At 74.2% G+C, this 50,246-nt stretch carries 47 protein-coding genes and 1 pseudogene; 28 read left to right on the forward strand and 20 right to left on the reverse strand.

The window, feature by feature from the left end; all coding sequences use genetic code 11:
* Together V6U77_RS20430 and lexA are read right to left on the reverse strand one after the other, a co-directional pair.
* Positions 1 to 403 (reverse strand): annotated as a pseudogene (locus tag V6U77_RS20430) (hypothetical protein); the annotation flags it as partial.
* 229 nt (positions 404 to 632) lie between these two features.
* The gene (lexA, locus tag V6U77_RS20435) at positions 633 to 1,415 is read right to left on the reverse strand and encodes a transcriptional repressor LexA (protein WP_334607983.1); all 783 of its coding nucleotides are present in this window, start codon (positions 1,413 to 1,415) and stop codon (positions 633 to 635) included.
* A gap of 566 nt (positions 1,416 to 1,981) precedes the next feature.
* Between lexA and nrdR the strand changes: the two genes are divergently transcribed.
* From nrdR to V6U77_RS20450, 3 genes are all read left to right on the forward strand, one after another.
* Positions 1,982 to 2,482 carry a transcriptional regulator NrdR gene (gene nrdR, locus V6U77_RS20440; RefSeq protein ID WP_121395973.1) on the forward strand — a complete coding sequence of 167 codons (501 nt, stop codon included), beginning with the start codon at positions 1,982 to 1,984 and terminating at the stop codon, positions 2,480 to 2,482.
* 67 nt (positions 2,483 to 2,549) lie between these two features.
* The gene (locus V6U77_RS20445) at positions 2,550 to 5,423 is read left to right on the forward strand and encodes a vitamin B12-dependent ribonucleotide reductase (RefSeq protein ID WP_334607984.1); all 2,874 of its coding nucleotides are present in this window, start codon (positions 2,550 to 2,552) and stop codon (positions 5,421 to 5,423) included.
* Positions 5,424 to 5,616: 193 nt separating this feature from the next.
* Positions 5,617 to 6,552: a DUF2332 domain-containing protein gene (locus V6U77_RS20450; protein WP_334607985.1), complete on the forward strand. Its 936-nt coding sequence runs from the start codon at positions 5,617 to 5,619 to the stop codon at positions 6,550 to 6,552.
* Positions 6,553 to 6,599: 47 nt separating this feature from the next.
* Here V6U77_RS20450 and V6U77_RS20455 read toward each other — a convergent pair whose 3' ends face one another.
* The gene (locus tag V6U77_RS20455) at positions 6,600 to 6,917 is read right to left on the reverse strand and encodes a TraR/DksA family transcriptional regulator (protein ID WP_334607986.1); all 318 of its coding nucleotides are present in this window, start codon (positions 6,915 to 6,917) and stop codon (positions 6,600 to 6,602) included.
* A 403-nt stretch (positions 6,918 to 7,320) separates the two neighbouring features.
* Positions 7,321 to 8,592, reverse strand: a complete 1,272-nt coding sequence (locus V6U77_RS20460) for an MFS transporter (protein WP_334607987.1) — start codon at positions 8,590 to 8,592, stop codon at positions 7,321 to 7,323.
* Between the two features lie 276 nt (positions 8,593 to 8,868).
* On the opposite strand from V6U77_RS20460, the gene V6U77_RS20465 reads away from it, so the two are divergent.
* Together V6U77_RS20465 and V6U77_RS20470 are read left to right on the forward strand one after the other, a co-directional pair.
* Positions 8,869 to 9,111 (forward strand): DUF5522 domain-containing protein, encoded by a 243-nt coding sequence (locus V6U77_RS20465; RefSeq protein WP_334607988.1) that lies wholly within the window; start codon positions 8,869 to 8,871, stop codon positions 9,109 to 9,111.
* A gap of 116 nt (positions 9,112 to 9,227) precedes the next feature.
* Complete coding sequence (locus V6U77_RS20470; RefSeq protein WP_334607989.1) at positions 9,228 to 9,776, forward strand: hypothetical protein; 549 nt, start codon at positions 9,228 to 9,230, stop codon at positions 9,774 to 9,776.
* A 19-nt stretch (positions 9,777 to 9,795) separates the two neighbouring features.
* Here the strand turns inward: V6U77_RS20470 and V6U77_RS20475 are convergent, their stop codons facing one another.
* Positions 9,796 to 10,482 carry a metal-dependent transcriptional regulator gene (locus V6U77_RS20475; RefSeq protein WP_334607990.1) on the reverse strand — a complete coding sequence of 229 codons (687 nt, stop codon included), beginning with the start codon at positions 10,480 to 10,482 and terminating at the stop codon, positions 9,796 to 9,798.
* Positions 10,483 to 10,579: 97 nt separating this feature from the next.
* On the opposite strand from V6U77_RS20475, the gene V6U77_RS20480 reads away from it, so the two are divergent.
* The 3 genes from V6U77_RS20480 (at position 10,580) to V6U77_RS20490 (ending at position 15,321) form a co-directional block, all read left to right on the forward strand.
* Positions 10,580 to 11,437, forward strand: coding sequence for a sulfurtransferase (locus V6U77_RS20480; protein WP_334607992.1), 858 nt, complete (start codon positions 10,580 to 10,582; stop codon positions 11,435 to 11,437).
* Positions 11,438 to 11,557: 120 nt separating this feature from the next.
* Positions 11,558 to 12,739, forward strand: coding sequence for an acetoin utilization protein AcuC (locus V6U77_RS20485; protein WP_334607993.1), 1,182 nt, complete (start codon positions 11,558 to 11,560; stop codon positions 12,737 to 12,739).
* 26 nt (positions 12,740 to 12,765) lie between these two features.
* Positions 12,766 to 15,321 (forward strand): bifunctional acetate--CoA ligase family protein/GNAT family N-acetyltransferase, encoded by a 2,556-nt coding sequence (locus tag V6U77_RS20490; RefSeq protein ID WP_334607994.1) that lies wholly within the window; start codon positions 12,766 to 12,768, stop codon positions 15,319 to 15,321.
* A 34-nt stretch (positions 15,322 to 15,355) separates the two neighbouring features.
* On the opposite strand, the gene V6U77_RS20495 is transcribed toward V6U77_RS20490, so the two are convergent.
* Both V6U77_RS20495 and sigB read right to left on the reverse strand, forming a co-directional pair.
* The gene (locus V6U77_RS20495) at positions 15,356 to 15,763 is read right to left on the reverse strand and encodes a VOC family protein (protein WP_334607996.1); all 408 of its coding nucleotides are present in this window, start codon (positions 15,761 to 15,763) and stop codon (positions 15,356 to 15,358) included.
* A 101-nt stretch (positions 15,764 to 15,864) separates the two neighbouring features.
* Entirely contained in the window at positions 15,865 to 16,869 is a 1,005-nt protein-coding gene (gene sigB / locus V6U77_RS20500) for an RNA polymerase sigma factor SigB (RefSeq protein ID WP_334608030.1), read from the reverse strand.
* A 271-nt stretch (positions 16,870 to 17,140) separates the two neighbouring features.
* On the opposite strand from sigB, the gene V6U77_RS20505 reads away from it, so the two are divergent.
* The gene (locus V6U77_RS20505) at positions 17,141 to 17,929 is read left to right on the forward strand and encodes a sporulation protein (RefSeq protein ID WP_334607997.1); all 789 of its coding nucleotides are present in this window, start codon (positions 17,141 to 17,143) and stop codon (positions 17,927 to 17,929) included.
* A gap of 93 nt (positions 17,930 to 18,022) precedes the next feature.
* Here the strand turns inward: V6U77_RS20505 and dtd are convergent, their stop codons facing one another.
* Together dtd and V6U77_RS20515 are read right to left on the reverse strand one after the other, a co-directional pair.
* Positions 18,023 to 18,445 (reverse strand): D-aminoacyl-tRNA deacylase, encoded by a 423-nt coding sequence (gene dtd, locus V6U77_RS20510; protein ID WP_334607998.1) that lies wholly within the window; start codon positions 18,443 to 18,445, stop codon positions 18,023 to 18,025.
* Positions 18,445 to 19,929 carry a DUF7782 domain-containing protein gene (locus V6U77_RS20515; protein ID WP_334607999.1) on the reverse strand — a complete coding sequence of 495 codons (1,485 nt, stop codon included), beginning with the start codon at positions 19,927 to 19,929 and terminating at the stop codon, positions 18,445 to 18,447. The genes dtd and V6U77_RS20515 overlap by 1 nt, the downstream gene beginning before the upstream one ends.
* Before the next feature lie 146 nt (positions 19,930 to 20,075).
* Here V6U77_RS20515 and V6U77_RS20520 point away from each other — a divergent pair, with 146 nt between their 5' ends.
* Complete coding sequence (locus V6U77_RS20520; RefSeq protein WP_334608000.1) at positions 20,076 to 20,657, forward strand: HhH-GPD-type base excision DNA repair protein; 582 nt, start codon at positions 20,076 to 20,078, stop codon at positions 20,655 to 20,657.
* A gap of 55 nt (positions 20,658 to 20,712) precedes the next feature.
* Positions 20,713 to 21,951: a low temperature requirement protein A gene (locus V6U77_RS20525; protein ID WP_334608002.1), complete on the forward strand. Its 1,239-nt coding sequence runs from the start codon at positions 20,713 to 20,715 to the stop codon at positions 21,949 to 21,951.
* 9 nt (positions 21,952 to 21,960) lie between these two features.
* Here V6U77_RS20525 and V6U77_RS20530 read toward each other — a convergent pair whose 3' ends face one another.
* Both V6U77_RS20530 and V6U77_RS20535 read right to left on the reverse strand, forming a co-directional pair.
* Positions 21,961 to 22,272, reverse strand: a complete 312-nt coding sequence (locus V6U77_RS20530; protein WP_334608003.1) for a hypothetical protein — start codon at positions 22,270 to 22,272, stop codon at positions 21,961 to 21,963.
* Positions 22,262 to 22,573, reverse strand: a complete 312-nt coding sequence (locus V6U77_RS20535) for a hypothetical protein (RefSeq protein ID WP_334608004.1) — start codon at positions 22,571 to 22,573, stop codon at positions 22,262 to 22,264. The genes V6U77_RS20530 and V6U77_RS20535 overlap by 11 nt, the downstream gene beginning before the upstream one ends.
* Before the next feature lie 106 nt (positions 22,574 to 22,679).
* On the opposite strand from V6U77_RS20535, the gene V6U77_RS20540 reads away from it, so the two are divergent.
* Positions 22,680 to 23,036 (forward strand): DUF3099 domain-containing protein, encoded by a 357-nt coding sequence (locus V6U77_RS20540; protein WP_334608032.1) that lies wholly within the window; start codon positions 22,680 to 22,682, stop codon positions 23,034 to 23,036.
* Between the two features lie 75 nt (positions 23,037 to 23,111).
* On the opposite strand, the gene V6U77_RS20545 is transcribed toward V6U77_RS20540, so the two are convergent.
* Positions 23,112 to 24,008 (reverse strand): carbohydrate kinase family protein, encoded by an 897-nt coding sequence (locus tag V6U77_RS20545; protein ID WP_334608005.1) that lies wholly within the window; start codon positions 24,006 to 24,008, stop codon positions 23,112 to 23,114.
* The gene (locus tag V6U77_RS20550; RefSeq protein WP_334608006.1) at positions 24,005 to 24,934 is read right to left on the reverse strand and encodes a pseudouridine-5'-phosphate glycosidase; all 930 of its coding nucleotides are present in this window, start codon (positions 24,932 to 24,934) and stop codon (positions 24,005 to 24,007) included. Before V6U77_RS20550 ends, V6U77_RS20545 begins: the two co-directional genes overlap by 4 nt.
* 87 nt (positions 24,935 to 25,021) lie before the next feature.
* Between V6U77_RS20550 and V6U77_RS20555 the strand changes: the two genes are divergently transcribed.
* The 3 genes from V6U77_RS20555 to V6U77_RS20565 all read left to right on the forward strand — a co-directional run bounded on the left by V6U77_RS20555 (position 25,022) and on the right by V6U77_RS20565 (position 27,827).
* Complete coding sequence (locus tag V6U77_RS20555; protein ID WP_089001394.1) at positions 25,022 to 25,240, forward strand: DUF3039 domain-containing protein; 219 nt, start codon at positions 25,022 to 25,024, stop codon at positions 25,238 to 25,240.
* Positions 25,241 to 25,280: 40 nt separating this feature from the next.
* Positions 25,281 to 25,946, forward strand: coding sequence for a trimeric intracellular cation channel family protein (locus V6U77_RS20560; RefSeq protein ID WP_334608007.1), 666 nt, complete (start codon positions 25,281 to 25,283; stop codon positions 25,944 to 25,946).
* A 150-nt stretch (positions 25,947 to 26,096) separates the two neighbouring features.
* Positions 26,097 to 27,827 carry a DEAD/DEAH box helicase gene (locus V6U77_RS20565; protein WP_334608008.1) on the forward strand — a complete coding sequence of 577 codons (1,731 nt, stop codon included), beginning with the start codon at positions 26,097 to 26,099 and terminating at the stop codon, positions 27,825 to 27,827.
* Between the two features lie 313 nt (positions 27,828 to 28,140).
* Here the strand turns inward: V6U77_RS20565 and V6U77_RS20570 are convergent, their stop codons facing one another.
* Both V6U77_RS20570 and V6U77_RS20575 read right to left on the reverse strand, forming a co-directional pair.
* The gene (locus V6U77_RS20570) at positions 28,141 to 28,374 is read right to left on the reverse strand and encodes a DUF7455 domain-containing protein (RefSeq protein ID WP_074474066.1); all 234 of its coding nucleotides are present in this window, start codon (positions 28,372 to 28,374) and stop codon (positions 28,141 to 28,143) included.
* Positions 28,375 to 28,618: 244 nt separating this feature from the next.
* On the reverse strand, positions 28,619 to 30,229 hold the full coding sequence (locus tag V6U77_RS20575; RefSeq protein ID WP_334608009.1) for an RNA polymerase sigma factor: 1,611 nt from the start codon (positions 30,227 to 30,229) through the stop codon (positions 28,619 to 28,621).
* A gap of 288 nt (positions 30,230 to 30,517) precedes the next feature.
* Between V6U77_RS20575 and V6U77_RS20580 the strand changes: the two genes are divergently transcribed.
* A complete protein-coding gene (locus V6U77_RS20580; protein ID WP_334608010.1) occupies positions 30,518 to 31,333 on the forward strand; it encodes an inositol monophosphatase family protein in 816 nt (271 codons plus the stop codon).
* Between the two features lie 49 nt (positions 31,334 to 31,382).
* On the opposite strand, the gene V6U77_RS20585 is transcribed toward V6U77_RS20580, so the two are convergent.
* Positions 31,383 to 31,898: a LytR C-terminal domain-containing protein gene (locus V6U77_RS20585; protein ID WP_334608033.1), complete on the reverse strand. Its 516-nt coding sequence runs from the start codon at positions 31,896 to 31,898 to the stop codon at positions 31,383 to 31,385.
* A 434-nt stretch (positions 31,899 to 32,332) separates the two neighbouring features.
* Between V6U77_RS20585 and V6U77_RS20590 the strand changes: the two genes are divergently transcribed.
* A complete protein-coding gene (locus V6U77_RS20590; RefSeq protein WP_334608012.1) occupies positions 32,333 to 32,629 on the forward strand; it encodes a DUF4193 domain-containing protein in 297 nt (98 codons plus the stop codon).
* A 139-nt stretch (positions 32,630 to 32,768) separates the two neighbouring features.
* On the forward strand, positions 32,769 to 33,695 hold the full coding sequence (locus V6U77_RS20595; protein WP_334608014.1) for a hypothetical protein: 927 nt from the start codon (positions 32,769 to 32,771) through the stop codon (positions 33,693 to 33,695).
* An 88-nt stretch (positions 33,696 to 33,783) separates the two neighbouring features.
* Here V6U77_RS20595 and V6U77_RS20600 read toward each other — a convergent pair whose 3' ends face one another.
* A complete protein-coding gene (locus V6U77_RS20600; protein WP_334608015.1) occupies positions 33,784 to 34,290 on the reverse strand; it encodes a DUF3093 domain-containing protein in 507 nt (168 codons plus the stop codon).
* 85 nt (positions 34,291 to 34,375) lie between these two features.
* On the opposite strand from V6U77_RS20600, the gene dut reads away from it, so the two are divergent.
* The 4 genes from dut (at position 34,376) to V6U77_RS20620 (ending at position 36,888) form a co-directional block, all read left to right on the forward strand.
* Positions 34,376 to 34,945: a dUTP diphosphatase gene (dut, locus tag V6U77_RS20605; protein ID WP_334608016.1), complete on the forward strand. Its 570-nt coding sequence runs from the start codon at positions 34,376 to 34,378 to the stop codon at positions 34,943 to 34,945.
* A 25-nt stretch (positions 34,946 to 34,970) separates the two neighbouring features.
* Positions 34,971 to 35,639 (forward strand): DUF3710 domain-containing protein, encoded by a 669-nt coding sequence (locus V6U77_RS20610; RefSeq protein WP_334608017.1) that lies wholly within the window; start codon positions 34,971 to 34,973, stop codon positions 35,637 to 35,639.
* A 126-nt stretch (positions 35,640 to 35,765) separates the two neighbouring features.
* Entirely contained in the window at positions 35,766 to 36,146 is a 381-nt protein-coding gene (locus V6U77_RS20615; protein WP_334608018.1) for an OB-fold nucleic acid binding domain-containing protein, read from the forward strand.
* 31 nt (positions 36,147 to 36,177) lie between these two features.
* Positions 36,178 to 36,888, forward strand: coding sequence for a DUF3159 domain-containing protein (locus V6U77_RS20620; RefSeq protein ID WP_334608019.1), 711 nt, complete (start codon positions 36,178 to 36,180; stop codon positions 36,886 to 36,888).
* A 12-nt stretch (positions 36,889 to 36,900) separates the two neighbouring features.
* Here V6U77_RS20620 and V6U77_RS20625 read toward each other — a convergent pair whose 3' ends face one another.
* The gene (locus V6U77_RS20625; RefSeq protein ID WP_334608035.1) at positions 36,901 to 37,590 is read right to left on the reverse strand and encodes a potassium channel family protein; all 690 of its coding nucleotides are present in this window, start codon (positions 37,588 to 37,590) and stop codon (positions 36,901 to 36,903) included.
* Between the two features lie 2 nt (positions 37,591 to 37,592).
* A complete protein-coding gene (locus tag V6U77_RS20630) occupies positions 37,593 to 38,258 on the reverse strand; it encodes a potassium channel family protein (RefSeq protein WP_334608020.1) in 666 nt (221 codons plus the stop codon).
* A 162-nt stretch (positions 38,259 to 38,420) separates the two neighbouring features.
* On the opposite strand from V6U77_RS20630, the gene V6U77_RS20635 reads away from it, so the two are divergent.
* The 4 genes from V6U77_RS20635 to dxs all read left to right on the forward strand — a co-directional run bounded on the left by V6U77_RS20635 (position 38,421) and on the right by dxs (position 45,004).
* On the forward strand, positions 38,421 to 40,496 hold the full coding sequence (locus V6U77_RS20635; RefSeq protein WP_334608021.1) for an APC family permease: 2,076 nt from the start codon (positions 38,421 to 38,423) through the stop codon (positions 40,494 to 40,496).
* On the forward strand, positions 40,493 to 41,746 hold the full coding sequence (locus V6U77_RS20640) for a class I SAM-dependent RNA methyltransferase (protein ID WP_334608022.1): 1,254 nt from the start codon (positions 40,493 to 40,495) through the stop codon (positions 41,744 to 41,746). Before V6U77_RS20635 ends, V6U77_RS20640 begins: the two co-directional genes overlap by 4 nt.
* Positions 41,747 to 41,755: 9 nt before the next feature.
* A complete protein-coding gene (locus tag V6U77_RS20645; protein WP_334608023.1) occupies positions 41,756 to 42,925 on the forward strand; it encodes an anhydro-N-acetylmuramic acid kinase in 1,170 nt (389 codons plus the stop codon).
* 126 nt (positions 42,926 to 43,051) lie between these two features.
* Positions 43,052 to 45,004, forward strand: coding sequence for a 1-deoxy-D-xylulose-5-phosphate synthase (dxs, locus tag V6U77_RS20650; protein WP_334608024.1), 1,953 nt, complete (start codon positions 43,052 to 43,054; stop codon positions 45,002 to 45,004).
* Between the two features lie 69 nt (positions 45,005 to 45,073).
* Here the strand turns inward: dxs and V6U77_RS20655 are convergent, their stop codons facing one another.
* A complete protein-coding gene (locus tag V6U77_RS20655; protein ID WP_334608026.1) occupies positions 45,074 to 46,267 on the reverse strand; it encodes a hypothetical protein in 1,194 nt (397 codons plus the stop codon).
* 189 nt (positions 46,268 to 46,456) lie between these two features.
* Here V6U77_RS20655 and V6U77_RS20660 point away from each other — a divergent pair, with 189 nt between their 5' ends.
* Positions 46,457 to 48,406: a hypothetical protein gene (locus tag V6U77_RS20660; RefSeq protein ID WP_334608027.1), complete on the forward strand. Its 1,950-nt coding sequence runs from the start codon at positions 46,457 to 46,459 to the stop codon at positions 48,404 to 48,406.
* Positions 48,406 to 50,220: a hypothetical protein gene (locus V6U77_RS20665; RefSeq protein WP_334608028.1), complete on the forward strand. Its 1,815-nt coding sequence runs from the start codon at positions 48,406 to 48,408 to the stop codon at positions 50,218 to 50,220. The genes V6U77_RS20660 and V6U77_RS20665 overlap by 1 nt, the downstream gene beginning before the upstream one ends.
* The last annotated feature ends 26 nt before the right edge of the window (positions 50,221 to 50,246 follow it).

Genomic DNA, 50,246 nt, shown 5'->3' on the forward strand with positions numbered 1-50,246 from the left:
CGACTTCGGTGGCGGGCGCGGCGGTCCCGCGCCGGCCGGCGGCGGGGGCCGTGGCGGCGCCCGCCCGGCTGGCGGCGGTGTCTACGGTGGCGCCCGTCCGGCTCCCGCCGGCGGCGGTGTCTACGGTGGCGGTCGTCCGCCGGTCGACGGGCCGCCCGGCCTGGGTGGGTCGCCGCCCGGTGGGCGCCAGGGTGGCGGTGGCCGCCAGGGCGGCGGTGGGGGCGGACGGCAGGGCGGCGGTCGCCCCGGGGGCGGTGTCTACGGCGGCGGGCAGCCGGGCGGTGGCGTCTACGGCGGTGGCCGGGCCGAGCCGCCGCGTCGGGGCGACGAATCGGACCCCCGTGGCCAGCGGCCGGTCCGTCGGCGTGACGACGGCCCCGACGACGGTCGCGGCTACCGTCACGTGCCCGGTGGCGGGCGGGGCTACCAGGGCGACCGCTACTGATCTCCGCCGGGCTAGCCCGACCGTCCTGCGGAGGGTGCCGGGATGGCCTCCAGCCAGACACCGGCGGGGCGGGGACGCCGCCGCGCGCCGGTGGACGGCCGCGTGACGCGTTTCCCCGGTGGCGACGTGGCTCGCGTGGGCGTGCCCCGGGTGACCGCCCTCGGCGGCCACCCGCGGCGATGGCGGGTCAGATGCGGCGCAGCACCGCGACGACCCGGCCCATGATGGTGGCGTCGTCGCCGGGGATCGGGTCGAAGGCGGGGTTCTGCGGCATGAGCCAGACGTGGCCGTCGCGGCGGCGGTAGGTCTTCACGGTCGCCTCGCCGTCGAGCATGGCGGCGACGATGTCGCCGACCTCGGCCGTCGGCTGCTGCCGGACCACGACCCAGTCGCCGTCGCAGATCGCCGCGTCGAGCATCGAGTCGCCCTTGACCTGGAGCATGAAGACCTCGCCCTCACCCACCAGCTCGCGGGGGAGGGGGAAGATGTCCTCGACGGCCTGCTCGGCCAGGATCGGGCCGCCGGCCGCGATCCGGCCCAGCATCGGCACGTAGGCCGGGGCGGGACGCTGTGAGCGGGCCAGCTCGTCGTCGACCTCGGCGGGCGCGCGGACGTCCACGGCGCGCGGCCGGTTGGGGTCGCGACGCAGGAAGCCCTTCTTCTCCAGCTCCTTGAGCTGGTAGGCGACGCTCGACGGCGAGACGAGACCGACGGCCTCGCCGATCTCGCGCACGCTCGGCGGGTAGCCGTGGCGCTCGACCCACGTGCGGATGAACTCCAGGATCCGGCGCTGCCGGGCGGTGAGGTCCACCGTCGCCGGCTCGGGGAAGGCGCTGACCACCGGGGTGACCGCGCGCACGGCGGGCTGCCCGGTCCGGCCGCGCGCGGCGCCGCGGCGTCGGGTGGCCGGCGGACCCGCCTCGGTGATCTGCTGCGGGCTCTTCGGCCGGCTGGCCCGATCGTCGGTCACGTCCGTCCTCCCTGGTCGGCGCTGGGTGCCTCGGCGGCTCGTGGTGCGTGCGGTGGTGCGGGTCGACCGGCGTACGGAGGACCCGCGCCCGGTTCTTCAAGACCGTATAGGTGAGATCGGTCATTTTCAAACATCTGTACGACCTTGCTCGGCGTGTCGGGATGAAAAACCGCTCCGCTCGTACTCACGTTCTGATAAATGGTACGTCGGATCGAACGGGTGTTCGACTTTCGTCCGGTCGTCGGCCGTTTCGTCGCGGTCGGACCGGTAACCCGCGAGGGCGTCGGACGGTTGGTCCTGCGGTGGGGGCGGCACCCGTCGACGCGGGAACCCGGTGACGCGCCGGACACGCCGGCCAACTTGACCTCCGATCCGCAGCGGCCTACGGTCGACCCCTAGATGTAGTAGTCACATGGGCGTAAGTCGCCTACAGGTTGGGTTCGACTACCGACCGCACTCCGGCACCGTCGACACGGCGAAGACCATCGACAGATGGCTCCGTCGCGTCGACGCGTGCCCGGCGGGCGGCTCGGGGCGCCCGCGATCGACGAAGGAGGCCGGGCCGGATGCGCTGTCCGTACTGCCGACACGCCGACTCCCGGGTCGTCGACTCGCGGGAGGCCGACGACGGCCAGTTGATCCGCCGGCGGCGGTCCTGCCCGGAGTGCGGCAAGCGGTTCACCACGGTGGAGGAGGCGGTCCTCGCGGTCGTCAAGCGCAGCGGGGTCACCGAGCCGTTCAGCCGTACGAAGATCATCGGCGGGGTGCGCAAGGCGTGCCAGGGCCGGCCCGTGGACGACGACTCGATCGCCCTGCTCGCGCAGAAGGTCGAGGAGACCGTCCGGGCCAAGGGGGCCGCCGAGATCCCCAGCCACGAGGTGGGGCTGGCCATCCTGGGCCCGCTGCGGGACCTGGACGAGGTGGCCTACATGCGGTTCGCCAGCGTCTACCGGTCGTTCGACTCGCTCGCCGACTTCGAGCGGGAGATCGAGACGCTGCGGGCCGCCGCGCGCGCCCGGGAGGGCGCCGGGGCCGACGCGGCCGAGGCCGCCGGCCGTACCAGTTGATTTTTCTTTGCAGGTGACGACAGTCGGATCGGGCGGCGGTTGCCGCGCGGGCGAGGGGGCGGATGAGATGTCGGGGGACGGTGTGACAACCAGCAGGGCACGGAACAAGGCCGGCGCGGGGCTCAAGATCGAGCGGGTGTGGACGACCGAGGGGGTGCACCCCTACGACGAGGTCGCCTGGGAGCGCCGCGACGTCGTCATGACGAACTGGCGGGACGGCTCGGTCAACTTCGAGCAGCGTGGCGTCGAGTTCCCGGAGTCGTGGAGCGTCAACGCCGCCAACATCGTGACCACCAAGTACTTCCGGGGCGCCATCGGCACCCCGGATCGGGAGTGGTCGCTGCGGCAGCTCATCGACCGGGTGGTCACCACCTACCGCACGGCGGGTGAGGAGTACGGCTACTTCGCCGGCCCCGCCGACGCCGAGATCTTCGCCCACGAGCTGACCTGGATGCTGCTGCACCAGGTGTTCAGCTTCAACTCGCCGGTCTGGTTCAACGTCGGCACGCCGTCGCCGCAGCAGGTCAGCGCCTGCTTCATCCTGGCCGTCGACGACTCGATGGACTCCATCCTGGACTGGTACAAGGAGGAGGGGCTGATCTTCAAGGGCGGCTCCGGCTCCGGCGTGAACCTCTCCCGGATCCGTTCCTCCCGCGAGCTGCTCTCCTCCGGCGGCAACGCTTCCGGCCCGGTCAGCTTCATGCGCGGCGCGGACGCCTCCGCCGGCACCATCAAGTCCGGCGGCGCCACCCGGCGCGCGGCCAAGATGGTCATCCTCGACGTGGACCACCCGGACATCCAGGAGTTCGTGGTCACCAAGGCGCGCGAGGAGGACAAGATCCGCGCGCTGCGCGACGCCGGGTTCGACATGGACCTCGGCGGCGCCGACATCGTCAGCGTGCAGTACCAGAACGCCAACAACTCCGTCCGGGTCTCCGACGAGTTCATGACCGCCGTGGAGAACGGCGGCGGCTTCGACCTGCGCGGCCGGCTCGACGGCGCGGTCATCGAGACCATCGACGCCAAGAACCTGTTCCGCACCATCTCCCACGCCGCCTGGGAGTGCGCCGACCCCGGCCTGCAGTACGACGACACCATCAACGACTGGCACACCTGCCCGGAGACCGGCCGGATCACCGCGTCGAACCCGTGCTCGGAGTACCTGCACCTGGACAACTCCTCGTGCAACCTGGCCTCGCTCAACCTGATGAAGTTCCTCCGCGCCGACGGCGGCTTCGAGGTGGAGAAGTTCGTCCGGTCCGTCGAGTTCGTCATCACCGCGATGGACATCTCGATCTGCTTCGCCGACTTCCCGACGGAGAAGATCGGCGTGACCACCCGTGCCTACCGGCAGCTCGGCATCGGCTACGCCAACCTCGGCGCCCTGCTGATGGCCTCCGGCCTGCCCTACGACTCGGAGCAGGGCCGTTCGGTCGCCGCGGCGATCACCTCGCTGATGACCGGCACCGCCTACCGCCGCTCGGCCGAGCTGGCCGGCGTCGTCGGCGCGTACGACGGCTACGCCCGCAACGCCGAGCCGCACAAGCGGGTCATGCGCAAGCACGCCGCCGCCAACGACGAGATCAAGCCCTCGGGCACCGTGGCCACCGCGATCGTCCGCGAGGCGACGAAGCAGTGGACCCAGGGCAACAAGCTCGGTGACAAGTTCGGCTGGCGCAACGCGCAGGCCAGCGTGCTCGCGCCGACCGGCACCATCGGCTTCATGATGGACTGCGACACGACCGGCGTGGAGCCGGACCTGGCGCTGGTCAAGTTCAAGAAGCTGGTCGGCGGCGGCTCGATGCAGATCGTCAACCAGACCGTGCCGCGCGCCCTGCGCAGCCTCGGCTACCCCGAGGAGCAGGTCGAGGCGATCGTCGAGCACATCGCCGACCAGGGCCACGTGGTCGACGCCCCGGGCCTGAAGCCGGAGCACTACCCGGTCTTCGACTGCGCGATGGGCGAGCGGTCCATCGCCCCGATGGGTCACGTGCGGATGATGGCGGCCGTCCAGCCGTTCGTCTCCGGCGCCATCTCCAAGACGGTCAACATGCCGGAGCAGGCGACCGTCGAGGACGTCGAGAAGATCTACTTCGAGGGCTGGAAGCTGGGCCTCAAGGCGCTGGCGATCTACCGCGACAACTGCAAGGTCGGCCAGCCGCTGTCGGTGGCGAAGTCCAACAAGGCCACCGAAGCCGCCCCCGCCGAGGTGGAGAAGGTCGTCGAGAAGGTCGTCGAGTACCGCCCGGTGCGCAAGCGCCTGCCGAAGAAGCGCCCGTCCCAGACCGTCAGTTTCTCCGTCGGCGGCGCCGAGGGTTACCTCACCGCCTCGTCCTACCCGGACGACGGCCTCGGCGAGGTCTTCCTCAAGATGTCGAAGCAGGGCTCGACCCTGGCCGGCGTGATGGACGCCTTCTCGGTGGCCATCTCCATCGGTCTGCAGTACGGCGTCCCGCTGGAGACGTACGTCAGCAAGTTCACCAACATGCGCTTCGAGCCGGCCGGCATGACCGACGACCCGGACGTGCGGATGGCCGCCTCGGTGATGGACTACATCTTCCGTCGCCTGGCGCTGGACTTCCTGCCGTACGAGCGCCGCGCGGAGCTGGGCATCTTCACCGCCAGCGAGCGGGCCGCCCAGCTGCGGGCCGAGGCGGAGGCGGAGGCGAGCGGTGCGGACCTCACCGCGATGGCCTCCTCCGCCCCGGTCGAGGCGCCGACCGAGCCGAAGACCGGCCCGATCGCCCAGCCGGCGCAGGAGACCGCCGGCATCGCCGCGGCCAAGCCGGCGCCGTCCGTGGGTTCCAGCACCGAACTGCTGGAGGCCGTGATCGGCAAGGCCGCCGACGCGCCGCTCTGCTTCACCTGTGGCACGAAGATGCGCCCGGCCGGTAGCTGCTACGTCTGCGAGGGCTGCGGCTCCACCAGCGGTTGCAGCTGACGTACGAACCGAGCGGGGCGGGTCGGCGGATATCCGCCGACCCGCCCCGCTCGTTGGTGGACGTCTGTCCACTTCATCCCCCTGGGGGACGGGGCGTCATCGTCCGGGCGCTTCCCGGAGGCCCGGCGACGAGCGCAGCGACCGAGGGCGGCACGGGCAACGGAGAACGCGTGGCATCGGCGATGATCGGGACATGAAGACCGCCGAGGCGTACGCCGAGTTCGCCATCCGGGAGGCGCGCGGCGTGTCGCCGACGTACGAGCGACTCTCCCTCGCCGTCTCCCGCGACGAAGAGGTGCTCGCCCTGCTTGCCCCGTTACCGCAGGCGAGGCGGCAGCCGAACCTGCTCTTCGGCGTCGTACGGCTGCTCGGCGGACCCGTCGACGACCCGGCGGCCTTCCGCGACTTCGCGCTGGCGAACTGGCCGGCGATCGAGGCGGAGCTGCGCACCCGCGCGACCCAGACGAACGAGCCCGGGCGGTGTGCCGTACTGCTGCCGGTGCTCGCCGCGTTGCCGCAGCCGCTGGCGTTGCTGGAGGTCGGCGCGTCCGCCGGGCTCTGCCTCCACCCCGACCGGTACGCCTACCGCTACGGCGGCCACGCGCTCGGCACGGGCGGGCCGGTCCTCGAATGCGCGGCCACCGGCCTGACCCCGCCAAAGCGGCTGCCGGAGGTGGTGTGGCGGGCCGGCCTCGACCTGAATCCGCTGCGGGTGACCGATCCGGCGGACGTCGCCTGGCTCGACGCTCTCATCTGGCCGGAGCACACGCACCGCCGCGCCCGGTTGCGGGCCGCCGCGGCCGTCGCCGCGTCCGACCCGCCGCTGCTCGCGCACGGCGACCTGGTGGACGACCTGCCCGCGCTGGCCGCGCGGGCGCCGGCCGGCGCGACGCTGGTGGTGTTCCACACCTCCGTGCTCTACCAGGTGTCGGCACCGCGCCGGACGGCGTTCGCCGACGTGGTACGCCGGCTGCCCGGCCACTGGATCTCCAACGAGTCCCCGGACGTGCTGCCCCACGACGCGCTGCCGGAGCCGCCGGACGAGGCGCTGCACAACGTGCTCGCGCTGGACGGCCGGCCACTCGCCTGGACGCGCCCGCACGGCCAGGCGATGACCTGGTTCGGCTGACCCGGGCGGGCTGCCGCGCCGTCCTCCGGCACGGCAGCCCGCGTACGTCACTGCTGTTTCTGCTGGCAGGGCACGCAGAAGCGGGCGTGCGGCAGCACCTCCAGGCGCTCCCGGGGGATCGCGGCGGAGCAGCGCTCGCAGATGCCGTAGCGGCCCTCGGCGAGGCGGCGCAGCGCCCCGCTGATCTGCTCGATGCTGCGGCGGGTGGCGGCGATCAGCGCGCTCTGGGTGTGCGCCTCGCCCGGGTCGCCGGTGTCGGCGGTGAGCTGCGTCAGCCGGACGGTCTGCGCCTCGAAGTCGTTGGTCAGTGTCGTACGCAGGTCGTCGAGCCACTTCTGCTCGCTGGACTGGGTGGGCGTGGTCATGGCGTAGCTCCCTGGAGAAAAAGAAAAAGGGCCGAAGCTGGATAGCTTCGCCCTGGTGGCCGTTCGCAAGAGTTGCAACCGGTTCACGGAGGGCCACGTCCGGCGGGGCTCGGCAGTCGGGAGGCGACCGAGCCGGCGCACGACGGCGCGACCGCGGATCGCACCACCCGGGTCGCCACGTTCACCCGCAGGGCGCACCGGCAGGCAGCAGCGGGCGCCGCCGTCACCACGACGGCGGTGCTGTTCTGCTGACCGGTCGAACACATGCAGCCACCATAGGCCGGGCGGAGCGGAAAGCCAACGTGCTTCCGTACGCAGGGGGCGGGCGCCCGGGTCACCCGCCGGACGTGCGGCCTGACCGCCGGAGTCCGGCCCCGCCGGACTCGGCTGCGACGTCGGCCGGTCAGGTCGCCGGCAGGTCCCGCATCCGCCGCAGCGGGGAGACGACGACGAAGAGCGCCGCGCTCCACGTGCCGAGCACGCAGATCCACAGCGCCGGCCGCAGCCCGAGCTGGCTGGCGAGCGTGCCGCCGGTGAGCGCGCCCAACGGGATGACGCCGAAGCAGACCCAGAGGAACGCCGCGTTCACCCGGCCGAGCAGCGCGGGCGGGGTGATCCGCTGCCGGTACGTCATGGCGGCCACGTTGTAGAGCACCACGTTGGCGGAGAACGCGGCCAGGCCGGTGCCGTAGAGCAGCACGCCCCAACCGGGCTGCGCCAGGGGCATGAGCAGGTAGAGCGGGCCCGGCGCGGCCATCGCCACCCAGATCACCCGGGCCGAGCCGAGCCACGCGGTCAACCGGGCGGCGAACGCGCCCACCACGAGCCCGCCCACGGCGCTGACCGAGTAGACGAGCCCGACCAGGGCCGGCGGCGCGTGCAGCTCCTGCAGCAGGAAGACCACCTCGATGGAGCCGGACGCCGTGACGAAGAAGTTCGAGGTGGTGGTGCAGGCGAGGATGCTGCGCAGGATCGGCTGGCGGCGGATGAAGCCCAGCCCCTCGGTCATCTCCACCCGCAGCGGCACCCGCTCGCGCCGTGGCGCGGGCTCCGCCGGCGCCTCCCGGATCAGCAGCAGGGTCAACCCGCTCACGGCGAAGGCGACGGCGGTGACGACGAACGTCCTCGCGGCGCCGACCAGACCGGCCAGCACGCCGCCGATCGTCGGGCCGACGAGCTCGGCGGAGTCCTGGCCGACGGTGAGCTTCGCGTTGGCGTCCACGAGGCGGTCCGACGGCACCAGCCTCGGCAGCATGCTCTTGTAGGCCACCGTGAACAGGACGGTGAGCACGCCGCTGAGCCCGACCACCGCGTACAGGTAGCCGAGGGTGAGCCGGTCGGCCAGGGCGACCACCGGCACCGACAGCAGCAGCGCGGCCCGGCCCAGGTCGCAGACGACCATCAGCCGCCGCTGGTCGACCCGGTCGGCGAGGATCCCGGCCGGCAGCGAGAAGATCAGGTACGGCAGCCAGGCGAGCGTGGTCAGCATCGCGACCTGGAAGACGCTGGCGTCGAGCGTGCCGGCGGCGAGCAGTGGCACCGCCACGCTGGAGACCCGGGTACCCAGCTCGCTGACCGTCTGCCCGGCCAGGAGCAGCGCGAAGTTGCGGGTACGCAGCAGCGAGGGCCGCCTGGGGGCGGCACCTCCGACGGGCGTGGTGGCCTGCTGCGTCACGTCGGATTCCCGGTGCGGGGCGGTGTGCGCCGCGGGGAGATCGCCGATGTCCCGGAGGCCGACTTCGGTCGCAGGCGCCCGTCCCGTCCGTGGTCCATCCGGTCAGCCTGCCGGCCCCGTCCGGATCGACGCCACTGGTTATCCGGCGCGTCGGCTCGCGGTGCCGCACGCGCCGTGCCCACGCCTACCGAGCCCCGCGCCGCGACCTGCGAGATCCGGTGGCCGGTGGGCGCGGTCCGGAGCGGGGCTCGACGGGCGTTTCTCTAGACTGCGCCGGTGACCGGAGAGCGACGACCGCTGGCGGACCGGCCGCTGACCGAGCCGCACCCGTCCCGGCTGCCGCCGGAGCACCCGGACCGGGAGCGGATCCTGGCGGCGCACGCCGCCGCCCTCGGCGCCGGTGCGGCCGGCTACCTCGACCCGGCCAGCGGTCTCTTCGTGCTCAGCGCGGGCTTCCTGGCCCGGCGCGGCACCTGCTGCGGGCGTGGCTGCCGGCACTGCCCGTACGTCGACGACTGAGCGCCCGGCCGAACACCGGCCACGTCTCGACACGTCCGCCGCAGGGCTACCGCACGGGCGGGTCACATCGTACGGTTTCCGGCGGACACGTCGGGGTGGACAGCGAAGGAGTGGTCGTGCGCGGGCGGATGGTGGGCGTCGGGCTGGTGGCGCTGCTGGTGACGGGCTGCGGCGCGGAGGCGGAACCGGTGGCCGTACCGCCGCCCGCGCCGGTCACGGCCGACGTGGCCGCCGCCTCGTCCGGCGGGGCGTGCCGGCTGCTGGACTTCGGCGTGATCGAGCAGCACGCCGGCGTCCGCTTCGACGTGGCGGCCGCCAGCGCGACGGGCGACAGCCACACCTGCGTGGTGCGCGCCGGTCGGGAGGCCCTGCCGGAGCTGACGCTGACCGTCACCCGGACGTCGATCGACGCGGCGACCTTCACCGCCGACGTGGTGCCGGAGAAGGCGGCCAAGGTCACCGGGCTGGGCCAGAAGGCCTACCGGCGGACCACCTCGGCCAAGGGCGCACTCGGCCCGGTCGCGGAGGTGGGCTGGCTGGCCGCCGAGGGACGCCTCGCCACCCTGCGCTACGCCACCCCGGGCGACGCCGACAGGGCGGAGGCCGAGAAGCTCACCACCGCCCTCGTCGCCCTGGCCCAGCAGCTCGACACCCGCGCCGTCTGACCGTCACCGGCGCGGCGGGTCAGTGTGCGGCGACGAAGACGCGGGAGGCGACCTCGCGGGGCAGCCTGATGCGGTCGCCGGAGCGGTCGATGGACACCCCGTCGCGCTCCTGCGCCACCGTCACGGTCGCGCCCGGGTCGACGCCGGCCGCGTGCAGCTGCCGGAGCACGTCGGCGTCGGTCTGCACGCTCTCGCAGATCCGCCGCACCACGACCGGCCCGGAGAGCCCGGGGAACGCCAGGTTGCGCTCACCCTCGATCGGGGTGGCGGTCGCCTGCTCCGGCGTGCCCAGCTCCTCCAGCCCCGGGATCGGGTTGCCGTAGGGGGAACGGGTCGGCCGGTTGAGCAGGTCGTAGACCCGCTTCTCGACGGCGTCGCTCATCACGTGCTCCCACCGGCAGGCCTCCTCGTGGGCCTCCTCGTAGGGCATCCCGATGACGTTGACCAGCAGCAACTCGGCGAGCCGGTGCTTGCGCATCACGGAGACCGCGTTGCTGCGGCCGTGCGCGGTGAGGGCCAGGTGCCGGTCACCCTCGACGGTGAGCAGGCCGTCGCGTTCCATCCGGGCCACGGTCTGGCTGACGGTCGGGCCGCTCTGCCCCAACCGCTCGGCGATCCGGGCACGCAGCGGCGGAACCCCCTCCTCCTCCAGCTCGAGGATGGTCTTGAGGTACATCTCGGTCGTGTCGACCAGATCATGCTTCACGTCAGCGGACCTCCGGCCAACGATGCTACCTCGACGTTCACCGAACGCCCCACGGCGAACCGCCAGGTCCGTGCCGGGATGGTGTTGACTGGACGCCATGTCCGCAACCGAGGATCTGTTGGTGGAGGTCGACCGACTCGCGGTCGAACTCGGCCAGGCCGATCCGCCCACGCTGCTCGACGTCCGTTGGCGCCTCGCCGGGCCTCCCGGTCGGGAGGACTACGCCGCCGGCCACCTGCCCGGCGCGGTCTTCGTCGACCTGGACACCGCGCTCTGCGGGCCGCCCGGCCCCGCCGGGCGCCACCCCCTGCCCGAGCCCGCCGCGTTGCGGGCCGCGCTGCGGGCCGCCGGCGTGCGCGCCGGTCACCCCGTCGTGGTGTACGACGGCGGCGACGGCATGGCGGCCGCCCGCGCCTGGTGGACCCTGCGCTGGGCGGGCCACCGGCCGGTACGGCTGTTGCACGGCGGCTTCCCGGCGTGGCGGGCGGCGGGGCTGCCCACCAGCACGGCGGCGCCGACCCCGGAGCCGGGCGACGTCGAGGTGCGCCCCGGCGCGCTGCCGGTGCTCGACGCGGGGGAGGCGGCCCGGCTGGCCGCGGCCGGCGAGGGCGTCCTGCTCGACGTGCGCGCCGCCCCGCGCTACCGGGGCGAGACGGAGCCGGTCGACCCGGTCGCCGGGCACGTCCCCGGCGCGGTGAACCTGCCCGCGCCCGAGTACGTCGCCGAGGGGCGGTTCCCCGCCGTCGACGCGCTGCGCGAGCGCTTCGCCGCCGCCGGGGTCAGCGACGACCGGCCGGTCGGGGCGTACTGCGGGTCGGGGGTGACCGCCGCGCAGGCCGTGTTCGCGCTGCACCTGGCCGGCCGGGCGGACGCGGCGCTCTACGTCGGATCGTGGAGCAACTGGGTCGCCGACCCGTCCCGCCCGGTGGCCACGGGCCCGACCCCGACCGGCTGAGCGGCGCCGGGTGCCGGGCCGACGTGGGCGGCTGGGCGGAACGGCGCAAACCGGGGCGACACCGGGCGGCTGAGCAGCGCGTGCACGGGCGTGCCGGGGTGCGCGTGCGACGATGGGCGCATGTCCGACGACACGGTGGTGGTGTGGGACGAGTCGCTGCTCGCCTACGACATGGGGGACCATCCCCTCGACCCGGTACGGGTGGAGCTGACCTTCGCCCTCGCCCGGGAGTTGGGTGTCCTCGCGCGTCCCGGGGTGCGGCTGGTCAAGCCGGAGCCGGCCGACGACGCGCTGCTGAGCCGGGTGCACGACCCGCGCTACCTCGCGGCGGTGCGCGTGGCCCCCCGCGATCCGCTCTTCGCCGGCTTCGGGCTGGGCACCTCCGACAACCCGGTCTTCGACGGGATGCACGAGTCGAGCGCGCTGATCGCCGGCGCGACGGTGGCGGCGGCCGAGGCGGTCTGGCGGGGCGAGGCCCGGCGGGCGGTCAACGTGGCCGGTGGCCTGCACCACGCCATGCCGGCCCGCGCGTCCGGGTTCTGCGTCTACAACGATCCCGCGGTGGCCATCGCCCGCCTGCTCGACCTGGGCGCCGAGCGGGTCGCGTACGTGGACGTGGACGTGCACCACGGCGACGGGGTGCAGCAGGTCTTCTGGAACGACCCACGGGTGCTCACGGTCAGCGTGCACGAGACGCCCCTGGCGCTCTTCCCGGGCAGCGGCTTCCCGGACGAGACGGGCGGCCCGGGCGCCCAGGGCAGCGCCGTCAACCTCCCGCTGCCGCCCGGCGTGGACGACGCCGGCTGGCAGCGCGCCTTCCACGCGGTGGTGCCGTCGGTGCTGCGCGCGTTCCGGCCGCAGGTGCTCGTCACCCAGTGCGGCGCCGACGGCCACCGGCTCGACCCGCTGGCCGACCTGAACCTCTCCGTCGACGGGCAGCGCGCCACCTACCTGGCCCTGCGGGCGCTCGCCGACGAGCTCTGCGAGGGGCGCTGGGTGGCCACCGGCGGCGGCGGGTACGCCCTGGTCGAGGTGGTGCCCCGGGCCTGGACGCACCTGCTCGCGGTGGCCACCGGGGACCCGATCGCCCCGGCGACGCTGACCCCGCCGGCGTGGCGGGAACTGGCCGCCGCGCGTCGGCCGGGCCGGCAGATCCCGCTGCGGATGACCGACGACGTCGACCCGGCGTACGAGCCGTGGCAGCCGACGGGCGAGCCGAGCGCGGTGGACCGGGCGATCGCGGCGGCCCGCAAGACCGCCTTCCCGCTGTTCGGGCTCGACCCGCACGACCCGCGCGACTGATCCGGCGGGCGGAAGGGACCGCACAGGTGACCACGGTGGAACAACCGGTGGACGTGCTGCTCAGCGACGGCACCACCGTGCAGCTGCGCCCGATCCGCCCGTCGGATGCGCCGGGCATCGTGGCGATGCACTCGCGCTTCTCCGAGCGCACCCGCTACCTGCGCTACTTCTCGCCGTACCCGCGCATCCCGGAGCGGGACCTGCAGCGCTTCGTCAACGTCGACCACCGTGACCGGGAGGCGTTCGTGGTGCTGGTCGGCGACCGGATCGTCGCCGTCGGCCGCTACGAGCGGCTCGGCCCGGATTCGCCGGACGCCGAGGTGGCGTTCGTGGTGGAGGACGCCTACCAGGGCCGGGGCGTCGGCTCGGTGCTGCTGGAGCACCTGGCCGACGCGGCCCGCCGCAACGAGATCGCCAACTTCGTGGCCGAGGTGCTGCCGGCCAACGGCGCGATGCTGCGGGTCTTCTCCGACTTCGGCTACCAGGTGCAGCGGCAGTTCGCCGACGGCGTGGTGCACCTGAACTTCCCGATCGCCCCCACCGACGCGACGCTCCAGGTGCAGCGCGGCCGGGAGCACCGCACGGAGGCACGCTCCATCGCCCGGCTGCTCGCCCCGCGCGGCGTCGCCGTCTACGGCGCCAGCGCCACCGGGCAGGGTGTCGGCGCGGCGGTGCTCGGGCACCTGCGCGACGGCGGCTACCCCGGCGCGGTGGTTCCGGTGCATCCGGGCGCGGCGACGGTCGCCGGGCTGCCGGCGTACACCTCGGCGACCGGTGCCGGCGTGCCCGTCGACCTGGCGGTGGTGGCGGTCCCGCCGGAGGCGGCGACGGAGGTCGTCGCCGACGCGGCCGCCGCGGGCGTGCACGGCCTGGTGGTCATCTCGGCGGGCTTCGCCGAGGCCGGTGGCGAGGGCGCGGCCGCGCAGCGGGCGCTGGTCCGCGCGGCGCACGCGGCGGGCATGCGGGTGGTGGGCCCGAACTGCCTGGGGGTGGCCAACACCGACCCGGCGGTACGCCTCAACGCCACCCTCGCCCCCCGGCTGCCGGTGCCCGGCCGGGTGGGCGTCTTCAGTCAGTCCGGCGCGTTCGGGGTGGCGCTGCTGGCCGAGGCCGACCGGCGGGGGCTGGGCCTGTCCAGCTTCGTCTCGGCCGGCAACCGGGCCGACGTCTCGGGCAACGACCTGCTCCAGTACTGGCAGGACGACCCCGGCACCGACGTGATCATGTTGTACCTGGAGACCTTCGGCAACCCGCGCAAGTTCGCCCGGCTGGCCCGCCGGATCGGCCGGGACAAGCCCGTCGTGGCGCTCGCCTCGCCGGCCCGCCCGCCGGGGGTGGGCGAGGCCGCCGGGCCGGACGAGGTGGCGGTCGCCGCGCTGTTCGCCCACTCCGGCGTGATCCGGGTGGACACCGTCGCCGAGCTGCTCGACGTCGGGATGCTGCTGGCCCACCAGCCGCTGCCGGCCGGGCCGCGCGTCGGGGTGGTCGGCAACTCCTCGGCGCTGACGGGGCTGGCGGCCACCGCCTGCGCCGCGCAGGGGCTCACCGTGGCCCGCGGCTACCCGCGCGACGTCGGCCCGCGCGCCGGCGCGGGCGAGTTCGCCGCCGCGCTCGCCGCGACGGGCGCCGACGACGAGGTGGACGCGCTGGTGGTGGTGTTCGCCCCGCCGCTGCCCGGCCAGCTCACCGACACGGAGGCCGACTTCACGGCCGCGCTGCCGGGCGCGTCCGCCGCCGGCAAGCCGACCGTGGCGACGTTCCTGGTCGGCCGGGCACCCGCGGGGGTGCCCGCCTATCCGAGCGTGGAGGAGGCCGTCCGCGCCCTCGCCCGGGTCACCGCGTACGCGGACTGGCTGCGCCGGCCCGCCGGGGCGCCGCCGGAGCTGTCCGGGGTGGACCGGGAGGCGGCGCACGCCGCCCTGCGCCCGGAGGCCCTCGATCCGGCGGGGCTGCTCGCGGCGTACGGGATCGACGTGGTCGAGTCGGTGCCGGTGCGCTCCGCCGCGGAGGCCGCCGGCGCGGCGCAGCGGCTGGGTTTCCCGGTGGCCCTCAAGGCCGCCGCCGCTGGCCTGCGGCACCGCCTCGACCTCGGCGCGGTCCGGCTCGACCTGCCCGACGCGGCCACGGTCCACCGCGCGTACGCGGAGATGTCGGCGCTGTTCGGCGCGGACGTCCTGGTGCAGCCGATGGTCGCGCCGGGCGTGGCCTGCGTGGTCGAGCTGGTGGAGGACCCGGCGTTCGGCCCGGTGGTCGGCTTCGGGCTGGGCGGCGTCGCCACCGAGCTGCTCGGCGACCGGGCCTGGCGGGCGGTGCCGCTGACCGACCTGGACGCCGCCGAGCTGGTCGACGAGCCCCGGGCGGCGCCGCTGCTGCGCGGGCACCGGGGCGCGGCGCCGGTGGACCGGGCGGCCCTGGCGGACCTGCTGCTGCGGGTCGGCCGGCTCGCCGACGAGCAGCCCCGGGTGCGCGCGCTGACCCTCAACCCGGTGCTCGCCCGCCCCGACGGCATCTCGGTGCTGCACGCCACCGTCCGGGTCGGCTCCGCCGTGGCGCGCCCCGACACCGGCCCCCGCCGGCTGTGAGGAGGACGCCCGCCGGGTGCGGACGGTGCGGCGGTCAGGCCCGCCCGGAGATCTGCTGCACGGCCCAGGCGTTGCCGTCGGGGTCGGCGAAGTGGACGAAGCCGACGTTGTCCAGCGGGTCCGGCACCGGCCGGGGATTCTCGCCGACCACCTGGATCTCGCCGACGTCGACGCCGCGCTCGAGGAGTTCGGCCCGCGCCCGGCGCAGGTCGGGTACGACGAGCTGGAGGCCCTTGAGGGAGCCGGGCGGCATGTCCGGCACCACGCCCTTGCCGATCACGATCGAGCAGCCGGAGCCGGGCGGGGTCAGCTGCACGATCCGCGCGTCGTCGCCGATCACCGTGTCGTGGTCGACGACGAAGCCGAGCCGGTCGGCGTAGAACGACTTCGCCCGGTCCACGTCGGAGACCGGGACGATCACCACTTCCAGTGTCCAGTTCACACCCGTTGGTAGCCCGCCGGGCGCCCCCGGTCAAGGACCACGGCCCGGACGTCACGCGGGGCCCCGGCGAACCGCCGGGGCCCCGCGTGGTCCGGAGGACCTCAGCAGGCGTACGCCTCCAGGCGCTGCGCCCGCTCCGGGTCACGCAGCTTCAGCAGGGTCACCTTCTCGATCTGCCGGATCCGCTCCCGGGACAGGCCGAACTCCCGACCGACCTCGTCGAGGGTGCGCTGCCGGCCGTCGTCGAGGCCGAAGCGGAGCCGGATCACGGCCTGCTCCCGCTGGGAGAGGGTGGACAGCACGATGCTCACCTCGTTGCGCAGTTCGCCCTGCGCGGCGGCGTCGCCGGGCTGGGCGCCCGGGTCGACGGCGGCGACGAAGTCGCCGAGCGCGCTCTCGCCGTCCTCACCGACCGCCTGGTCGAGGCTCACCGGCTCCCGGTCGTAGGAGATCAGCTCGATCACCTGGAACTCCGGGATGTCCATGGCCCGGGCGACCTCGGCCACGGTGGGCTCGCGGCCCAGCGAGACGGAGAGCTCGCGGCGGGCGCGCACCATGCGGTTGACCTGCTCGACCATGTGCACCGGGATGCGGATGGTGCGGGCCTGGTCGGCCATCGCCCGGGTGATCGCCTGCCGGATCCACCAGGTGGCGTAGGTGGAGAACTTGTAGCCCTTGGCGTAGTCGAACTTCTCGACCGCGCGGATCAGGCCGAGGTTGCCCTCCTGGATCAGGTCGAGGAAGGCCATGCCACGACCGGTGTAGCGCTTGGCGATGCTCACCACCAGGCGCAGGTTCGCCTCCAGCAGGTGGTCCTTCGCGGCCCGGCCCTGCGCCACGACCAGCTCCAGGTCGGCCCGCAGGTCCGTGGAGACGGGGGTGCAGGTCGCCAACTTCTCCTCGGCGAACAGGCCGGCCTCGATCCGCTTGGCGAGGTCGACCTCCTGGGCGGCGGTCAGCAGCTTCGTCCGACCGATCCCGTTCAGGTACGCCCGGACCAGATCCGTGGAGACGCCGCGCTCGTCGGTGGCGTCGAGGTCGGTCAGGGTGTCGGTGGCGCTCGCGGCCTCGGTGGTGCCGGCCGGGCGCGTCCGGTGCTGCGTCATCTGCAGGGCCATCTCAGTTTCTCCCCGTGTCCACGTCTGTGCCGTTGGATCCGGCCCAGGGGTGCCGGTGTGACACACAGCTTGGCGGGCGGGGCGTGAAACGGGAGTGAGGCGATCGGGGAACCGACACGAATTGTGTCGATGGCCTGCTCAGCGTGTGCGACCGGTCGCCGAGCGCTTGTTGCCGCCGACGGATACCGTGCCAGCGGTCGGCCCGCACGGCCGGCGTCGCCGGTGACGCCGGCGCACCGAACAGGTTAGGGAGGTTCTCGTGGTCTTCAAGCGGCTCATGCAGGCGATGGGCGTGGGTGGCCCGTCCGTGGAAACCGTGCTGGCCAACCCGAACTGCCGCCCCGGCGGGCAGTTGGAGGGCGTCATCCACGTGGCCGGCGGCGACCACACCGTCGACGTGTCGTACGTCGCCCTGGGTCTGGTCACCCGGGTCGAGGTGGAGAGCGGCGACAACGACTACGAGACCACGCAGGAGTTCCACCGGCAGGCCGCGACCGGCGCGTTCCGGCTCGACCCGGGGCAGCGCCACGACATCCCGTTCCGTTTCCCCGTGCCGTGGGAGACGCCGCTCACCGAGCTGTACGGGCAGCACCTGCACGGGATGACGATGGGTCTGCGTACGGAGCTGGAGGTGGCCCGCTCGGTCGACAAGGGCGACCTGGACGCCGTGGCGGTGCACCCGCTGCCGTCCCAGCAGAAGATCCTGGAGGCGTTCCTGCGGCTGGGCTTCCGGTTCGCGCGCGCCGACGTGGAGCGGGGCCACATCTACGGCGTACGGCAGAGCCTGCCCTTCTACCAGGAGCTCGAGTTCTACCCGGCACCCCAGTACGCGGGGGCGATCAACCAGCTCGAGGTCACCTTCGTCACGGACCCGCAGCAGATCCAGGTGGTGCTGGAGCTGGACAAGCGCGGCGGCCTGTTCACCGAGGGGCGGGACGCCTTCGGCCGCTTCACCATCGACCACGCCACCGCCGAGCGCACCGACTGGAGCGCGCAGCTCGACGGCTGGATCCGTCAGTCGCTCCAGCGCCGCGGCCTCTTCTCCTGAGCCCTGCTTCCGGCCTCTCCGGTCGGGGCACGAGGGCGACGGGACGGAATCCGTCGTCCCCGTGACCGGCGAGGAGAGGCCGGAGTACGGCGCTCAGAGGTCGAGCAGCACCGTGCGGGGGCCGACGTTGACGCTCTCGACCAGCATGTGGGCGCGGAAGCGCCCGGTCCGCACCGTCGCGCCCCGCTCGCGCAGCGCCTCCACGGCCGCCGTCACCAGGGGCTCCGCGACCTCGGCCGGGGCGGCCGCCGTCCAACTCGGGCGGCGGCCCCTGCGGGCGTCGCCGTAGAGGGTGAACTGGCTGACCACCAGGATCGGCGCGCCGGTGTCCGCCGCGGACCGTTCGTCGTCGAGGATCCGCAGCTCGTGCACCTTGCGAGCCATCGTCCGGGCGGTCTCGACGGTGTCGGTGTGGGTCACCCCGAGCAGCACCAGCAGCCCTTCGTCGATCGCGCCGACCACCTCGCCGTCGACCGTCACGCAGGCCCGGCCGACGGTCTGCACCACGGCCCGCATCAGTCGGTCACCGGCTCGATGAAGCCCCGCTCGACCAGGTGCGCGACGATCGGCCCCGCGGCCTCGGCCAGCTCGCCGGGGGCGACGTCGTGGGCGGCGGCGAGCAGGGCGAGCTGGTCGCCCAGCGCCAGTCGTCCGTCGGCCCCGCCGACCAGGGCTAGGACGAGCGGGTCGATCTCCTCGGTCCAGCGCAGGCCGTGCGGCATGGCCAGCACCTGCCGGTCCACCGCCCAGCCCTCGTCGCCCATGGTGGCCTCCTGCCGCAGCTGGAGGCCGTCGGCGGCCCGGAAACGGGCGGCGAGCAGGCCGTCGGTGTCGCGGGCGCGCAGCCAGTCCTGGCGGTCGAACCACGTGTCGACCCGCTCGCCGAGCGGCGCCTGCACCCGCTGGCGCAGGTCCTCCACCCGCACGAGCGGGTCGTCGTGGCCGCCGCGGCGCAGCGAGACGATGCCGAAGCCGACCGCCTCGACCTTGTGCGCGTCGAACCAGTCCAGCCAGTCGGCCATCCGGCGCGGGTCGGCCGCCTCGCCCACGTCGGTGAGCCACAGGTTGACGTACGCCATCGGGTCGGCCACCTCGCGCTGGATGACCCAGGCGTCCAGCCCGGTGCCGGCGAACCAGCCGGTCACCCGCTCGGCCCAGTCCTCGCCGGTGACGTGCACCCAGTTGGCCAGGTACTGCATCGTGCCGCCCTCGGTGAGCAGGCTCGGCGCGGCGGCGGCGAGTTCCGCGCCGATCGCGTCGCCGACCCGGCCGGAGTCGCGGTACACGTGCGTGGTGGTGCCGGGGCCGACCACGAACGGCGGATTGCTCACCACCAGGTCGAAGCGCCGGCCGGCGACAGGGGCGACCAGGTCGCCGCGGAGCAGCTCCCAGTCCTGGCCGTTGAGCGCGGCGGTGGTGGCGGCGAAGCGCAGCGCCCGCGCCGAGAGGTCCGTGGCGGTCACCCGCCGCGCGTGGGTGCCCAGGTGCAGGGCCTGCACGCCGGAGCCGGTGCCCAGGTCCAGCGCGGTCTCGACGGGCCGGCGGACGGTGGCGCCGATCAACGTCTGCGTCGCCCCGCCGATGCCGAGCACGTGCTCGGAGTGCAGCGGACGACCGGGCCGGGCGCTGGCGGGCACGTCGGCGATCACCCACCAGTCGTCCCCGTACGGCTCCAGGTCCACGCCCATCCGCAGCCCGTCGCCGTGCCGCTCGACCAGGCCCCCGGCGAGCGCCTCGTCCAGTGACAACGGTGCCAGCGCGGCGGCCACGGCGGCCTCCGGTTCGGTCTGCTCGCAGATGAACACCCGGATCAGGGTGCCCAGCGGGTCGCGGTCCTCGGTGGCGCGCAGCGCCGCGCGGAAGTCGTTGCGGGCGACGCCGCCGGTGGCCTGGGCGCCGAGCCGGGTGGCGATGCCGTTGGAGCTGAACCCGGCCCGGGTCAGCGCGGTCCGCAGCGCCTCGACCCCGGCGGGGGAGAGCAACATGTCGTGTCCGTCCACGTCGCCATCCTGCCTGGTGCCCGGCGCCGGTACGCGGCCACCCGGCGATCCTCCGGAGCGCCCGGCGCGTCTCCCGCGACCCGTCCGCGGTACGCGACGCGCGTGTCCGGGTACCGGCCGCTGCGGGTGGTGACAGCATTGACGCCATGACGATCGCACTGCCCATCGACCCCGAGGCCAACCGGCTGCTGCAGCGCAGCCCGCTGGCGCTGCTGCTCGGCATGGTGCTCGACCAGCAGGTGCCGATGGAGAAGGCGTTCTCCTCGCCGCACGTGCTGGCGCAGCGCCTCGGACGTGACCTGGACGCCCGGGAGCTGGCCGGGTACGACCCGGAGGCGCTGGTCGCCCTCTTCGCCCGGCCGCCGGCGCTGCACCGGTTCCCGAAGGCGATGGCGGCCCGGGTGCAGGAGGTGTGCCGGGTCCTCGTCGACCGGTACGACGGCGACGCCGCCCGGCTCTGGTCCGACGTCGCCGACGGCCGGGAGCTGCTGCGCCGCATCGGTGAGCTGCCCGGCTTCGGCGCGCAGAAGGCGCAGATCTTCCTCGCGCTGCTCGGCAAGCGGTTCGGGGTCACGCCGGAGGGCTGGCGGGAGGCGGCGGGCGGCTACGGCGAGGCGGACGCCCACCGGTCGGTGGCCGACGTCACCGACGCGGATTCGCTGCGCCAGGTGCGCGAGTACAAGCAGCGGATGAAGGCGGCGGCGAAGGCGAAGAGCACCGGAGGCTGACGCAACCGACCGTCGGGGCGGTCGTTGTAGCCAGGATGGCGACGACGGGCAGCCGATGACCGACGACCGCGGCGGGCGGTTGCTGCGGCCGGAGAACAGCTCGCCCCGGGCCACCTTCCTGGAGCTCTTCTTCGACCTGGTCTTCGTCTTCGCGCTGACCCGGGTCTCGCTGCGCCTGGTCGAGGGCACCGGTGGCTCCGTGGGGATGCTGCTCGCCGAGATCGGGCGCACGGGCGTGCTCTTCCTGGCGCTGTGGCTGCTCTGGTCGATCACCACCTGGGTCACCAGCCGGTACGAGCCGGAGATGCCGGTGATCCAGTTCGTCGTGGTCGGGACGATGTTCGGCGCCATGGTGATGGCCGTGGCGCTGCCCCGGGCGTTCGAGGACCGGGCGGTCTCGTTCGCGTTGGCGTACCTGGCGGTGATGCTCGTCCGGCCGCTGGTCGTCGCCACGGCCCTGCGCCACCACCCGCGCCGCACGGTCCCGCTGCGGCTCTTCGCCTGGGCGGTCGCGGGGGCCGTGCCGTGGCTGGCCGGGGCGTTCGGGCCGGAGCAGTTGCGCCTGCCGCTCTGGACGCTCGCCATGGTCGTCGACTACGCCGGCCTGCTGCTCGGCTGGCCCTTGCCCCGGCTGGGGCCGGCGCGCACGGCCGGCTGGCTGATCGCCGGTGAGCACCTGGCCGACCGGTACCAGCAGATCTTCCTCATCTCGCTGGGGGAGACCATCCTGGTCATCGGGCTGACCTACAGCGGCGCGGAGTTCACCGCCGACCGGGCCGGCGCCTTCGCGACCGCCTTCGCCACCACGGCGCTGCTCTGGCGGATCTACTTCCACCGGGCGGGTCACCTGCTCGCCGAGGCGCTGCGGGTGGCCCGGTCACCCGGGCGGCTGGGCGCCTCCGCCAGCAGCACCCACCTGGTCATCGTGATCGGCGTGCTGAGCACCGCCGTCGGTTACGAACTGGTGATCGCGCACCCGCACGGGCGGACCGACCCGACCTGGCTGGTCTTCGTCGTCGGCGGGCCGGTGATCTTCCTCGCGGCCCGGGCCCGCTTCGAGTACGAGATCTTCGGCCGGGTGTCCCGGTCGCGGGTCGCGGGCCTGCTGGTGCTGCTCCTGCTGTCGCCGGCGCTCACCCTGGGGCCGCCCATGCTGGCGTTGGCGCTGGTCGCCCTGGTGCTGGCGGGGGTGGCGGCCGCCGACGCGTGGCGCAGCAGGGGGCGCCCGCCCGAGACGGCCGCGTCGCCGCTCGGGACCGGCGGGACCGGCGGGGGCGAGTTCCCCGCGCCGTGACGGGGCGGGTCAGGCGGCGGTCGGCCGGGAGAGGGCGGCCAGCGCCCGCCGGACGTCGGCCAGGGAGACCGTGGCCGAGTCGTCCAGGTCGGCCAGGCCGGCCTCGATCCACTGCCGCATGAGCGTGGTGACGCCGATGCCGCGCGCGTCGGCGGCGGCGCGGACCCGCTCGTACGTCTCGAGCGGCAGGCGCACCGAGCGGCTGACCATGGGATCGTCGGTGTCGGGGGTGGGCAGCTCCACCGACTGGCTTCCGTCGATCAGCTCCGCGAGCCGGTCACCGCCGCTGTGGAACTGCTTGGTGGCGTCGTTACGGTTCATCGTCACCGCCTCCTCGTCGGCGAGATCTCCGCACGGCCTCGTCGTAGCGCTTCGCCTCGACGTCGCTCAGCTCACGGGCGGAGAGGATGTCCCAGTCGTTGTCGGTGCCGTCGGCCTCGGCGAGCAGCACGGCCAGCCGGCGCCCCCGGCGGGCGGCGGCGTAGACGACCATCACGTCGTCGCCGAGGTGCCGGATCACCCGGCGGGTGCTGTGCAGCGCCTCCCAGACTTCCCCGGGCGTGACGTCGTAGACCCTCAGGTTGGCCAACGCCTCGTCGGTGAAGCTGAACCTGCTGCCCACGGCGCGAGCGTACCACGCACGTAACACGGTATCCGCGTGCTGCGATCCTCGCTGATCACCGGCCGGAGGTGACAGGATGGGGGCAACCCCCTCGAGGAGGTCCGTGGTGAAGCGTCAGGCGTACGAGCCGATCCTGATCACCGACGCCGCGCGCAGCCAGGACGACCAGCTCACCAGCCGTCAGAAGCGCTACGTGCTGATGATGGGCATCCGGGTGGCCTGCATCATCGTCGGTGCCGTCCTGGTCATCGTGCAGGCGCCGCTGCCCTGGCTCTGGCTGCCGATGGTGGGCCTGGGCATGGTGCTCATCCCGTGGCTGGCGGTCCTGCTGGCCAACGACCGGCCACCCAAGGAGCAGCACCGGCTGGCCAACCGGTTCCAGCCGCGCCACCGGGACGAGACCCCGCCGATGAGCCTCACCGCCGAGGAACGCCCGCACAAGATCATCGACGCCGAGCCCTGACCCGGCCGGCCCTCGACCGGCGTCGAGCCTGACCCGGCGATCCGAGTTCGGCGTCGAGCCTGACCCCGTCGCGCCTCAGCCGGTGGGGCGGGCGCCGATCTGCGAGACCGCGAGGGCGCCGAGGTCGCCGGCGCGACGCAGCGCCACCGCCGGCTCCGCGCCGTCGAGCCAGGCGGCCAGCAGCCCGGCCGCGAACGCGTCCCCGGCCCCGGTGACGTCGACCACGGCCACCCGGCGGGCCGGCGCCACGGCGACGGAGGCGTCCCGGTCCACCCAGACCGCCCCGGCCGCGCCCTGCTTGACGACGATCCGTCGGGCGGAGGCCGACAGCGCCCGCCCCTGCGCCGCCGGGTCCAGTCCACCGGCCAGCACGGTCGCCTCGTCGGCGTTGACCAGGAGCAGGTCGACCCCGCGTACCCAGGACAGGAAGGCCGCCGCGCCCACCCGCCGCAGCGGGGCGGCGGAGGCCGCGTCGACGCTGGTGGTGAGCCCACGCTCGCGGGCGGCGGCGAGCGCCCGCAGCCCCGCCGGCCGGCTCTCGGCGTCCAGCAGGGTGTAGCCGGACAGGTGCAGGTGCCGTGCGTCCGGCGCCGCGGCCAGCGCCGCGTCGACGTCGTGCGGGGCCAGCCGCAGGTTCGCGCCCCGCTCGGTGATCATCGACCGCTCGTCGGCGGTGGCCAGCACGATGACCGTCCCGGTGGCCCGCTCCGGGCACACCCTCGTCGCGCAGACGACCCCCACGCGCTCCAGCTCGGCCACCCGGTCCCGCCCGGCGTCGTCGTCGCCGACGGCGCCGACGAGCGTGACCGGTACGCCCTGCGCGGCGAGCCAGGCCGCGGTGTTGGCGGCCTGCCCGCCGCCGCTGAACCGGATCGCCGCCGGGGTGTCCGATCCGGTGGCCATCGGCCCGGCCAGCACCGCCACCACGTCGGTGATCAGGTCACCGACGACGAGGACCCGCCCCGCGGTCATGCCTTGGCACGGCGGGCGGCCGCGGCGACGGCGATCCGGGCGGCGAGGTCGGCGTTGCGCAGGATGATCCGGACGTTCACCGCCAGGCTCGCGCCCTCGGTCGCCGAGTGGAAGTGCGCGAGCAGGTAGGGTGTCACGGCCTTGCCGGTCACCCCGTCGCGCTCCAGCAGGGCCAGCCCGTCGGCCAGGGTCCGGTCGTGCAGTTGCGGGTCGAGCTGCTCGTCGGTCGGCAGCGGGTTGGCCACGATCAGGCCGCCGTGGTGCGCGCGGTGCTGCTCCCGGGCCGCCAGGACGTCCGCGACCTGCTCGGCCGAGTCCAGCGACCAGTCCAGGTCGAAGCCGCCGTCGGTGATGAAGAAGCCGGGGAAGCGCCGGGTCCGGAAGCCGACCACGCCGACGCCGAGGGTCTCCAGCCGCTCCAGCGTGGCGCCCACGTCGAGGATCGACTTGACCCCGGCGCAGACCACCGCGATCGGCGTACGGGCCAGGGTGACCAGGTCGGCCGACTCGTCGAAGGTCTGCGCCGCCTCCCGGTGCACGCCGCCGAGGCCGCCGGTGGCGAACACCGCGATCCCGGCGGCGGCGGCCACCGCGCTGGTCGCGGCCACGGTCGTGGCGCCGTCCGCGCCGGTGGCAGCGGCGAGGGCGAGATCGCGTACGGAGAGCTTGGCGACGCCGTCGACGGTGGCGAGCCGGGTCAGCTCGGCGTCGTCGAGGCCCACCACCAGCCGCCCGCCGACCATGCCGATGGTCGCCGGTACCGCGCCCGCGTCCCGTACGGCCTGCTCGATCTCGCGGGCCACCCGCAGGTTGTCCGGCCGGGGCAGGCCGTGCGAGACGATGGTGCTCTCCAGGGCGACGACGGGACGCCCGTCGCGCAGGGCGTCGGCAACCTCGCTGCCGTAGCGGATGTGAAAGTCGGTCACGTCACCACCGTACGGCCCCCGACCGGGCGACCTGCAGTGGACCGGAGCGGGGGTGACCTGCCAGACTTGACGGTCGGAGGTGCAGAAGTGAGCACAGAGGTTCTCGAGCGTCCGGAGCTGAAGGACGCCGACACCGGTCCCGAGATGTTCCACTACGTGCGCAAGGAGAAGATCGCCGAGAGTGCCGTCATGGGCACCTTCGTCGTCGCGCTGTGTGGGGAGACCTTCCCGGTCACCAAGGCCGCCAAGCCCGGTTCGCCGGTCTGCCCGAAGTGCAAGGAGATCTACGACTCCTGGGGCGAGTGAGCGTGGGCGACCCTCCCGGTCGCGCACGTAACCTTCGCCGGTGACCACCTCCACCGCCCTACTCCTCGCCGACCTCACCGGGGTGGCGGTCTTCGCCGCCTCCGGGGCCTCCGCGGCGGTGGCCAAGCGGCTCGACCTCTTCGGCGTCGTCTTCGTCGGCTTCGTGGCCGCGCTCGGCGGCGGGATCTTCCGGGACCTGGCGATCGACGAGGCGCCGCCGCTGGCCTTCGGCGACTGGCGGTACGCCGCCACGGCCGCCGTCACCGCCGCCGCCGTCTTCTGGCTGCATCCCCAGTTCGCCCGGCTGCGCACCACCGTGCTGGTGCTGGACGCCGCCGGGTTGGCGCTGTTCACCGTCACCGGCACGGTCAGGGCCCTCGACGCCCAGGTGCCGGCGGTCGGTGCCTGCGTGATCGGCATGCTCACCGCGATCGGCGGCGGCCTCGGCCGGGACCTGCTCACCGCCGAGATCCCGGTCGTGCTGCGCCGGGAGATCTACGCCGTCGCCGCGCTCGCCGGCTCGGTCCTCGTGGCGCTGCTGGACGCCCTCGGGCACGCCAACGCCGGCTGGCTGACCGCGGCGGCCGCGGTGGTCTTTCTGCTGCGCCTGGTGGCGCTGCGCCGGCGCTGGTCGGCGCCGGTGGCCACCCTGCGCGCCCCGCGTACGGAGACGCGGCAGCCACCGGTGAACCCGGTGCCCGAGTGACCAGCGTGGCGTCGGCTGGGTCGGGCGGCCCGCGCTGGTTATGCTGAGTCGGCCTTCGCGGCACCATCTGCGCGGAGGCGTTTTCATGGGCGGCGGTACCCGTGGCCCTCGCCCGGGGTCCGCCGTCAGGCGGTCGGAGAGGAGCTTCCCGTGGCGGCCCGGTTGCCGGCGATCGAGACGTTTCCGGCACTGCGCGCATGGCAGCGCAAGGCACTCGTGGAATACCTGCGACGGCGGGACCCCGACTTCACGGCGGTCGCCACCCCGGGCGCCGGAAAGACCACCTTCGCCCTGCGGATCGCCGCCGAGCTGCTCGCCGACGGCACCGTCGAGGCGGTGACCGTGGTGGCTCCGACCGAGCACCTGAAGACCCAGTGGGCGCAGGCGGCGGCCCGGGTCGGCATCCAGCTCGACTCCGCGTTCCGCAACGCCGACCTGCACTCGTCCGCCGACTTCCACGGCGCCGTCGTGACGTACGCGCAGGTGGGCATGGCGCCGCACGTGCACAAGCGGCGCACCCTCACCCGGCGCACCCTGGTCGTCCTCGACGAGATCCACCACGCGGGGGACAGCCGCTCCTGGGGCGACGGGGTGAAGGCGGCCTTCGAGGGCGCCGAGCGCCGCCTGATGCTCACCGGGACCCCGTTCCGCTCCGACGACAACCCGATCCCGTTCGTCAGCTACGAGCGGGGCGGCGACGGCCTGCTGCGCTCCCGCGCCGACTCCGTCTACGGCTACGCCGACGCGCTGCGCGACGGCGTCGTGCGGCCGGTGCTCTTCCTGGCGTACTCGGGGGAGACCCGGTGGCGCACCAACGCGGGGGAGGAGTTGGCGGCGCGGCTCGGCGAGCCGATGACCCAGGACCTCGTCGCGCAGGCGTGGCGTACCGCCCTGGACCCGGCGGGCGACTGGATGCCGCAGGTGCTGCGGGCCGCCGACGCCCGGCTCACCGTCCTGCGCAACGCGGGGATGCCCGACGCCGGCGGGCTGATCATCGCCAGCGACCAGCAGTCCGCCCGCTCGTACGCCAAGCTCATCGCGCAGGTGACCGGCGAGCGCGCGGCGGTGGTGCTCTCCGACGACGTGGGCGCCTCGGCGCGGATCGCCACGTTCGCGTCGTCCGAGCAGCGCTGGCTGGTGGCGGTCCGGATGGTCTCCGAGGGTGTCGACATCCCCCGGCTGGCCGTCGGCGTCTACGCGACCAGCGCCAGCACCCCGCTCTACTTCGCGCAGGCGATCGGCCGCTTCGTGCGCGCCCGCCGTCCCGGCGAGACCGCCTCGGTCTTCCTGCCCAGCGTGCCGCACCTGCTGGGGCTGGCCAGCGAGATGGAGGTCGAGCGGGACCACGTGCTCGGCAAGCCCAAGGACCGCGAGGGCTTCGACGACGACCTGCTGGAGCGGGCCCAGCGCGACGACCAGGCCAGCGGCGAGTTGGAGAAGCGCTTCGCCGCGCTCTCGGCCACCGCCGAGCTGGACCAGGTGATCTTCGACGGCGCCTCGTTCGGCACCGCCGCCCAGGCCGGCACCCCCGAAGAGGAGGAATACCTGGGCCTGCCGGGGCTGCTCACCGCGGACCAGGTGTCCCTGCTGCTCACCAAGCGGCAGCAGGAGCAGCTCGCCGCCCAGCGGCGGCGGGCCGCCAGGCCGGCTGAGGCGGCCGCTGAGGCGCCCACAGCGCCGCCGGCACCGATGAGTGCCGCCCAGCGTCGGGTCGCCCTACGTCGCCAACTGAACGCCCTCGTGGCCGCCCGGCACCACCGCACGGGGCAGCCGCACGGGAAGATCCACGCGGAGCTGCGCCGTCTCTGCGGCGGACCGCCGAGCGCCCAGGCCACCATCGAGCAGCTCGAGGAACGCATCGCGACCGTCCAGACCCTCTGAGGTCGAGACGCTCCGACGTCGAGCTCTCCGACGTCGGGACATCCGGACGCTCCGGCCCTGGGCCGGTCCACGGGCTCTAAGCCGGTCCGCGGCTCTGGGCCGGTCCGCCGCCCTGGGCCGGCCGGGCCGTTGCGACGGCCCGCGGCCCTGCGGCCGGGCCATTGCGACGGCGTGGGGCCTACGACGCCCCGGATCGCTGCAGACGGCCCCGGAGCGAGCCCGCGACGGGTCGGATCCCGGATCCACGCAAAAACCGGCCGGAGGCCCCCTCGGGGGCCTCCGGCCGGCTATGTCGTCAGTGCTGCGGAATCTCTCAGTTCGCCATCAGATCGGCGCCACGCCAGCTGAACTCCGGGTCCGTCGCGAACCGCACGGTGATCTTCACGAGATCCTCCGCGTACTTGTTCGCGTGGTGCCCACAGAACACCAGTTCGCTCCCACCCGCCAGAGTGATCCGGAGCTTGCCGGCAGCATTGCAGCGGTCGCACCGTTCATCGGCGGCTGGGGGAGCCACCGTCTCGGGCGGCGGCGTGAGGGTCGGGGTCATCGCCTTCCTCCTCTGGTCGTCACCGATGAACAATCTCTTCGGTCGTTGCTCACCTATCGTGCAACACCCTGTCCCGGCGCTGCCTTCCCTGTGTGCCCGCGGGGGACCGAGGTCACACATGGCAGGGACAGTGTGCCGTGCACCAAGGGTGCCACGTCAACGATCACAATCGTGCAACCGGACGATCACCTTCCGACGTTGCACGCCAGGTGGTCAAAACGACACGTTCGGTTGACGATCCCGATCAGTCCAGGTAATCCCGGAGCACCTGCGAACGCGACGGGTGACGCAGCTTGGACATCGTCTTGGACTCGATCTGCCGGATGCGCTCCCGGGTCACCCCGTAGACCTGACCGATCTCGTCCAGCGTGCGCGGCTGGCCGTCGGTCAGGCCGAAGCGCAGGCGTACCACGCCCGCCTCACGCTCGGACAACGTCTGCAGCACCTGCTGGAGCTGGTCCTGCAGCAGCGAGAACGAGACCGCGTCCACCGCGACCACGGCCTCGGAGTCCTCGATGAAGTCGCCGAGCTGGCTGTCGCCCTCGTCGCCGATGGTCTGGTCCAGCGAGATGGGCTCCCGGGCGTACTGCTGGATCTCCAGCACCTTCTCCGGTGTGATGTCCATCTCCTTGGCGAGCTCCTCCGGCGTGGGCTCGCGACCCAGGTCCTGGAGCAGCTCGCGCTGGATGCGGCCGAGCTTGTTGATGACCTCGACCATGTGCACCGGGATGCGGATGGTGCGGGCCTGGTCGGCCATCGCCCGGGTGATCGCCTGCCGGATCCACCAGGTGGCGTAGGTGGAGAACTTGTAGCCCTTGGTGTAGTCGAACTTCTCGACCGCGCGGATCAGGCCGAGGTTGCCCTCCTGGATCAGGTCGAGGAAGGCCATGCCGCGACCGGTGTAGCGCTTGGCCAGCGAGACGACCAGGCGGAGGTTGGCCTCCAGCAGGTGGTTCTTGGCGCGCTCGCCGTCGCGCGAGATCCAGCCCAGGTCCCGCTGCATGTCGCGGGTGAGCTTCTCCTCGCCCTCCTCGGCCGCGCGCAGCCGCTCCGCGGCGTAGAGCCCGGCCTCGATCCGCTTGGCCAGCTCCACCTCCTGCTCGGCGTTGAGCAGCGGGACCTTGCCGATCTGCTTGAGGTAGGCCCGGACCGAGTCGGCGGAGGCGGTCAGCTCCGCGTCGCGGCGCGCCTGCTTGAGCGCCTCGGACTCCTCGTCGTCCCACTCGAAGTCGTTGTCGCTGGCCGAGTTGGCGGCGTCGGTCTCGGCGGCCCGGGTCAGCTCCGCCGGCTCCTCGACGACCACGTCCTCGATCGCGGCGGCGAGCTCCTCCGGGTCGATGTCGCCCTCGGCGCCCTCACCCTTGGCCTTGCCGCCGGCCTTGGTCGGCTTGGCGCCGGCCGCGGCGACCGTCGCCTTGGTGGCCCGGGTCGCCTTGGTCGCCTTCGCGGGCGCGGCGGCCTTGGCGGCCACCTCGGCGGTGGTCCCGGCGGCCTTGCGGGGGGCGGCCTTGCGCGCGGCGGGCGCCGGGGCCTCGTCGGCGGCGGGCGCCTGCTTCGGGGCGGGCGCGACGGCCTTCTTGGTGGTCTTGGCGGTGGTGGCCCGGGACGCCGGGGTGGCCGATCGGGCGGCGGCGACGCGGCGGCGGGTGCTCGCCGAGCCGTCCACCACCACGGTCACTCCCGCCTCGGAGAGCGCCCGCAGGATCTTCTTGGCCTGGGCCGGAGTCACCTCGGCGGACTCGACGGTGCGCGCGAGCTGAGCCGACGTGAGCTGGCCGCCGGCGCTCTGCGCGTGGGCGATCAGAGTGTCGGTGAGCGAGCGAACGTCGGCGCCGGTCTGGCGGGGTTCTGTCACGAATGACCTTCCGGAGGCGAAGAGCGAGCACGGCCGGGTCGTCCGACGCAGAACGGGGCACCGTGCCGGGCGATGTGGTTGAGGGACCCCCGTGTCCCGGGCCGGCCGGTCGTGGCGGTCCGTCGCAGCGTGGGCAGGGGTGAATTGTAACGCCGTCTGCGGCGATCATCCGTCGCCGCACGGCCGACCGGCGGCGGGGACCGCCGATTCGACGTAGATGTGGACTTTGTAAGGATGGTACCCGCGCGTGACCCGGAACACCCCGGCCGTGCGGGAAGGGGACGAACCATGGATCGTTCGGCGCCGTCGGAACTGCTGGAGATCGCGGTCGACGTGGCCCGGGACGCGGCCGCGACCGCGCACCGGATGCGTGTCGAGGGCGTGTCGGTCGCCGCCACCAAGAGCACGGTCACCGACGTGGTGACCGCCGCCGACCGGGCGGTCGAGCGGCAGGTGATCGACGCGCTGCGCCGGGTGCGGCCGGGGGACGCCGTCCTCGGCGAGGAGTACGGCGCGGGGGAGACCGGCCCGGTCGGCCCCGGCGGTGTCCGCTGGATCGTGGACCCCATCGACGGCACCGTCAACTACCTCTACGGGATCCCGCACTACGCGGTGTCGCTCGCCGCCGAGGTCGACGGCGAGGTGGTCGCCGGGGTGGTGCGCAACATCAGCACCGGCGAGGAGTGGACGGCCACCCTCGGCGGGGGCGCCTGGCGCGACGGCGAGCGGCTGCGCTGCTCCACCGAGACCGACCTCGGCCAGGCGCTGGTCGCCACGGGGTTCGGCTACGAGCCGGAACGCCGGGCGCACCAGGCCCGGGTGATCACCGAGTTGATCCCGCACATCCGCGACATCCGCCGCTTCGGCGCCGCCGCGCTGGACCTCTGCCTCGCGGCGGAGGGGCGGGTGGACGCCTACTACGAGAAGGGGCTCGCCGCCTGGGACCAGGCGGCCGGCGCCCTGGTGGCGACCGAGGCCGGACTGCTGGTCGCCGGGCTGGGCGGGCTGCCGGCCGGGCCGGACCTGGTGATCGCCGCACCGGCCGCGCTGTTCAAGCCCCTGCACGACCGCCTCGCCGACCTGGACGCCTCGGGCGGTCCCTGACCGGCCGTCGCCGCGCCCCCGCTCGATCCGGGGGCGCGGCGGGAGGCGGTCAGTCGTCCTCGGTCATCGGGCAGGAGCCGGGCGGCGCGACCGGGGCGCCGAGGTCGCCCAGGGACTGGTTGACCTCGGTGGTGGTGGCGAGCTGCTGGAAGCCGCTGCCGAGCACCACGTCGACGACGTCGTCGGTGCGCTCGGCGTTGTACTCCCACTCGGCGTTGTCGAGGAAGTACGCCCGCAGCAGGTGGGCGGAGCCCACGCCCTTGGGGCCGTACCGCAGGACCGCGACGTCGTCGATCTGCTTCTTCTCGTTGCCGACCTTCTTGACCTGGAACTTGCGGTTGCGGAAGTCGTCCGCGACGGTGTTGGCCCGGCCCGGTTCGTCGGTCGCGTTGTAAACGTTGATCTTGACGTCCTTGTGGTCCCGCAGGGTCACGTCGGCCAGCGGCCAGCCCTCGGGACAACCTCCGGCGAGGCCGGCGCTGCTCTGGGTGTCGCGGACCAGCGCGACGACCACGAAGACGAGGGCCAGCACCGCCAGCAGGCCGACGACAACGAGTGCTCGCACTCGCGCAAAGCTCATCAGGGCGCTCCCCGGACAGTGGTGGGTGGTGGCGGCCGCCGGTGGTCGGGCCGCCCCGCCGGCCGTCGAGTACGCCGCTGAGGTTAACGGTTGTCCGGCCGTCGCGTGGAAACAGCCGGACATGCCGGCGCGCCATCCGGGAACGGGGTAGTACTACCCCTATCTTCGTGTCGCCTGAGTCACATTGGGAACAACTTCGCGTGCGGGGGCGTACATCTCAGCCACGAGGGCGGTATACATGCCTCGCCCAAAGGGGGGTATGGTTCCGCGCCTCGCCGGGTGTTCCTTGGGGATGCCTCCGTCCGTGCTGTCTTCGGGTCGGGTGACCGACACAAGTGGTGGCCGGCCAGCGGAACCGAAACGGCGTCGTCCGGCGTTACAACCGGAAGCGACAACATCGATATGGGAGAGTGAGACCGATGGCCACCGACTACGACGCCCCGCGTCGCGACGAGGTCGACCTCGGCGAGGACAGCCTGGAAGAGCTCAAGGCACGACGCGTCGACTCGCAATCCGGCGCCGTGGACGTCGACGAGGCCGAGGTCGCCGAGAGCTTCGAGCTGCCCGGTGCCGACCTGGCCGACGAGGAACTCACGGTCAAGGTGCTGCCGATGCAGCAGGACGAGTTCCGGTGCGCCCGCTGCTTCCTGGTGCATCACCGCAGCCAGTTGGCGGTCGAGCGCAAGGGCGAGCTCATCTGCCGCGAGTGCGTCTGACACCGTGCGTCCGCACCAGCGGCGGCTCCCTCGTCGGGGCCGCCGCTGATCGAGTCGCCGTGCGCTACTCCGGGGGACCTGCTTGACTCGTTGACGGGTGACCGTCGTGTCGACGTCGGTCCATTCGGGAGGTCGGTCCATGAGCGAGCGGAGTGAGTTCGGCGGCACGCGCGACGCGGAGCCGACCCGGGCCGGCGACACGGGCGACCCCGTGCGCGGCGACCGCGCCGACGTCGTGTCCGCGCGCGGTGCCCACGCCGACGTGGTGTCTCCGCGCGGCGACCACGCCGACGCCGTGTCCGCGCCCGGCGCGGACGAGCTTGGCGCCACCGTCGCGGCGCTGACCGCCGACGACGTCGAGCCGGCGCGCCGACGCCAGCTGCTCGGTCGGCTCGTCGGGCAGGCGCGGGCGCGCGGGCTGACGGATCTGTTCAAGCCGAAGAGCGCGATGCGCTGGATGGTCGACACCGTCGCCGAGATCGCCCCGCACGTGCCGGTGCGTGACCTGGCCACCCTGCGCCAGCACTTCGACGGCCTGGACGGCGAGGAGCTGGCCGAGCGGCTGGTGCGCAACGCCGCGCGTACGACGGCCGGGATCGGCGCCGCCGGCGGGGGAGTGGCGGCGGTCGAGTGGGCGGTCGCCCCGACCCTGCTCTCCGCGCCGGTCCTGCTGGCCGCCGAGACGGTCGCGGTGGTGGCCGTCGAGCTGAAGCTGATCGGCGAGCTGCACGAGGTCTACGGGGTGCCGGTGCCGACCGGCGGCACCCAGCGGGCGATGGCGCTGGTGCAGTCCTGGGCCGGGCAGCGGGGGATCAATCCGATGATGCCCGGGGTCGGGGTCGGCGCCGTGCTGGGCACCGCAGCCCGCAAGGAGTTGCGCGACACGCTGCTCAAGCGCTTCGGTCGCAACCTGACCACTCTCGGCCCCTTCCTGACCGGGGCTGCGGTGGCCAGCTACCTCAACCGCCGGGCCACCCGGGCGATGGCCGACCAGCTCCGCGGCGACCTGCGTCGCCAGTCCGCGCTCCGGCCGGGCACCCCGCCGGCCCTTCCCGGCGCCGGCTGAACCGACCGGGCGCCCGACGGGGCAGGGCGGCGCAGGGGCGGACAGGACCCCTGACGGGTTCGGCGAGGGGGCGCAGGAGCCGGGCGGCTCAGGGACGGGCGGCGTCGCGGGCGGCGAGGACCGCCTCGGCCAGCTCGACCGGGCGGCGGGTACTGACCACCCAGAACGGGGTGGGGTCGGCCGGGTCGTCGAGGACCACCTGGACGGCACCGGGGATCCACGGCCGCTGCACCACGAACGCCAACGGGTCGGCGCCGACCCCGAGCACCTCACGCCGGCCGGCGGCGTCCAACGGGACGACGTCGGCGACGAACGTGACCGGCAGCCGGGCGTCGTCCACCCGCAGCTCGCCGTCGCGTACCGCGATCCTGATCCGGCCGAGCCAGGCCAGGCCGGCGGCGGTCGCCGGCAGCAGCACCACGAACGGCAGCCAGGCGCGCACGCCGGGCGCGCCCATCCAGACCTCCACGGCGAGCAGCGCCGCCGCGGCGAGCCCGCCCAGCCACAGCCACCAGGGCAGGCCGAGCCGCTCGGCGTACTGCGGGGGCGCCGCGGCGGGCGGCGCCGGGGACGGCGAGGATGGTGACTGGCTCACTCCTGCGAGGGTACGGCGCACGAAGGGCGCTGGAACCGGCAGGATGGCAGGGTCACCCCAGCGAAACGGACGGAAGAGGGGAACCGTGACCGACGTCGTACCCGTGCCCGTGCGGCAGCTCGACCCCGGGCTGCCGCTGCCGGCGTACGCCCATCCCGGCGATGCCGGGGCAGACCTGGTGGCGGCGGCGGACGTCGAGCTGCCACCCGGCGGCCGGGCCCTGGTCCCGACCGGCGTGGCGATCGCGTTGCCCGAGGGGTACGTGGGCCTGGTCCACCCCCGTTCGGGACTCGCGGCCCGACTCGGCGTGACGGTGCTCAACGCGCCCGGTACGGTCGACGCCGGCTACCGGGGTGAGATCCTGGTCAACCTGATCAATCATGATCGGGAGACACCGGCGAAGATCTCCCGTGGCGACCGGATCGCACAGCTCGTCGTGCAGCGGGTGGCGCGGGCGGAGTTCCGGCCGGCGGCCGAGCTGCCCGCGTCCCGGCGCGGGAGCGGCGGGCACGGCTCCACGGGTGGCCACGCCGGCCTGGTGCCGCCTCCCACGGGCGGCGGGCAGGGCGGGGTCCCGGGGGCGCCGGACGTGCCGGACGCGCGACGGGAAGAGCGGGACCGGGCAGGCGGCCGGACGGAAGAGGTGGCAGGGTGAGAACGAACAGCGGAGGGTTGGCGCAGTGATCTTCTCCCGGAAGCGGGACAGTGCCGGACGGCACGCCCGCGACGAGCGGACGACCGAGGTCCTCGACTCCCACGAGGAGCCGGCCCCGGCCCGCGGCCCGTACGACATCTCCGAGGCGCCCGAGGGCGTGCAGCGGCTGGACCTGGGCAGCCTGCACATCCCGGCGGTGCGCGACGTCGAGGTGCGGGTGCAGGCCGACCCGGAGGGCGTGATCCAGCAGGTCGTGCTCGTGCACGGCTCGAACGCGCTCCAGCTCGGCGTCTTCGCCGCGCCCCGCTCCGAGGGCATCTGGGACGAGGTGCGCGAGGAGATCCGCAAGTCGCTGTTCAACGACGGCGCGGCGGCCCAGGAGGTCCAGGGCGAGTACGGCACCGAGCTGCACGCCCGGGTGCGCACCCCGGACGGGCTGACCGCCCTGCGGTTCGTCGGCATCGACGGGCCGCGTTGGATGGTCCGCGGTGTCTACCAGGGCGACGCGGCCACCGACCCGGCCGCCGCCGGCCCGCTCGCCGAGTGCCTCGACGGCCTGGTCGTCGACCGGGGCCAGGAGGCCAAGCCGGTGCGCGAGCCGCTGCCGCTGCGGCTGCCCCGGGACGTGACCGACCAGGCGGGTGACGCGGCCGCGGCCGACGGCAACCCCGCGCCCGCGCCCCGCGAGGCCTGACCGACTGTCACGACGCGCCGGGACCGGCCCCGTCGGCGTACGCTGGCGGGACGGTTCCGGCGCCGCCGGGGGACCTACCCGGGTCGGCGTCGCGTCGGCCAGCGTGGAGAGGGTGACGCGGAGGTCATGTCGACCGACGAGGGCCGGGGTTCGCTGCGCCGCATGCTGCGACGGCTCACCGCGAGCGAGGCGGAGATCGAGGCGCAGGAGCTGCGCCGGGAGAGCGCCGAGCACGGCGGTGTCCCGGCCGGGCAGTGCACGCGGGGCCAGGTGGTCTCCGTGGCCGGACGGCTGCGCACGGTGGTCTACACCCCGCGGACCAACCTGCCCACGCTGGAGGCGGACCTCTACGACGGCAGCGACGTGGTCACCCTGGTCTGGTTGGGCCGGCGGCACATCGCCGGCATCGAGCCCGGCCGGCACCTGACCGCGCGCGGGCGGGTGGCCTTGCGCGACGACCGCAAGGTGATCTACAACCCGTACTACGAGCTGGAACCGCCGAAGTGACCCGGTGGCCGCGGCGGACGGAAGGCGTGCGATGACGACGGGACAGCACCGGGCGGCACATCCGGAGAGCGACCCGCAGGGCGAGGAGCCGCTGCCCACCCTCGCCGAGCAGATGGCCGACCAGCTCGGCGGTTGGCGGGGGCTGGTCGAGTCCAGCATCCCGGTGGTCGTCTTCGTGCTGGCCAACATCATCGGCGACCTGCGACCCGCCGTGATCGCCTCGGTGGCGGTGGCGCTCGTGATCGCCGGCCTCCGGCTGGCGCAGCGGCGACCGGTCCGGCACGCGGTCAACGGGCTCTTCGGCATCGCCGTCGGCGCCGCGATCGCCTGGCGCACCGGCGACGAACGCGACTTCTACCTGCCCGGCATCCTCTACGGCATCGGCTACGGGCTGGCCCTGCTCGTCTCGGCGGCCATCCGGCAGCCCCTCGTGGGGTGGATCTGGTCGGTGCTGGTGGCCAAGGGCCGCTCGGAGTGGCGCGACGACCCGCGCCTGGTGCGCACCTTCACCGGGCTCACCGTGCTCTGGGGCGTGGTGTGGCTGGCCAAGGTGGGCGTGCAGGCCGGGCTCTACCTCGCCCACCAGGACACGGCGCTCGGCGTGGCGCGGCTGGCGCTGGGCTACCCGCCGTACGTGCTGCTGCTGCTGATCACCGTCTGGACGGTGCGGCGGGTGACCCGGGAGTCGGAATCCGAGGCGCTGCCCGGCGACCGAACCGCCCCAGCGCCACCCGGCGGCTGAACCGCCGCGGGATCAGCGCTGCCCGCGGGTGCGCTCGACGCTGTCCGCCCCGAGCACCACCGTGCGGACCGCGTCCTCCACCTCGGCCGTGCACACGAAGATCAGCTCGTCGCCGGCCTCGAGCGAATCGTCCGGGGTGGGCACCAGCACCCGCTTGCCGCGCAGGATCGCCACCAGCGCCGAGTCGCGGGGCAGCGGGACCGCGCGCAACGGCTCCCCGACGTACGGGGCGGTCGGCGGCAGGGTGATCTCCACCAGGTTCGCCTCGCCCTGCCGGAAGGTCATCAGCCGGACCAGGTCGCCGACGGTGACCGCCTCCTCGACCAGGGCGGCCATCACCCGCGGCTTGCTCACCGCGACGTCGACGCCCCACTGCTCGGTGAAGAGCCACTCGTTCTCCGCCCGGTTGACCCGGGCCACCACCCGGGGCACCGCGAACTCGGTCTTGGCCAGCAGCGAGACCACCAGGTTGACCTTGTCGTCCCCGGTGGCGGCGACCACCACGTCGCAGCCGGCGATGTCGGCCTCCTCCAGGCTGGCCAGCTCACAGGCGTCGGCCAGCACCCAGTCGGCGGCCGGCACCCGGTCGGGCCGCAGCATCCGGGGCTGCCGCTCGATGAGCATCACCTGGTGGCCGTTGTCGATCAGCTCCTGGGCGATCGAGCGGCCCACGTTGCCCGCGCCGGCGATGGCGATGCGCATGCTCACAGCCCTCCTTCCGGCGGCGCCGCCGCCACCGACGTGACCGTCGCCGCCAGGTCGTCGGTGACCAGCATGAAGACCTGGTCGCCCTCCTGCACGACGCTGGAGCGCGTCGCCAGCGTGCCGATGCCGAACCGGATCAGGTACGCCACCCGGGCCCCGCTCGCCTCCTCCAGGGTGCGCAGCGGCCGGCCGACCCAGTCCTTGTGCACCGGCACCTCGACGATCGACACCGTGCTGGTCGGGTCCCGGAAGATCTCCACGTTCCCCTCCGGCACCAGGTGCCGCAGCATCCGGTCGGCGGTCCACCGGACGGTGGCCACGGTGGGGATGCCGAGCCGCTCGTAGACCTGCGCGCGGCGCTGGTCGTAGATGCGCGCCGCCACCCGGGACACGCCGAACGTCTCGCGGGCGAGCCGGGCGGAGATGATGTTGGAGTTGTCGCCGCTGGAGACGGCCGCGAAGGCGTCCGCCCGCTCGATGCCGGCCTGCCGGAGCACCTCCCCGTCGAAGCCGGCGCCGGTGACGGTGATCCCGGCGAAGTCGGGGCCGAGCCGGCGGAAGGCGTCGGCGTCGTGGTCGATGACCGCGACCGAGTGCCCCCGGGACTCCAGGCTGTAGGCGAGGGTCGAGCCGACCCGGCCGCAACCCATGATCACGACATGCACCGCGTCCCTCCTCAAGGTGCGCAACGCCCGGTCGGTGAGCCTGCCGTCTGCGAGCCTGCCACGTTCCGGGCGCGGGCGCGGACCGACGGTACTCCGCCGGTCCGCCGCGCCGTGATCGGCCACCCCACGAGGCACTTCCGGGTGGTCGTACGCTTGGCGGTCGTGGCCAGACCCACCTCGCTGCTGAAGCGGCTGCTCCTCGGTCGACCGTTCCGGTCCGACCGGCTCAAGCACACGCTTCTGCCCAAGCGCATCGCGCTGCCCGTGTTCGCGTCCGACGCGCTCTCCAGCGTCGCGTACGCGCCCGACGAGATCCTGCTGACCCTCTCCATCGCCGGCGCCTCGGCGTACTTCTTCTCGCCATGGATCGCCCTGGCCGTCGTGGTGGTGATGCTCACCGTCGTCGCCAGCTACCGGCAGAACGTGCACGCCTACCCCTCGGGCGGCGGAGACTACGAGGTCGCCACGGTCAACCTCGGCCCCCGGGCGGGCGTCGCGGTGGCCAGCGCGCTGCTGGTCGACTACGTGCTCACGGTCGCGGTCTCGGTCTCCTCCGGGGTGGCCAACCTGGGCTCGGTGGTGCCGTTCGTGGCCACCCACAAGGTGCTGATCGCCGTCACCGCGGTGGTGCTGCTCACCGCGGTGAACCTGCGCGGCCTGCGGGAGTCCGGCACGGCCTTCGCCATCCCCACCTACGGCTTCATCATCGTGATGGTCGGGATGCTGCTCACCGGCCTGATCCGGGTCTTCGTGCTCGGCCACGACCTGCGCGCGCCCAGCGCCGGCCTGGAGATCCAGGCCGAGCACAGCGTCACCGGCTTCGCCCTGGTCTTCCTGCTGCTGCGCACCTTCTCCTCGGGCTGCGCGGCGCTGACCGGCGTGGAGGCGATCTCCAACGGGGTGCCGGCGTTCAAGGCCCCGAAGAGCCGCAACGCGGCCACCACCCTGCTGCTGCTCGGCACCATCTCGGTGGCCATGCTGGTCGGCATCATCTGGCTGTCCCGCCTCACCGGCCTGCAGTTCGTCGAGGACCCGAGGCTCCAGATCATCTCCGGCCCCGAGGGGTACGTGCAGAAGACCGTCACCACCCAGCTCGGCGAGACGGTCTTCGGCTCCGGCTCGGTGCTGCTCTTCGTGGTCGCCGGGGTGACCGCGCTGATCCTCTTCCTCGCCGCGAACACCGCGTTCAACGGCTTCCCGGTGCTCGGCTCGATCCTCGCCCAGGACCGCTACCTGCCCCGGCAGCTGCACACCCGCGGCGACCGGCTGGCCTTCTCCAACGGCATCGTCTTCCTGGCCGTCGCCGCGATCGTGCTGATCGTCGGCTTCCAGGCCGAGGTGACGAAGCTCATCCAGCTCTACATCGTGGGCGTCTTCGTCTCGTTCACGCTCTCCCAGGCCGGCATGATCCGCCACTGGAACCGGCACCTGAAGACCGCGCGGGACCCGCAGGCGCGCCGGCGGATGCTGCGCTCCCGGGCGATCAACACGTTCGGCATGGTGATGACCGGCGCGGTGCTGGTCATCGTGCTCGTCACGAAGTTCCTGCTCGGGGCGTGGATCGCCATCGCCGCGATGGCGATGATCTACGTGCTGATGCTGGCCATCCGCCGGCACTACGACCGCATCGCCGCCGAGCTGACCCCGCCGGACGAGGACCGCGGGGTGCTGCCCGCCCGCAACCACGCCGTCGTGCTGGTCAGCAAGCTGCACAAGCCGACGCTGCGGGCCATCGCGTACGCCCGGGCGACCCGGCCGGACACCCTGACCGCGGTGACGGTGAACGTCGACGAGAAGGACACCCGGGAGTTGCAGGCGGAGTGGGAACGGCGGGACCTGCCGGTCCCGCTGACCGTGGTCGACTCGCCGTACCGGGAGATCACCCGGCCGATCCTGGGCTTCGTGGCCGGCGTGCGCCGGGAGTCACCGCGCGACGTGGTGACGGTCTTCATCCCGGAGTACGTGGTGGGGCGCTGGTGGGAGAACCTGCTGCACAACCAGAGCGCGCTGCGACTGAAGGGCCGGCTGCTCTTCGAACCGGGGGTGATGGTGACCAGCGTGCCGTGGCAGCTCGCCTCGACCGCAGGCAAGGATCTGGACCGGCTGGACGCCACCCTGACCCGGGGTCCGGCGCGCGGTCCCCGGGTCGCGCCGCGCGGCACCCTGCCGCCGAGCGTCCCGCCCGTCGTGTCCGCGCCGCCCGGCGAGGGCGGCCCGAGTGGTGGAGGTGAGCGGTGACCGCGCAGGGCGAAGGTCGAGGGCTCGAGGAGGCCGAGCGGGTCGAGCTGACCGTCGGGGCGGTCGCCCCAGGCGGGCACTGCGTCGCGCGGGTGGACGGCCAGGTGGTCTTCGTCCGGCACGCGCTGCCCGGCGAGCGGGTCGTCGCCGAGGTGACCGAGGTGCACAGGGGGTTCGTCCGGGCCGACGCGGTGAGCGTGCTCGAGGCCGCCCCGGAGCGGGTCGAGCAGCCATGCCCGTACGCGAAGCCGGGCCGCTGCGGCGGCTGCGACCTGCAGCACGTCGCCCCGGCCGCCCAGCTCGACTGGAAGGCGGCGGTCGTACGCGAGCAGCTCACCCGCCTCGGCGGGCTCACGGACGCCGCGCTGGACGCCCTCGGCGTCCGGGTCGAGGCGCTGCCCGGTGGACCGCTCGGCTGGCGCTCCCGGGTCCGCTACGCCGTCGACGGCGCGGGCCGGGCCGGCCTGCTCAAGCACCGCTCGCACGAGGTGGTCCCGATCGACCGCTGCCTGATCGCGCACCCGGCCATCCGGGAGCTGCCCGTGCTGGTCCCCTCCGGGACGCGCTGGCCGGACGCGGACGCGGTCGAGACGGTCGCCTCCACCGGCGGCGACGTGGCCGTGACCGCCGTCGCCGACGGGGTGCCCCGCACGGTCAGCGGCCCGCAGCGGGTCCGCGAGGTGGCTGCCGGCCGGGAGTGGGCGCTGCCGGCGTCGTCGTTCTGGCAGGTCCACCCGGCCGCCGCCGACACCCTCGTCGGCGCGGTGCTGGCGCTGGCCGACCCGCGCCCGGGCGAGCGGGCCTGGGACCTCTACGGCGGGGCCGGGCTCTTCGCCGCCGCGCTGGCCGACCGGGTCGGCGACGCGGGCCGGGTCACCCTGGTCGAGTCGGCGGCCCAGGGCGTCGCCGCCGCCCGGGAGAACCTGCGCGACCTGCCCCGGGTCGAGATCGTGGGCGCCCGGGTGGAGACCGCCCTGGCCCGCCGCCGGATCACCGGCCCGGTCGACGTGGTGGTGCTCGACCCGCCGCGCTCCGGCGCGGGCGCCCGGGTGGTGCGGGACCTGGTGGCCGCCGGCCCCCGTGCGGTGGCGTACGTGGCCTGCGACCCGGCGGCCTTCGCCCGCGACGTGCGCACCTTCGCGCAGCTGGGCTGGCGGCTGGCCGCGCTGCGCGGCTTCGACCTGTTCCCGATGACCCAGCACGTCGAGCTGGTCGGTCTGCTCCTGCCGCCCGACGGGGCCGACCGCTAGCCTGACGCGATGAAGATCGTCGGACTGATGTCGGGCACCTCCTACGACGGGGTGGACGTGGCCGCCGCGGAGTTCGCCCCCGACGGGGACACGCTGCGGCTGCGCCCGTTGGGCCACCGGAGCCTCGACTACGACGACGGCCTGCGCGCCGCGATCGGCGCGGTGCTGCCGCCCGGGAGCAGCACGGTCGAGGCGGTCTGCCGGCTGGACAACCGCCTCGGCGAGGTCTTCGCGGAGGCCGCGGCCCTCGGCGTCGAGCTGGCCGGCGGCGCGGTCGACGCGGTGGTCTCGCCCGGGCAGACGGTCTTCCACTGGGTCGACGGCGGGCGGGTCCGGGGCACCCTGCAACTCGGCGCCGTGGCCCGGGTGGCCGCCCGGGTCGGCGTACCGGTGCTGTCGGACCTGCGCTCGGCGGACGTCGCCGCCGGCGGGCAGGGCGCGCCGCTGGTCCCGGCGTTCGACGCGCTGCTGCTCGACCCGGCGGACGGCGCGGCCCCGCGCGCCGCGCTCAACCTGGGCGGCATCGCCAACCTCACGGTCCTCGCGCCGGGCGCGCCGGTGCTCGGGTACGACGTCGGGCCCGCCAACGCGCTGCTCGACGCGGCGGCCCGGCGGCTGCTGGGGCGGCCGTGCGATCTCGACGGCGCCCGCGCGGCGGCCGGTCGGGTGCACCCCGGCCTGCTCGACTCCCTGCTCGCCGAGCCGTACTACGCGGCGCCCCCGCCCAAGTCGACCGGCAAGGAGCTGTTCCACGCCGGCTACCTGGACGCCCGGCTGGCCGCCCTCGGCGAGCCGGTGCCGGCCGACGACGTGCTCGCCACCCTGACCGAGCTGACCGCCCGGGTGGTGGCCGCCGAGTGCGACCGGCACGGCGTGGCGGAGGTGGTCGCGGCCGGCGGCGGGGTGCGCAACCCGACCCTGACCGCCCGGCTGGCCGCCCTCGGGGCCGGGCGCTGGCGGCTGCGTACCACCGACGAGCTGGGCGTGCCCGCGCAGGCCAAGGAGGCGTACGCGTTCGCGCTGCTGGGCTGGCTCTCCTGGCACGGGCTGCCCGGCGCGCTGCCCTCGGTGACCGGCGCCACCCGGGCCGCCGTGCTGGGCTCCTGGACCCCGGCCGGGCCGGCGTACCGGGGCGCCCCGGCCGTCGCGGCGCCCCGGCGGTTGGTGATCGCGGCCTGACCGTCCCGGGCGTCCCGGCCGGCCGCGATCCATCCGGGGGCTGACCAGGCGCTCAGCACCCACGACCGGTGGGCGGGCCTCCGGGCTGGGCTGCGGAGTACCGGGGGGCCGATAGACTCTTGCGTCATGAGCGTTGAAGAGGACACGGTCCACCACACCGGGCTGCTGGCCACTGTCCGGGGTCCGCAGGACGTCAAGCGGATGTCCGCCGAGGAGTTGGACGTCCTCGCCGCCGAGATCCGTGACTTCCTGGTCGCCAAGGTCTCGCGCACCGGTGGCCACGTCGGCCCCAACCTGGGCGTGGTCGAGCTGACCCTGGCCATGCACCGGGTCTTCGACTCCCCGCGCGACCGGCTGCTGTTCGACACCGGTCACCAGGCGTACGTGCACAAGATCCTCACCGGGCGGCAGACCGGCTTCGACCGGCTGCGCCAGCGCGGCGGCCTCTCCGGCTACCCCAGCCAGGCCGAGAGCGAGCACGACCTGATCGAGAACTCGCACGCCTCCACCGCCCTGTCCTACGCCGACGGCCTGGCCAAGGCGTACGCGCTGCGGGGCGAGCAGCGCAGCGTGGTCGCCGTGGTGGGCGACGGCGCGCTCACCGGCGGCATGTGCTGGGAGGCGCTGAACAACATCGCCACCTCCCGCAACCCGCTGGTGATCGTGGTCAACGACAACGGCCGGTCCTACGCGCCGACCATCGGCGGCCTCGCCGACCACCTGTCGGCGCTGCGGCTCAACCCCGGCTACGAGAAGGTGCTCGACACCGTCAAGGAGGCGCTCGGCTCGACGCCGCTGGTCGGCAGGCCGATGTACGAGGTGCTGCACGCGGTCAAGCGGGGCATCAAGGACGCGGTCGCCCCGCAGGCGATGTTCGAGGACCTCGGCATCAAGTACGTCGGCCCGGTCGACGGGCACGACGTGACCGCGGTCGAGTCGGCGCTGCGCGCGGCGAAGAACTTCGGCGGCCCGGTGATCGTGCACGCCGTCACCCGCAAGGGCTACGGCTACCGCCCGGCCGAGGAGGACGAGGCCGACTGCCTGCACGGCCCGGGCAGCGCCTTCGACATCGAGACCGGCAAGCTGGTGGCCGCCCCGTCGGTGAAGTGGACCCACGTCTTCGCCGACGAGCTGGTCGCGATCGCCGACGAGCGGCCCGACGTGGTGGGCATCACCGCCGCGATGGCCGAGCCCACCGGCATCGCCAAGCTGGCCCGCAAGCACCCGAACCGGGTCTACGACGTGGGCATCGCCGAGCAGCACGCGGCCACCTCGGCCGCCGGCCTGGCCCTCGGCGGGCTGCACCCCGTGGTGGCGGTCTACGCGACCTTCCTCAACCGCGCCTTCGACCAGGTCCTGCTGGACGTGGCGATGCACCGGCTGCCGGTGACCTTCGTGCTGGACCGGGCCGGCATCACCGGCCCCGACGGGCCGAGCCACTACGGCATGTGGGACATGTCCGTCTTCGGGGTCGTGCCCGGGCTGCGGATCGCCGCGCCCCGCGACGCCGCCACGCTGCGCGAGGAGCTGCGCGAGGCGGTGGGCGTCGACGACGGCCCCACCATCGTCCGCTTCCCGACCGGCACCGTCGCCGCCGACCTGCCGGCCGTGCGCCGGGTCGGCACCGTCGACGTGCTGGCCGAGTCGGCCCGCAAGGACGTGCTGGTGGTCGCGGTCGGCTCCTTCGGCCACCTCGGCATGGAGGTGGCGACCCGGGTCGCCGGGCAGGGCTTCGGGGTCACCGTGGTCGACCCGCGCTGGGTCCGTCCCGTCCCGGCGGAGCTGGTCGAGCTGGCCGCCGGGCACCGCCTCGTGGTCACCGTCGAGGACGGCGTCCGGGTCGGTGGCGTCGGCGACGCCCTCGCCCAGGCGATGCGCGACGCCGACGTCCGGGTGCCGCTGAAGGACCTGGGCGTACCGGCCGACTGGCACCCGCACGGCACCCGCGCGCAGATCCTCGCCGACCTCGGCCTGACCGCGCAGGACGTGGCCCGCGACGTCACCGGCTGGATCTCCCGGCTGGACGTCGAGCCGGTGGAGCCGGTGATCACCGCCGACGACGCGGCCGCGCAGAACTGAGCCTCCGACCGCCGACGGCGGGTGCCCCGGGAGACCGGGCCACCCGCCGTCGGCGTCCCGCGTGCCGGGTCAGCGGCCGCCCAGGGAGCGGTAGTGGGGCTTCTCCGCCTCGGCGAGGCTGAACGTCTGCGAGCGGGTCGGCATCGGCACCACGACCAGCCCCGGCCGGTCCACCAGCCGGAGCGTGTCCGGCGGCGTCGACAGCGAGCTGTCGGCGGTCGGCCGCCAGCTCAGCACGGCCAGCGGCTGCCCCGGCACCGGCAGCGTGTAGGTCTGCAACGGGTTGGACCGGTCGGCGGGGGAGACCACCGGCGTGCCCCCGTCGGAGGGGCGGTACACCACGGCGGTCATCGTGCCGTCGGCCGTCTCCCAGGTGAGCTGCTCCAGCTCCGCCGGCTCGCCGCCGCCCAGGGCGACCTCGCCCAGGGTGCGTACGGTCAGCTTGGTCATCGGCCACGACGACGGCACCGAGCGTGGCGCGTCCCGGTCGCCGATGCGCCGGGGAACGCTGCCGAAGGGGCCCTGCTCGCCGGCGAGCACGCAGGTGTCCAGGCCGGTGAGGGCCCGCTTGCCGGAGCCGCTCTCGTCGCGTACGAGCGGGTAGCGCGGGTCGGTGGTGCCCGTGCCGAGGTCCAGCAGCCGGTCGGCGGACCGGCCCCGGGGCAGCGCCTCGGTGGCCCTGAGCGTGGCGGTCACCGGCACCGCCCGGCACGCCGGCACGTCCACCGGCTCGGTGAGGCCGTCGGCGTGCCGCAGGGCGCGGCCGTCCGGCCCGAGCAGCCGCTGCACCCGCTCGGAGGTGAGGTAGCGCCGCCCGTCGGAGGTGTGCACGGGCAGCACGTCGGAGTAGACCAGGTAGCCGGGGTCGGTGTACTCGGCGGCGCGGGTGACCGCGTACCGGCCGTCCTCGGCGGTGACCTGGAGCAGCCAGGAGGCGCTCTCGCCGGGCACGTCGGCGGCGACCAGCGCCAGCGGCGCGCCGTCGACCTCGCCGGACCAGAGGATCCCGGAGGTGGGCAGGTGCACCCGGTCGTCGGCCGGCGACCGCCAGTCGCGTACCGCCCCGGTCACGGCCGACCGGACGGCGGCGTCACCCGCGAGCGTGCCGCGGGGCGGCCAGACCGCGAGGTCGCCGTCCAGGCTGTCGTAGCCGACCCGCAGGTCGCCCGGCCGCCGCTCGGCCACCGGACCGCAGGCGGTCGCGGTGAGCAGCAGGCTCAGCAGTGCGGTGGCCGTGATGCCGCGCCGGCGGACTGGAGCCACCTGTACGCCCCCTCGATCGCCTCAGCCGTCGTTCAACGGAAAGCGCCATAGTACGAGATGTCGGATCACCGGGGCGCGCCACCTCGACCGCCGTCGTTGTGCAGGTCGGGGGCCGTGGCCGACACCGGCCACACAGGACACTGCCGTGGTTTCAGGGTGAATGTCCCGCTCGGGTAGACTCCGCCGACTGTGACGCCTGCCGAGACCCGCGCCGAATCCTGGTCGGAATCCGACGCCGCCGCGGCCCCCGCGTCCGAACCCGTGGCGCCGCGCGTGGAACCCGGTGACCGTACGCCGGACGGGGCCGCCGGCGACGCCGAGCCCGGCGTGGCCGCCGCGCCGACCGACGCCGCCACCCCCTCCGGCGAGGCCGGCGGGGCGGATGCCGCGGCCCGGCCGCGACGGTGGACCCGGCGGCGGCAGGACCTCACGGTCTTCGGCCTGTTCCTGCTCGCCGCGGTGTGGGTGACCAGCCAGATCTGGGTGGACCCGGCCGGCCGGGTGGCGTCGCTCTACAGCAGCGACCCGGCCCAGGTGCAGTTCTTCCTCGCCCACTCGGTACGCGTGGTGCTGCATGGCGAGTTCCCGTTCTTCACCGACCAGTTCAACTACCCCGACGGGGTCAACCTGATGGCCAACACGGCCATCCTCGCGCTGGGCATCCCGATGGTGCCGGTGACGCTGCTCTTCGGGCCGGCCGTGACCTTCGTGGTGCTGGTCACGCTCGCGCTCGCCGGCACCGCCTCGGCCTGGTACTTCGTGCTCTCCCGGCACGTCGTGCGCAGCCCGCTGGCGGCGGCCGTCGGTGGCTGGTTCTGCGGGTTCTCGCCGGCGATGCTCTCGCACGCCAACTGGCACCCCAACATCATCTCCCAGTTCCTGCTGCCGTTCATCGTCTGGCGGGTGCTGGTCATCACCCGGTCCCGGCGGCCGTGGCGCGACGGCGCGCTGCTCGCCCTGATGGTCACCGCCCAGGCGTTCATCAACGAGGAGATCCTGCTCTTCACGGCGCTCGCCTGCGGGGTGTTCCTGCTGGCCGTGCTCGCCCAGCGGCCCGCGCTCTGGTCGGCGGCCTGGCGACCGCTGGCCAAGGCCCTCGCGATCTGCACCGTGCTCGCCGGGTCGCTGCTGGCCTACCCGCTCTACGTCCAGTTCGCCGGGCCGATGGCGTACCACGGGCTGAGCGACGCGGTCCGCGACTACGGCAACGACATCGCGGCCTTCTTCGCGCCCGGCTCGCCGACGATCGGCGGCGACCAGCGCGCCAACGTCAACCTCGCGCCCAACTACTCGGAGGAGAACGCCTTCTTCGGCTGGAGCCTCGCCCTGATCGCCGTCGGCATCGTGGCCTGGCTGCGGCGGGAGACGCTCGTGCGGGCGCTCGCCGCGACCGGCGCGTTCTTCGCCGTGCTCTCCCTCGGCGAGCGGGTGTCCTGGTGGGACCGCGAGCTGTTCACCGGCCCATGGGAGTGGCTGGTCCGGCTGCCGCTGCTCGACGCGGTGGTGCCCACCCGGTTCGGCCTGATCACCAGCGTGGTGGTGGGCATCCTGCTGGCCCTCGCCGTCGAGCGCTCCCGTGCGCTGCCGCTCGAGCGGCGCACGCTGCGTACGCTCACCGTGGCCGGTCTCGTCCTCGCGCTGCTGCCGATCGCGCCGATGCCGTTGCAGGTGACCTCCCGCCCGCCGGTGCCGGACTTCATCACCGCCGACCGGTGGCGCGGCTACGTCGGTCCCGACCAGACGCTGGTGCCGATCCCGGTGCCCGCCATGGGGCACACCCACGGGATGCGCTGGGCCGCCTCCACCAACCTCGACTTCAAGATCCCCGGCGGCTACTTCCTGGCGCCGCGCAACGGCAACACCGGCGACCCGGGCCGCTTCGGCGGCCGGCCCAGCGGCGTCGGGCGGCTGCTGGAGGAGGTGGCCTCGACCGGCCGCATCCCGAAGCTGGACGACCGGCAGCGCCGTCGCTCGCTCGACGAGCTGCGGCACTGGCGGGCGGCCATCCTGGTGCTGCCGGTCGGTCAGCACCACGCTGAGCAGCTGCGGCGCACCGTGGAGCAGTTGGTCGGTCCCGGTCGCCGGGAGCTCGACGTCTGGGTCTGGGACGTCCGGGCGCTGACCGACCCCTCGGCCTGATGACCGCCCCGGTGGCGACCGGCACCGTCGACGCGGCACCCGCGCGGCGGTCCCGCCGGCTGCCGGTACGCGCGCCGGACGCGCTGGTCGTCGCCGGCTATTTCGCCCTGGCGGTGCTGCTGACCGTCGGCCAGTGGGGCCGCCCGGGGCGGCTGTTCCACCAGGCGGGGGACCAGGTCCTCTTCGAGTGGATGCTGGCCCGTGCGGCCCGGGCGGTGACCCGCCTGGAGAACCCGCTGTACAGCGCGGAGCTGAACGCCCCGGACGGGGTGAACCTGATGGCCAACACCTCCGTGCTGGGCCTGGGGGTGCCGCTGACGCCGGTCACCCTGCTCTTCGGCTCGCAGGCCGCGTTCCTGGTGGCCGTGGTCTGCTGCCTCGCCGGCACCGCGACCGCCTGGTACGCCCTGCTGCGCCGCCGGCTGGTCGACTCCCGGGCCGCGGCGGCCGTCGGCGGGTTGTTCTGCGGCTTCGCCCCCGGCATGGTCGCGCAGGCCGGGGCGCACCTGCACATGGCGGCGCAGTTCCTCGTGCCGGTGATCCTGGCGCTGGTGTTCCACCCCGACCCGCGCCGGGTGTGGCGGCACGGCACGCTGCTCGGGCTGCTGGTGGCGTACCAGGTCTTCCTCGGCGAGGAGGTGCTGGTCTTCCTGGTCCTCGCCGCCGGGACGTTCGCGCTGGCGTACGCGGCGGCCGACCGGGGGGCCGCACGCCGGCTGGCGCCCGCGCTGCTCGGCCGGCTCGCCGTCGGCGTGGCGGTCTCGCTGCCGCTGCTGGCGTACCCGCTGTGGTTCCAGTTCTTCGGCCCGGGCCACTACCGGGGGATGCCCTTCCACGCGTACGGCTACCAGCTCGACGCCGCGTCCTTCACCGCCTCCGCGCGGCAGACGGTGCTCGGCGACGACCACCTGCCGGGGCTGCTCGCGCCCAACCCCACGGAGGAGAACTCCTTCTTCGGGCCGGGGCTGCTGGTGCTCGCCGTGGTGATCGCGATCTGGCTGTGGCGTCGGCCGCTGGTGCGCGCGCTGGCCGTCTGCGGGCTGTTCTTCGCGCTGCTCTCGCTGGGCGAGCAGGTCCGGCTGGACGGCACGCCCACCGGCATCCCCGGGCCGTACCGGCTGGTCGCCGGGCTGCCCCTGCTCGACCACGCGGTGCCGGCGCGCTTCCCGCTGGTCTGCGTCCCGGTGCTGGGCGTCCTGCTCGCCCTCTCCCTGGACCGGCTGCGCCCCGAGGCCGTGGCCGGAGCGCGGGGCGACGGCATGACCGGGGCGTGGGCGGGCGGCGTGCCGGTGCGGCTGCTCTGGGGCGGGGCGGTGGCCGCCGCGCTGCTGCCCCTGATCCCCACCCCGATCCGGACCGTGCCGGCGTGGCCCGTGCCGGCGTTCGTGGCCGAGGGCGGCTGGCGCGCCCACGTCCCGCCGGGCCGGACCCTGGTGCCGGTGCCGCCGGTGACGGGCGCCGGGATCAGCCCGGCGATGCTCTGGTCGGCCCGCACCGGGCTGGCCTTCCCGGCGCCGGGCGGCTACTTCATCGGCCCCCGGGCCGCCGACGATCCGGCCGCCCGGTGGGGCGCGCCGGACCGCCCCACCGCCGAACTGCTGCGCCGGGTGGCCGAGACCGGCGAGGTGCCGGTGATCACCGACGAGCACCGCCGCCAGGCGGTCGAGGACCTGCGCCACTGGCGCGCCGCCCTGGTGGTCCAGGGTGGGCTGCACCACGGCCACCCGGTGCGCCGTACGGTCGACGCGCTGATCGGCCCGGGCCGGGAGGTGGCCGGCGCCCACGTCTGGGACGTCCGCCCGCTCGTGGACTGAGCCGGTTCGTCAGCCCACCAAAGTCG

The sequence above is a fragment of the Micromonospora sp. CPCC 205546 genome (assembly GCF_036902715.1).
Taxonomy (GTDB): Bacteria; Actinomycetota; Actinomycetes; order Mycobacteriales; family Micromonosporaceae; genus Micromonospora.

Bases quoted from the DNA above. Each gene is read 5' to 3' on its own strand.
- V6U77_RS20645 (WP_334608023.1), top strand. From the start codon at position 41,756: ATGAAGATCGTCGGACTGATGTCGGGCACCTCCTACGACGGGGTGGAC.
- V6U77_RS20530 (WP_334608003.1), bottom strand. From the start codon at position 22,272: ATGAACCGTAACGACGCCACCAAGCAGTTCCACAGCGGCGGTGACCGG.
- V6U77_RS20625 (WP_334608035.1), bottom strand. From the start codon at position 37,590: ATGCGCATCGCCATCGCCGGCGCGGGCAACGTGGGCCGCTCGATCGCC.
- V6U77_RS20520 (WP_334608000.1), top strand. From the start codon at position 20,076: ATGACGATCGCACTGCCCATCGACCCCGAGGCCAACCGGCTGCTGCAG.
- V6U77_RS20545 (WP_334608005.1), bottom strand. From the start codon at position 24,008: ATGACCGCGGGGCGGGTCCTCGTCGTCGGTGACCTGATCACCGACGTG.
- V6U77_RS20455 (WP_334607986.1), bottom strand. From the start codon at position 6,917: ATGACCACGCCCACCCAGTCCAGCGAGCAGAAGTGGCTCGACGACCTG.
- V6U77_RS20445 (WP_334607984.1), top strand. From the start codon at position 2,550: ATGTCGGGGGACGGTGTGACAACCAGCAGGGCACGGAACAAGGCCGGC.
- dxs (WP_334608024.1), top strand. From the start codon at position 43,052: ATGAGCGTTGAAGAGGACACGGTCCACCACACCGGGCTGCTGGCCACT.
- V6U77_RS20485 (WP_334607993.1), top strand. From the start codon at position 11,558: ATGTCCGACGACACGGTGGTGGTGTGGGACGAGTCGCTGCTCGCCTAC.
- V6U77_RS20665 (WP_334608028.1), top strand. From the start codon at position 48,406: ATGACCGCCCCGGTGGCGACCGGCACCGTCGACGCGGCACCCGCGCGG.
- nrdR (WP_121395973.1), top strand. From the start codon at position 1,982: ATGCGCTGTCCGTACTGCCGACACGCCGACTCCCGGGTCGTCGACTCG.
- sigB (WP_334608030.1), bottom strand. From the start codon at position 16,869: ATGACGCAGCACCGGACGCGCCCGGCCGGCACCACCGAGGCCGCGAGC.
- V6U77_RS20615 (WP_334608018.1), top strand. From the start codon at position 35,766: ATGTCGACCGACGAGGGCCGGGGTTCGCTGCGCCGCATGCTGCGACGG.
- V6U77_RS20620 (WP_334608019.1), top strand. From the start codon at position 36,178: ATGACGACGGGACAGCACCGGGCGGCACATCCGGAGAGCGACCCGCAG.
- V6U77_RS20590 (WP_334608012.1), top strand. From the start codon at position 32,333: ATGGCCACCGACTACGACGCCCCGCGTCGCGACGAGGTCGACCTCGGC.
- V6U77_RS20450 (WP_334607985.1), top strand. From the start codon at position 5,617: ATGAAGACCGCCGAGGCGTACGCCGAGTTCGCCATCCGGGAGGCGCGC.
- V6U77_RS20580 (WP_334608010.1), top strand. From the start codon at position 30,518: ATGGATCGTTCGGCGCCGTCGGAACTGCTGGAGATCGCGGTCGACGTG.
- V6U77_RS20595 (WP_334608014.1), top strand. From the start codon at position 32,769: ATGAGCGAGCGGAGTGAGTTCGGCGGCACGCGCGACGCGGAGCCGACC.
- V6U77_RS20570 (WP_074474066.1), bottom strand. From the start codon at position 28,374: ATGACCCCGACCCTCACGCCGCCGCCCGAGACGGTGGCTCCCCCAGCC.
- dtd (WP_334607998.1), bottom strand. From the start codon at position 18,445: ATGCGGGCCGTGGTGCAGACCGTCGGCCGGGCCTGCGTGACGGTCGAC.
- V6U77_RS20525 (WP_334608002.1), top strand. From the start codon at position 20,713: ATGACCGACGACCGCGGCGGGCGGTTGCTGCGGCCGGAGAACAGCTCG.
- V6U77_RS20480 (WP_334607992.1), top strand. From the start codon at position 10,580: ATGTCCGCAACCGAGGATCTGTTGGTGGAGGTCGACCGACTCGCGGTC.